Genomic DNA, 57,164 nt, shown 5'->3' with positions numbered 1-57,164 from the left:
AGGACCGTGAAACGACTCCACGCCGATGATAGTGCGGATTCCCGTGTGAAAGTAGGTAATCGTCAGGCTCCTCATGCCGAAAACAAAAACCCCACCCCACAAAGGTGGGGTTTTTGCGTTTCAGGGCCTGAATTTCATACGTCCAAGGCCTTCCCACTCCCTTCGATCATTCCCTCCGCCACGGCCCGTGGCGAGCCATCCGCACGTCCGGATGTTTACCTCCTCGTCTCAAAATACTGTATAAATATACAGTAAAACCAGAGGCCATCCAGTGCTCGAGCCGTGAGCAGGCCCTTGCTTTCGTTGGACGGGGAAAACTCATGGGCGCAGCACTTTCATTGCTCGACATCGGGCTGACATCGCATCTGCAGCGGCAGGTCTGGCAGGGCAGCCCCATCGACGATCCGGACTCGAATATCGTTTCGAGTGGTTATCGCATGCTCGATCTAGCCTTGCCCGGTGCGGGTTGGATGCCCGGCACGGTGACCGAATTGCTGATCGAAGAGAGCGGCGTAGGGGAAATCAGGCTGCTCGCGCGCACGCTTCGGGAACTGACGGTAAGTAAAGGCCGCTCAGTCATCTTCGTCGCGCCTCCCTGGAAGCCTAATCTGGCCGCCTTTCGGGCGATGAACATCGCCGTGAACAAACTAGTGTGGGTCAAGGCACCCGAAGATCAGGTGCTCTGGGCCGCAGAACAGTCGCTGAAGCAGGCGGGCATCGGCGCCGTGCTGATCTGGCTGCCGCAGGCGCGTTCCGAAGCGCTGCGAAGACTGCAAGTGGCGGCTCAGGAAGCGCAATCGCTGGCGTTCCTGTTTCGTCCGCTCAAGGCGGCGAAGCAATCATCCGCCGCGCCGTTACGCATGGTGTGCAAACCGATCCTCCCCGCGAACGCACAGACGATGAACCGTCGCGAATGGATGCAGGCCGTCATGCTCGAAATCGACATCATCAAGCGGCGCGGCCCTTTGTTGGGCAAGCCGTTGCAGTTGAGCTTGCCGCTGCAGTTGCCCGCGCTGCCCGAACATCTTCGCCGCGCGCATCTCAGCAGGAAAGCACGAGAGGTCAAACATGTTGTGGATAGCGGTGACATTGCCGCTTTTATCGCTCGAAGCAGTCAGGCCGCCATCGATGCCCTCGGCATCGGCGAATTCGATCTCGCCTGGAGCAACATCGACGTCGAATGAGATCGATCAGCCGTGTTTCGCGCTCGCCGATCACGCACGCATCCTGATGCCCGATCTCGTCGCGTTCCGGCTGGGCGTGCGGCCCGGCGCCACGCGCTCGCACGCGTTCGCGCTTGCACCGCAACTGACGCTGCTCGCCGTCGATCTTCGCGCGGAGCAGAGTGCGATCGAAGCGGTCGCGCTGGCGCTGCTCGCGTTCACGCCGAAAGTCGTGCTCGCTCATGCGAATACGGTGCTGCTCGAAGTCGGCGCGAGCATGCGGCTCTTCGGCGGATTGCGGGCGTTGCTGGCCAAGGTGACGTCGACGGTCAAAGGATGCGGCTTCACCTCGCGCATGGGCTGTGCGCCGACAGCCTGGGGCGCTTGGCTGCTCGCGCATGCGCGCACACGCCGGGTCGCTCGTCGCGTGCGCATCGTGAAGGAGACGACGCTCGTGCACGTGCTCGACGGCTTGCCCGTGTCGCTCGTGCCATCGGCGCATTCGCACGGCAACGTGTTCGAGCAGATCGGCTGCGCGACGCTCGCCGATCTGCGCCGCTTGCCGCGCAAGGGCGTCGCACGACGCTTCGGACAAGGCATCCTGCAATGGCTTGCGCAGGCATACGGACAGGCGCCCGATCCGCGCGAAGCGTTCTGCGCGCCGGCGTCGTTCGAGGCGCGGCTCGAATTGCAGGCGCGGGTGGAAAGCGCGGAGGCGTTGCTGTTCGCCGCGCGCCGTCTCGTGCTGCAACTCGCCGGCTGGCTTTCCGCGCATCATGCGGCGGTCAGCGAGTTTTCGTTGCTGCTCGAGCACGAACTGGCCGCGCGTCATGCGCCGAAGACATCGACGTTCAAGATCGCGTGGGCCGTGCCGACGCGCGACGCCGATCACATTCTCTGGCTGTTGCGCGAGAAGCTGAATCAGACGAGGCTCGCGGCGCCCGTGATCGAAATGAAGCTTCTGGCCGACAAGGTCAGCGAGCACGCGCCGCCGCCCGACACCCTGTTTCCGATGCCCGGCTCCGACAGTCAGTCGATGGCGCAACTGCTCGAACGTCTGAGCGCGCGGCTCGGCGCCGAGAATGTGGTGCAACTGGTCGCGCGGGACGATCATCGGCCCGAGGCGGCGATGACGATCGAAGCATACAAACCCGCGAGCGAAGCGAAGCCGAAGCGCGGAAAGAAGTCATCGAGTGCGCAAACAAGCGAGACAGACGCGCCCGTCGAAACCGAGCCGCAGGCACAAGGCGAAACCGACGACGGTCCGCTCGAGCTCCCAGATCTGGCCGTTCCTTCGCAACCGCGTCCGTCGTGGATACTCGAAACGCCGCAAAAGCTGATGTTGCGCAACGAGCGGCCGTTCTATCGCCGTCCGCTGAAGCTGATCAGCCGGACCGAGCGAATCGAAGCGGGATGGTGGGACGGCAACGGCGTCCAGCGCGATTACTACGTCGCCGCTGACGATCGCGGCCGCATGTTCTGGCTTTATCGCGAGCGTCTTACCGGTTACTGGTTCCTGCATGGATTTTTCGGTTGATGCGCTCATGGACGATCTGAACGATCTCATCGGACTGGGTGACGGCGAGGACAAGAGCGCATTTCCGGGCTCGATGTCCGCATCGGCGTTGCTGCCCGATTACGCCGAGTTGCATTGCCTGAGTAATTTCTCGTTTCTGCGCGGCGCGTCGCATCCGCAGGAACTGGCCGCGGCCGCGCTCGAACATGGCTATACCGCGCTCGCGATCACGGACGAATGCTCGCTCGCGGGCGTCGTGCGCGCGCATGCCGCAATCAAGGATATCGAAGCGCAGGCAAAGGCCGCCGCCGAAGCCGCGCTCCTCGCCGGCGAGCCGCCACCGAAGAAGCAGAATCTGAAGCTGATCATCGGGAGTGAATTGCATCTCACCGATGCCGACGACACTCCGTTCTGCACGCTGATCGCGCTCGCGACCAATCGCGCGGGCTACGGCAACCTGTCGGAGCTGATTTCGCTCGCGCGCTCGCGTTCGCCCAAGGGCACGTACAAGATCGGTCCGGAAGATTTCACCGATCCCGCTTCCTCGTCCAATACGGCGGATCTGCGCGGCGACATCGCTCACTTGAAGCATCTGCCCGATTGCCTGCTGATTCTCGTGCCGCAGCGCTCGGCGACGCTCGCCGACTCGCTCGACCGCGCGCACTGGCTGGCCGGCTTCGCCGCCGGACGTGCGTGGCTCGCGCTGGAGCTGTGGCAGGACGGCAGCGACGACGAACGCCTCGCCGCGTCGCGCGTGATCGCTCAGGCGAGCGGCTTGCCGCTCGTCGCGGCAAGCGGCGCGCTGATGCACGCGCGTTCGCGCAAGCCCTTGCAGGACACGCTGACCGCAATCCGGCTGAACCGGCCGCTCGCCGAATGCGGCTATGCGCTCGAAGCGAACGCTGAACGGCATCTGCGTACGCGCTTGCGTATCGGTGCGCTATATCCCAAAGAAGCGATCCGGGAAACGCTGAAACTGGCCGCCCGCTGCACCTTCATGCTCGATGAGCTCAAGTACGAATATCCCGAAGAGCTCGTGCCGCCCGGCGAGACGCCCGCAAGCTATCTGCGCAAGCAGGTGATCGCTGGCGCGCTGCAACGCTGGCCGAATGGCATGGACGCCGAAACCATCGGGCTGATCGAAAAGGAGCTGACGCTCGTCGCCAAGCTCGAATATGAAAAGTACTTTTTGACGGTCTACGACATCGTCGCGTTTGCGCGCAGCAGAGGGATTCTGTGTCAGGGGCGCGGATCGGCGGCGAACTCGATTATTTGCTATTGCCTGTTCATCACCGAGCTCGATCCGGTGCGCATGGACCTGCTGATCGAGCGCTTCATCTCGCAGGCGCGCAACGAGCCGCCGGATATCGACGTCGACTTCGAGCATCAGCGGCGCGAGGAAGTCATCCAGTACATCTATCAGAAATACGGGCGGCATCGCGCGTCGCTGGCGGCGTCGGTCATCACATATCACACGCGCAGCGCGCTGAAGGATGTCGGTCGTGCACTCGGGCTCGATGCGTCGTTGATCGAGCGCATCGGCAAGTCGCAGCAGTGGTGGGACGGGCCGTCGGCGGTGGCGGGGTATCTGAAGGAAGCGGGTTTTAGCGAGGATTCGCACGTCACGAAGCATCTCATCCGTCTGACGCGCGAGCTGCGCGGGTTTCCGCGTCATTTCTCGCAGCACGTCGGCGGTTTCGTGATCGCGCGGGAGCGTCTGTCGCGACTCGTGCCGATCGAAAACGCTGCGATGAAGGACCGCTGCGTGATCCAGTGGGACAAGGACGACATCGACCAGTTGAAGCTGCTTAAGGTCGATGTGCTCGCGCTCGGCATGCTCTCGGCGATCCGCCGCGCGCTCGAGTTCGTCGCGCTCAGACGCGGCATTCCGAATTTCAGCATGGCGCACATTCGCCGAGAGGATCAGGCCGTCTACGAGATGTGCTGTCGCGCGGACACTGTCGGCGTATTTCAGATCGAGTCGCGCGCGCAACAAAGCATGCTGCCGCGCCTGCGGCCCAACAAATACTACGACCTCGTGATCGAAGTGGCGATCGTGCGACCCGGTCCGATCCAGGGCGGCATGGTGCATCCGTATCTGCGCCGCAAGCAGGGGCTGGAAGCGGAGGAATATCCGAAGGAAGAACTGCGGCCAGTGCTCGGACGCACGCTCGGCGTGCCGATTTTCCAGGAGCAGGTGATGAAGCTCGCGATGGTCGCGGCGGGCTACACGGCGGAGCAGGCCGATCAGTTGCGCCGCGCGATGGCCGCCTGGCGGCGCGGCAGTCATCTGGAAAAATATCAGGCCGATCTCATGACGAAGATGCTCGCACGCGGCTACGAGCACGATTTCGCGGCGCGCGTGTGCAAGCAGATCGAGGGCTTCGGCGAGTACGGTTTTCCGGAAAGCCATTCGGCGAGCTTCGCGCTGCTCGTTTATATCAGCGCGTGGATCAAGCGCTACGAGCCCGCGGCGTTTCTCGCCGGCTTGCTGAATAGCCAGCCGCTCGGGTTTTATTCACCCTCGCAGCTCGTGCAGGACGCGCGGCGGCACGGCGTGCAGGTATTCGCGCCCGACGTCTCGCTGAGCGACTGGGAGGCGGTGCTGGAGGCGCCGTCGGGCAATGGCGATCGTCTCGTGTTCGATGCAGGCAAGGAACGGCGGCGTCAGCAGTTCTATGGCGCGGCCGCGTCGGACAAGCTCTTTCGCAAGACCATGCGGCGCGGCGTGCGCAAGCTCGCGGCGCGCGTCAAATTGCCTGCGGAGCAATACGGGGCGAGCGGGCCGGGCGTGCGGATCGGCTTGCAGCTGATCAAGGGTTTCTCGCAGGGGGCGGCGGAGCGCATCATGGCCGCGCGCGCGCAGGCGCCGTTCATCGACGTCGACGATCTCACGCGCCGCGCGGCGCTGTCACGTCGCGAGCTCGAAGCGCTCGCGGCGGGCAATGCGCTCGCGAGCATCGCGGGGCACCGGCGTCAGGCGTGGTGGGCGGTCACCGCGCAACAGCGCGCGCCGGAACTATTGCGCGATGCGCCGATGAGCGAGGCGCCGCTCGCGCTGCCGCAGGCATCGGAAGGCCGCGAGATCGTCGACGATTACGCGAGTCTCGGGCTCACGCTCAATCGCCATCCGCTCGCGCTGCTGCGCGCGAAGCTGGCGGGCATGCGCTTCAAGACGGCAGCCGAACTGGGGGAACTCAGGAACGGACGCATCGTGCGCGCGTGCGGCATCGTGACGGTGCGGCAACGGCCGGGCACGGCGAACGGGACGATCTTCGTCTCGATCGAGGACGAAACCGGCGCGATCAACGTGATCGTCTGGCCGGGGCTCGTCGAAAAGCAGCGCAAGGTGCTGCTGGGCGCGTCGCTGCTCGGCGTGCACGGCGTCTGGCAGAAGGAAGGCGACGTGCGGCATCTCGTGGCGCAGCGGCTCGAAGACCACAGCGCGCTGCTTGGCCGTCTTGCCGCCACGAGCCGCGATTTTCACTGATTCCGCCGATGCGGGACGTCCGCACGATTCGCGAGCAATCCGGCGATGGCGATATCGAACGGCGTGCGCCGGCCGATGCCAAGCGCTTCCAGCCGGCCCGAATCGAGATGGCAGTCGCGCGGACGCGGCGTGGCGTCAGTGGGCGTGCGTTGCGCGACGAGCTTCGCGTGCACCTTCAGCACCCGCGCGATGCGTTGCGCGATGTCGAACTTGGTCATCGGCTCGTCGCCGGACCAGTGCGCGATACCGGAAAGCGGCGCGCCTTGCGCGCGATGCTCGAGCATGCCGCGAATCACGACGGCGACATCGGGCGTGAAGGTCGGATAACGCGTCGCCCAGGCGTCCATCGAGGCGGGTGGGTTCGTTGGATCAGCCGATTTCACGATGGCGGGCGTGAGGCTCGTCACCGCCGATTCGCTCCAGTCGGCGAACGGCCCGTACAGAAGCGGCAGGCGCAGCACGCAGGACGACGGATCCGCCTCGAGCAGCGCGCGCTCGCCTTCCAGCTTGCTGCGCCCGTAGGCGTTGAGCGGCGCGGGGGCGTCGTCGGGCGAATAGGGCGGGGAGGCGCCGTCGAACACGTAATCGGTCGATATCGACAGTACCCACGCGCCGAGCGCGCGCGCCTCGCTGGCGATGACGCGCAGTGCATCGACGTTCAGCGCACGCGCGAGCGCCGGATCGTTTTCGCAGACATCCGGCCGCCGCTCGGCCGCCGCGACGACGATCGCATCGGGTTCGAGCGCGCGCAGGAAGACACGCACGGCGTCGTGATCGAGCAGATCGAGTCTCGTGTTCTGCGCATCGGCGCGACTGCGGGCGGTGAGCACGACGCGCCAGCTTTTCGCGCTGTCGGCGCGCGCCAACTCGGCCGCGACGGCGCGCCCCAGAAGACCGGACGCACCGATCAGCGCGACGATATAGGGTTTGCCGGCCCTCATGCCGACGCGATGCCGACGACGGTATAACCCGCTTCGTCGATAGCTTCCTTCAGCGCATCATTCGACTCTTTCGATTCGACCGCGACCTTGCCGCGCTCGAGATCGACGCGAACCTGGGCCTGCGGATCGATTTCCCGGATCGAGCGCGTCACGGCCGCGACGCAGTGCTGGCAGCTCATGCCCTGAACTTCGAATTCGGTCATTGCGGTTTTTCCTTTTGGAGAATTACAGACAATGACATCGTATACCTTGCCATTATGGGAAGGTGTAGAGTCGGAATGACATTTTTCAGGAGCGAACGATGAACATAGGCGAAGCAGCCCGCGCCTCGGGCGTGACGGCGAAAATGATCCGCTACTACGAGAGCGTCGGCTTGCTAAATCCGGTTGGACGGACTTCGTCCGGATATCGCGTGTATGGCGCGCAAGAAGTTCACGCGCTGCGTTTCGTGCGACAGGCGCGAAGGCTTGGTTTTCTTGTCGAAGACATCCGCAAATTGCTCGCGTTGTGGCAGGACCGCTCTCGCGCGAGCGCCGAGGTCAAGTCGATCGCGCTGGAACACGTGGCGGAACTGGACCGGCGAATCGCCGAATTGTCTGAGATGCGCGACACGCTGTCGCATCTGGCAAATCATTGCCACGGCGATGAGCGACCCGAATGCCCGATTCTCAACAAGCTGGCTCAGTGATTGCACCAAAACGGTGCGTAAATTTGGCTGATTGGCGTCGCGGATTCGTATTTATCTGAAAAATCAGCGACTTAGCAAGAAGCTTGCGCGCACCATTCCGAAACCGAATGCACAGTATTCACGCATTTCACTAACACGTCGTGAAAATTCTCCCCTATAATCCGGGTATTCCCTAACGCGGGTAATCCCTGACCCGAGCCGCCAGGGATCTTGTTAAGACCTTGGAGAACATCATGTTTGCATTTCTGATCGAAAAACTGAGCATCTGGTTTGAAGCCGCCGAACAGCGCCGTCGCGAAGCGTATCTGTCGCAGTCGACGGACATCGTCCAGCTCGAACAGCGCATCCGCTCGCTCGAGACGAACGGCTACAACGCGTAAGCGTTTCGTGGCAGGCGTAGAAAACGCCGCACGCAAAAATTGAAAGGCCCCGCATTGCGGGGCTTTTGTTTTGTGTCGCACGAACGGATGACGCCGGCGCCGTGTTCTGGCGTTACTGCTTGCGCGGATGCTGCGCCAGCCACGCGTTCATGAACGCGATTTCCTTGTCCTGCGCGGCGATGACGTCCTTTGCGAGCTTGCGCAGCTTCGCATCCTTGCCGTACTTCAACTCGACCTTCGCCATTTCCACCGCGCCCTGATGATGCGGAATCATGTGCATCACAAAGTCCCGGTCGGCATCGCCCGTGTATTCGACGGTCGACATGCCCGACATCATTTTCTGATCGGCGGCCTGAAACGCCGCAGTCGACGAAACGTCCGTGGGCTTAGGCGCGTGGTGCTCCATATTCATGCCCGGCATGGCATCGCTTGCCGACGCCGGAGCGTTCTGCGCGATCGCGCTCGCACTGCAAAGGGCCGTGAAGATGGCAAGCGCGATTCTTGTTAATTTCATCGTATCTCCTTGAAAAGGGTGCGGTTGCAGGCTCAACCGAGTCGAAACGTCTAGCCTAAAGCTTGCCACCGGGGTAAGGTAAAGCGGATTTCGTCTACATATTCGAGCGACCGATGCCCAGCCAGATAAACGACACGAAGAATGTCCGGTTTCACGGCGGCACTGCGCGCATGGCGCGTTTCTGCGTCGCGATCGCGGCGGGTGCGTGCTTCTTCCAGCTGGCGTTCGCGAAGCCCGGAGGCGAGCCGCTCGTGCTCGATACACAAACCGGCATACACAGCGGCGTGAGCGGTACCGTGCTGCAAAGCGGACCGCTGGGCGGGCCCGGCATGGTGCCGATGGACATGCTGCCCGGATCGCCGCAGCAGGCGGAGCCCATCGTGGTGTCGCCGTACGTCGAATATTCGGGCGGACAAAGCAATGCGCCTGCCACGCCGCCGGGAGGCGGCGGCCGGGCGGTGGTCCCGCGGCCGCACTATCGCTGAACGGACCGCGCGCAATCCACGACGCTCAGCCCGCACGCTGCTCCAGCTTGAACGAAGCGCCGTCGTCCTCGCCGAGCGCATCGACCAGCAAGGGCAGCGACTCTTTCAATTCCTTCGCCAGGGTGTACGGCGGATTCAGCACGAACATGCCGCTGCCGAACAATCCGAAACCGTCTTCCGGCGGTTTTCTGACCGTCAGTGACGCGTGCAGCCAGCCGCTCGGCTGCAGCGCCTTCAACTGATCCGCGAAACGCTGCGATTCCATGCGTGTGACAAGTGGATACCAGACGGCGTACGTGCCGGTCGCGAACCGCTTCAGGCACTCTTCGAGACAACCGAGCGTGCGCGCGTAGTCGCGCTTGTCTTCATAGGACGGATCGATGAGCACGAGCGCGCGACGCGGCGGCGGCGGCAGAATTGCCTTGATGCCGTCGAAGCCATCGCCTTCGTAGATCATTGCGCGACGTCCGGCGTCGCGGAAGTTGTGACGCAGCACGTCGATCTCGGTGCTGTGGAGTTCGTACAGCCGCATGCGATCCTGTTCGCGCATGGAGCGCCAGGCGAGATAGGGCGAGCCCGGGTAGAAGCGCAACGTGCCGTCCGGATTCAGCGCTTTCACTTCGTCGACGTAATTCGCGAGCAGCGGCGGCAGATCGTCCCGATCCCACAGCGGTCCGATGCCCGTCTCGAACTCTGCGTTTTTGGTGGCGAAGCCTTCGGTGAGCGAGTAGACCCCCGCGCCGGCGTGCGTGTCGATATACCAATACGACTTGTCCTTCAGGCCGAGATGGCGAAGCATCTGGACGACGATCGCGTGTTTCAGCACATCGGCATGATTGCCCGCGTGAAAGGCGTGACGATAACTGAGCATGATGAGAGGCCCGCGACGGGCGCGAAAAACGATGATGGAAAACGGGCGCAAGGCACGCGGCTGCGCACGATGGCGTGCACGAGGGGCGTTCATTGTAGCCGAGGCCACTGCCGCGATCCGTTCGCCCTTTGCTGCAGCGCATTGCGTCCTTCATGCACAATAGCCGCTCCTGGGTCATCGTGAACAGTCGGCCGAACGGCCTAAGCGTTCTTAAGATCCAAACGAGTTTTCCTATGCCGAACGGCCAGCTTGATGGCCGTCCCGATGGATGTTGTCATTTACGCAATGTCACTCACTCGATAGGAGGTTCGCATGTCATCAATCGGTAAGCTCCAGGGCAAGACTGCCGTCGTGACGGGAGCGGCGAGCGGAATCGGCCGTGCAATCGCGTTCACCCTTGCCGATGCGGGCGCGGCGGTCGCCATCGCCGATCTGAATCAGGCTGGCGCGGACGCCGTCGCCGAGGAAATCCGCAGCAAGGGCGGCAAGGGCATCGGCGTTGCAATGGACGTGACCAATGAAGATGCGGTGAATCAGGGAATCGACCGTGCCGCGTCGGAGCTCGGCTCGGTGGATATTCTCGTGTCGAACGCGGGCATCCAGATCGTCAATCCCATCGAGAATTACGCTTACGCCGACTGGAAGAAGATGATGGCCATCCACGTGGATGGCGCCTTTCTCACGACCAAGGCCGCGCTCAAGCACATGTACAAGGACGATCGTGGCGGCGTCGTGATCTACATGGGCTCGGTGCATTCGCACGAGGCTTCGCCGCTGAAATCGGCTTATGTCACGGCGAAACACGGCCTGCTCGGCCTGGCGCGCGTGCTCGCCAAGGAGGGCGCGAAGCACAACGTGCGATCGCACGTCGTCTGTCCGGGTTTCGTGCGCACGCCGCTCGTCGACAAGCAGATTCCCGAGCAGGCGAAGGAACTCAAGATTAGCGAAGAAGAGGTCGTCAAACGCGTGATGCTGGGCGGCACGGTCGACAGCGTATTCACGACCGTCGAAGATGTCGCGCAGACCGTGCTGTTTCTGTCGGCGTTCGAGACGGCGGCGTTGACGGGGCAATCGTTCGTCGTCAGTCACGGCTGGTTCATGCAATAAAGGAGAGAACGCGGGATGTCGGAAATCGAGAACGACGAAGCAGTACGGCAGGGGCGCGCACGCAGCCGCAAAAAGGATGCGGCGCCGGCGCCGGCCGAAGAGCCCACGCAAACACGTATTCAACTGCCGCCGTATCAGACGGTCGCGTTGATGCTGCAAGGTGGCGGCGCGCTCGGCGCCTATCAGGCAGGTGTCTATCAAGGGCTGCACGAGGCGGACATTCATCCGAACTGGATTGCCGGCATCTCGATCGGCGCGCTCAACACAGCGATCATCGCGGGCAACGCGCCCGAACATCGCGTGACGCGTCTGCTGGAATTCTGGGCGACGATCTGCCAGCCCGCCTTCGGTTTTCCGCTGCCCGCGTTCCTCGAGCGCGCGCTGTTCGATTCCGCCGACGAGATTCGCAAGGCGTTCACCGCGTGGCAGGCGTTCGGCGCGGTCGTCGAAGGGCAGAAGGGTTTTTTCGTGCCGCGCTTTCCGCCGCCGTCGCCGATCGCATCGACTTCGCCTCAGGCCGCCAGCTACTACGACACGGCGCCGCTCAAGGCCACGCTGGAACGCCTGTGCGATTTCGATCGCATCAATTCGGGCGAGACGCGCGTGTCGGTCGGGGCGGTGAATGTCGCGACCGGCAATTTCGCCTACTTCGACAACACGCGGATCACGCTGCGCGCGGAGCATTTCATCGCTTCGGGCGCGCTGCCGCCGGGTTTCGCCGCGGTCGAGATCGACGGACAGTTCTACTGGGACGGCGGGCTGATGTCGAACACCCCGCTGTATGAGGTCGCGATGGCCACGCCGCGCCGCGATACGCTCGCCTTCCAGGTCGATCTGTGGAGCGCGCGCGGACCGGTGCCGGACAGCATCGTCGATGTGATGGGGCGCGTGAAGGACGTGCAATATTCGAGCCGCACGCGCCTCGTCACCGACCAGATGCAGCGCGCGCAACGTGCACGAAACGTTCTGCAGCACGTGCTCGACCTGGTTCCCGAGGAGATCCGCAAGAACGACGAATGGTGTCGGATAGCGGAGGATCTCGCGTGCTCGAAGCGCTACAACATCATTCACCTGATTTATCGACAGAAGGAATACGAAGGCCACTTCAAGGACTATCAATTCGGCTTCTCGACGATGCGCGAGCACTGGGAGAGCGGCCTGAGCGATATCCGCCGCACCCTCGCGCATCGCGACTGGCTCGACATGCCGAACGGTGAATCACGCTTCGTCACGCACGACATCCATCGCGACGAACGCTGAGCGGGATGGGGGAGGCATTCGAGCCATCTCGTTCCGGCGAAAAATTGTGCCCCTTTGTATAATTCGGGACGCATTCCGGCGTCGGTTTTCGCCGACGTTGCCGTGCATCACGACTTTTCCTGGCTCTAGATGAACTCGATCGCAGTCTGCTTCGTCTGTCTCGGCAACATCTGCCGCTCGCCCAGCGCGGAAGCGGTGATGCGCGATCTCGTCGAGCGGGCGAAGCTGGCCGACCGCATCGTGATCGATTCGGCCGGCACAGGTGACTGGCACATTGGCGAGCCACCCGACGAGCGCGCGCAGAAAGCGGCGAAGAAACGCGGCTACGATCTGTCGAAGCTGCGCGGACGGCAGGTCGCGGCAGCGGATTTCGCGCGCTTCGACCTCTTCATCGTGATGGACGACGCCAACGCCACGGCGCTATCGGCCGTCTGTCCGTCCGAGCATCGCGACAAGATTCGTCTGCTGATGGAATTCGCCACGCGCGACGACAGCCGCGTCGTGGTCGATCCCTATTTCGGCGGCGAGGAAGGTTTCGAAAAAGTCCTCGATCAATGCGAGGACGCATGCGAGGGCTTGCTCAAAGCCTTGCACGCCCAGTTGAGCGCCTGAGCGCGTGCGTTTCCCTCATCGCAAAAAAGCGCGTTAAAAGACTACTTATCTCGCCCCGAGTACTTGACTAAAACTGTGGGCTATTTATACTTGACGAAAATCATCGAGTATTAGCGTTAGCCCCCAATTATGAGACTCACCACGAAAGGCCGTTTCGCCGTCACGGCGATGATCGACCTGGCGTTGCGCCAGGAGCAGGGCCCGGTGACGCTGGCAGGCATCAGTCAGCGCCAGCGCATCTCGCTTTCCTACCTCGAACAGCTCTTCGGCAAGCTGCGTCGCCATGAGATCGTCGAATCGGTCCGCGGACCGGGCGGCGGCTATAACCTGGCGCGTCGTGCGGAGAACGTCACGGTCGCGGACATCATCATCGCGGTCGATGAACCGATCGACGCCACGCAATGCGGCGGCAAGGGCACGTGCGAAGGCACCAAGCAGCACGACGGTCACTGCATGACGCACGAGCTGTGGGCCACGCTCAATCAAAAGATGGTCGAGTATCTGGATTCCGTTTCGTTGAAGGATCTGGTCGACCAGCAGCGCGCTCGCGAGGGTTCCTCGGCGGTGCTGCGCGACCGGCGCAGCGAGTCGGCCAGTGTCGAGGCGGCGCGTGTCGTGCCCAAGGGTCCGAATTCCATTTTCAATCTGGCCGGATGACACATGCCGGCGCGCGGCATGGGCCGTGCGCGCATGGAAGGCGTCCCAGCTGGAAGCATTGACCGATTATCCCGGAGCGACTGATGAACAACGATATTCCCCACCTGCCCATTTACATGGACTACAGCGCGACGACACCCGTCGATCCGCGTGTGGTGGACAAGATGATTCCGTATCTTCGCGAGCAGTTCGGCAATCCGGCCTCGCGCAGCCACCAGTACGGCTGGGATGCGGAGCGTGCGGTCGAGGAAGCGCGCGAGAACGTCGCGGCGCTCGTCAACTGCGATCCGCGCGAGATCATCTGGACCTCGGGTGCGACGGAATCGGACAACCTCGCCATCAAGGGCGCGGCGCATTTCTACAAGAGCAAAGGCAAGCACATCATCACCGTGAAGACCGAGCACAAGGCCGTGCTCGACACCACGCGTGAGCTTGAGCGCGAAGGCTACGAAGTCACCTATCTCGACGTGAAGGATGACGGTCTCATCGATCTGGACAAGTTCAAGGCGGCAATCCGCCCGGACACGATCCTCGTTTCCGTGATGAGCGTGAACAACGAGATCGGCGTGATCCAGGACATCGAGGCGATCGGCGAGATCACGCGCGAGAAGGGCATCATTTTTCACGTCGATGCGGCGCAGGCCACCGGCAAGATCGAAATCGATCTGCAGAAGCTGAAGGTCGACCTGATGTCGTTCTCGGCGCACAAGACGTATGGCCCGAAGGGCATCGGCGCGCTGTATGTTCGCCGCAAGCCGCGCGTGCGCATCGAGGCGCAGATGCACGGCGGCGGTCACGAACGCGGCATGCGTTCGGGCACGCTGGCTACGCATCAGATCGTCGGCATGGGCGAGGCGTTCCGTATCGCGCGCGAGGAAATGGCGACGGAAAACGAGCGCATTCGCATGCTGCGCGACCGTCTGCTGAAAGGCCTGCAGGATATCGAAGAGGTGTACGTCAACGGCGACATGGAACGCCGCGTGCCGCACAACCTCAACATCAGCTTCAACTTCGTCGAAGGCGAGTCGCTGATCATGGCGGTGAAGGACGTCGCGGTGTCGTCGGGTTCGGCGTGCACGTCGGCGTCGCTGGAGCCTTCTTATGTGCTGCGCGCGCTCGGCCGCAACGACGAACTCGCTCACAGCTCCATCCGCTTCACGGTCGGCCGCTTCACCACCGAGCAGGACGTCGATTATGTGATCAACCTGCTGAAGAACAAGATCGCGAAGCTGCGCGATCTGTCGCCGCTCTGGGAAATGCACAAGGACGGCATCGACATCTCGACGATCCAGTGGGCCGCGCACTAAGCAGCAACCAAGCGACCACTGAGCGCCACGCGACACCGAATATTAGGAGAGTTTGAATCATGGCTTATAGCGACAAGGTTCTGGACCACTACGAAAACCCGCGCAACGTCGGCTCCTTCTCGAAGGACGACGACACGGTCGGCACCGGCATGGTCGGCGCGCCCGCATGCGGCGACGTGATGAAGCTGCAAATCCGCGTCGGCGCGGATGGCGTGATCGAGGACGCGAAGTTCAAGACCTACGGCTGCGGCTCGGCAATTGCCTCGAGCTCGCTCGTCACCGAATGGGTGAAGGGCAAGACGCTGGATCAGGCGCTCACGATCAAGAACACGCAGATCGCAGAGGAACTGGCGCTGCCGCCGGTGAAGATCCACTGCTCGATCCTCGCGGAAGACGCGATCAAGGCGGCGGTCGCCGACTACAAGCAGCGCCATGGCGCTGCGGCGCCGGAAGCCTCGGCGACGGAAGCGAAGCAGCACGCGGCATAAGTGATGAAAGCGGGCGTCATACATGGGCGTGACGCCTCGAAGAGAGAAGCGAAGACTATGGCAATCACGTTGACGGATAAGGCGGCACAGCACGTGCAGAAGTATCTGACACGGCGCGGCAAGGGCGTCGGGTTGAGACTCGGCGTGCGCACGACGGGCTGTTCGGGTCTGGCGTACAAGCTCGAATATGTCGATGAGCTCGCGCCGGAAGACACCGTGTTCGAATCGGCGGGCGTGAAGATCGTGATCGATCCGAAAAGTCTTCCGTATCTCGACGGCACCGAACTGGACTTCGCGCGCGAAGGGCTGAACGAAGGCTTTCGCTTCAACAATCCGAACGCGAAGGACGAGTGCGGCTGCGGCGAATCGTTCCGCGTCTGAGACGCGTGGCGCCGGCAACATCGGCAAAAGAGGCGGCGCTGGCCGCCTTTTTCATTCGCGCGAACTGAAACTGAATTTATCGTCATGGCCTCGCTTACCGACAATCACTTCGACCTCTTCGGCCTGCCGCAGCTCTTCGCCGTCGATCAACACACGCTGGACGACGCGTATCGCACCGTGCAGGCGCAAGTGCATCCGGACCGCTTCGCCGCGGCAGGCGACGCGCAGCGCCGTCTCGCCATGCAATGGGCGACGCACGCGAACGAGGCGTATCAGACGCTGCGCGATCCGTTGAAACGCGCGCGCTACATGCTGTCGCTGCGCGGCATCGACGTCGACGCGGAGAACAACACGGCGATGGAGCCCGCGTTCCTGATGCAGCAGATGGAATGGCGCGAAAATGTCGAGGATGCCGCCGGCGCGAAGAATATCGGTGCGCTGGAAGCGCTGCTCGACGAACTGCGCGACGAAGAGCGCATGCGCTTCACGAAGCTCGCCGCACTGATCGACAGCAAGTCGGATCAGGCCGCGGGCGAGGCCGTGCGGCAACTGATGTTCATCGAACGCGTGGCGCACGACATCGGCACGCAGATCGAGCGGCTGGAACACGCGTGAGCGTTCGGAACGTACGAAAGCGCGCGCGTGCGCCGCATAACACCCCATAAGACCAACGATGGCTTTACTGCAAATCTCAGAACCCGGCATGGCGCCGGCGCCGCATCAGCGGCGCGTGGCGGTCGGCATCGATCTCGGCACGACGAACTCGCTCGTCGCGGCCGTGCGCAACAGCGTGCCCGAAGCGCTGCCCGACGAGGACGGCCACGTGCTGCTGCCGTCGGTCGTGCGTTATCTGGAAAAGGGCGGACGGCGCATCGGCCGCACCGCGAAGGAAGAAGCCGTCACCGATCCGCGCAATACCATCGTCTCGGTGAAGCGCTTCATGGGCCGCGGCAAGAGCGAGGTGGAGGGCGCGGAAAACGCCCCGTACGACTTCATCGACGCCCCGGGCATGGTGCAGATCCGCACGATCGACGGCGTGAAGAGCCCAGTCGAAGTCTCGGCGGAGATTCTCGCGACGCTGCGCTATCGCGCGGAAGACACCCTCGGCGAGGATCTCGTGGGCGCGGTGATCACGGTGCCCGCATACTTCGACGAAGCCCAGCGGCAGGCGACCAAGGACGCGGCGAAGCTCGCCGGCCTGAACGTCCTGCGCCTGCTGAACGAACCGACGGCGGCCGCGATCGCCTATGGTCTGGACAACGGCGCGGAAGGTTTGTACGCGGTCTACGATCTGGGCGGCGGCACTTTCGATCTGTCGATTCTCAAGCTCACGAAGGGCGTGTTCGAAGTGCTCGCGGCGGGCGGCGATTCCGCGCTCGGCGGCGACGACTTCGATCACGCGCTGTATCGCTTCGTGCTCGAGCAGGCGGGCGTGAAGCTCGCAGCGCCGGAAGACGTGCGCCTGATGCTCGATCGCGTGCGAACGGCCAAGGAAGCGCTCTCGGACGCGCCTGAAACGCGCGTGCAGGCCACGCTGTCCACGGGCGTTCAAATCGACGTCGCCGTGACGGAAGCGCAATTCGCCGAAATCACCGAAACGCTCGTCGCGCGCACGCTCGGACCGACGAGAAAAGCACTTCGCGACGCGAAGGTCGCACCGAAAGACATCAAGGGCGTGGTGCTGGTCGGCGGCGCGACGCGCATGCCGGTGATTCGTCGCGCGGTGGAGGCGTACTTCGGTCAGCCGCCGCTCATCAACCTCGATCCCGATCAGGTCGTCGCGCTCGGCGCGGCGGTGCAGGCCGATCTGCTCGCCGGCAATCGACGCGGCGAAGGCGACGACTGGCTGCTGCTCGACGTGATCCCGCTGTCGCTCGGCGTCGAGACGATGGGCGGACTGACTGAAAAGATCATCCCGCGCAACTCGACGATTCCGACCGCGCGCGCGCAGGACTTCACGACCTTCAAGGACGGCCAGACGGCCATGGCGATCCACGTCGTGCAGGGCGAGCGCGAACTCGTCTCGGACTGCCGTTCGCTCGCGCGCTTCGAACTGCGCGGCATTCCGCCGATGGCCGCGGGCGCCGCCCGCATTCGTGTGACCTACCAGGTCGACGCGGACGGACTGCTTTCGGTGTTCGCACGCGAGCAGATGTCGGGCGTGGAGGCTTCTGTGGTGGTGAAGCCGTCCTACGGTCTCGCCGACGACGAGGTCGCGCGCATGCTCGAAGAGAGCTTCAATAGCGCCGATGTCGACATGCGTGCTCGCGCGCTGCGCGAGGCGCAGGTCGAAGCGGACCGTCTGATCGAAGCCACGCACGCCGCGCTGGAAGCCGACGGCGAACTGCTTGACGACGCCGAGCGCGTGCAGATCGAAGCGCTGGCGTCGGAACTGGCCGTGCAGGCGAAGGGCGAGTCGGTGGAAAAGATCGAGGACGCCACGAAGGCGCTCGCCGTCGCCACCGACGAGTTCGCCGCACGCCGCATGAACAAGAGCATTCGCCGCGCGCTCGCGGGCCGCAAGCTCGACGACGTCTGATCACCCCAATTCGAGATATCACGAAAAATGCCTCAAATCGTTGTGCTGCCTCACGTGGAGCTTTGCCCGGACGGCGCGGTGATCGACGCCGATATCGGCAAGAGCATCTGCGACAACCTGCTGGATCACGGCATCGAGATCGAGCACGCCTGCGAGAAATCGTGCGCGTGCACGACGTGTCACGTCATCATCCGGGAGGGCTTCAACGCGCTCGAACCGTCCGAGGAACTCGAGGACGACCTGCTCGACAAAGCGTGGGGGCTGGAACCTACATCGCGGTTATCATGTCAGGCAATGGTGCCGGCCGACGAGGATCTGGTGGTCGAGATCCCGCGCTACACCATCAACCACGCCAAAGAAAATCACTGACAGGAGGCTCGCCCATGAAGTGGACAGATACTCAGGATATCGCGATGGCGCTGACCGACGCGCATCAGGATATCGATCCCCAATATGTGCGTTTCACTGACCTGCATCGCTGGGTGACGGAACTCGACGGGTTCGACGACGATCCACAAAAATCCAACGAAAAGATCCTGGAGGCGATCCAGGCGGCGTGGATCGAGGACGCGGATTACTAACCGGTCCTGCTTTCGTGTCAGAGAGAACGGCGGCTTCGCGAGAAGCCGCCGTTTTTGTTTCTGTGCGACGCTTTTCCTCAAAAATTTCGCCTGCCCGCAACGCTTTCTATCTTTGACAGAAGTTGACGCCGGCAGCGTTGTTGACCGTTTCCCCGCGACTTAAAATCGCGCCCGCTTGCGATTCGGCAACGATCAGGCGATCGACGCCGGCTGAATCACGCGATCGTGACTGAATCGTCTGCGTGGCGATGCTTCGCAATCCATACAAAATTTCACGTTTCCGCGCCAGGCGGCGCGCGTCCGGCTCGCTGCGAAAGGCCCGGTGGGCGTCATTTGAAGGAGATGTACATGGGGAAACCTGGCCTTTCCCGGCGCGGCTTTCTGAAGACCGGCGTGCTCGCGGGCGTGTCGGTATTCGTGGCGCCGCTCGGCAGCCGCGCATTCGCCGCGTTGTTCGAAGAGAAGATTCTCACGCCCGTGCAATGGGATGCGAAAAACGGCGACGCGAAATTCCGCATCGACGGCATCGCGAAGGTGACCGGCGCGAAAGTGTTCGCGCGCGATATTCGCGCCTCCGACATGCCGCACTGGCCGCAGAAACAGTCGCACGCGCTGATTCTGCGCGCGACGCTGGCGGACCGCATCTACGCGGGCTTCGATCTCTCTGCGCTCGAAGCGGCCGGGCTCGCGCCGGATCGCGTGATCACGTCCGACGATCTCGCGCGCGACCAGCTAGCGTTCCCCGCCTTCTACGGCGACGACATGCTGCTGCCCGCCGGCAAGACGCCGGCCTATCTGGGCCAGGCCGTCGCGATCCTGATCTATTACGACTTCGCGCGCTTCCGTTTCGCGAAGGACAAGCTGCAATTCCGCGAAGACCTGATCCGCTACGGCGCGATTACCGGGCCGCTCGAGCGCGATCCGTATGCGGCGTTTCGCTTCGTGCGCGTGGGCGGCAAGACGCCGTTCGATGACGACACCTTCTCGAGCCTGAAAAACGCGCCGCTGTTCCCGCACATGATGAAAAAGCGCGCGCCCGTTTGGGCCGATGCGAACGAGCACGGCAAGCTCGACGAGCAGGGGGCGTTCCACGCGCAGCAGATCGCGCTTGCGCTCGACAAGCCGTCCGAGGACTGGCTCGTCGTCGAACGCGCGTATCGCACGCAATCGTCGGACACGGCGGCGCTCGAGCCGGACAACGCGAACTGCTGGTACGACGCCGCGACGCAGTCGCTGCACATGGTCATCCCGACGCAGGGGCCGACCGAACTGATGCAGAGCGTCATCGAGATGATGGCGAAGTCGCGCTTTGCGGTGAAGAAGCTGTTCCTGCACCCGTGCTATACGGTCGGATACGGCTCGAAGGACCATTACAGCATGCCGTTCCATGGCCTCGTCGCGGCAATCTACGGCGGCGGCCGCCCGGTGCGCATCGCCAACGATCGTTTCGAGCAGTTCCAGAGTTCGCTCAAGCGCCACGCGTTCGACATGCGCTATCGGATGGCGGTGGAACGCAAGACCGGCCTGATCCAGGCATTCAAGGGCGATTTCGAAGCCAATGGCGGGGGCCGCTGCAACTTTTCGCCCTCCGTCGCGATGGTCGGCGCCACGGCCGCGCAATCGATCTACTACATTCCGCAAAGCGATCTGACGGCGCTCGCCACGGCTTCGCGCGCGGTCGACGCGGGCTCGGCGCGCGGCTACGGCACGTTGCAGAGCATGGCCGCAACCGAAATGATGATGGACGACATCGCGCAGCAGCTCGATATTGATCCGATCGAATTGAGGCTCAGAAACGTGTTCCGCACCGGCATGAAGAACACACAGGGCGCCATTCCGGCTGGCGTGATGCGCGCCGAGGAAGTGCTCAGGAAAGCGCAGGCGCATCCGCTGTGGAAGGAGCGCGCGAAACGCAAGGCCGCGTACGAGGCCGCGCATCCTGGCAAGCGTCACGGCATCGGCTTCGCGTGCACGCAGAAGGATTTCGGCACGGGCGCGGAAAGCGCGTTCGCGAAGGTCGAGTTCACGGCCGACGGGCGCATCGCGCTGTCGCATTCGGGCACGGAAATCGGCACGGGCTCGTCCACTTCGCAGGCGCTCGCGGTCGCGAAATGGCTCGGCAAGCCAGCCGCCGAAGTGCATATGTCGATCACCGACTGGGCCGATCTTCCGGTCGTCTCGAGCGGCGATCCGTACGTCATGTCGCAGGCGGAGCAGGATCGGCTGAGCGCGAATCCGCGCTGGTCGCCGGCGCTGGCGTCGCCCGCGAGCGCGACGAACTCTGCCTACTACTACACGCATGCCACGCGCGAAGCGGCGCGCGTCGTGTTCCGTCAGGGTCTTTGGCCCGCCGCCATGGCGATCTGGGGGCAGGGCATCGGCGGCGGTCAGGCGGCGTCGTTCGTCGTGCGCATCGAGGACGCGCGCTGGGTCGACGGCAAGCTATCCGCCAACGGCATGGAAGCGCTGCCGTTCGCACAGCTCGCGAAGAAGGCCCATGAGCTCGGCCTCGTCACCGGCGCGACCGTGCACACGTTCAATCGCTGGCAGTGGAGCGAGGCGCAGTTCGATCTCGGCGGGAACGTCGAGCGCTTGCCGATCGACGGTCTGTCCTTGCGCCATGGCGCAGGGAAGGGCAAAAACACGCCGAACGGCTACACCGTGCTCGACCGCAAGAAGGTCTTCATCGCGCCGGTTCAGCGCAACAACGCCGCCGTCACCTATTACAGCGCGCTGGGCACACTCGTCGAGCTCGCGATCGACGAAGCGAGCGGCAAGGTCGCGCTGCTTTCGCATCATTCGATCTTCGAATGCGGCAACCAGATCTCGCCGGCACTCGTTTCGGGACAAGTGCAGGGCGGCATCGCAATGGGCATCGGCCACGCGTTGCACGAATATCTGCCGCTCTACGAAGACGGTCCGGGCAACGGCACGTGGAACTTCAACCGCTATCACCTGCCGCTCGCCGCCGACGTCGCGGTGTGGACGCAGACCAGCGAAGCGCTGCCGCCGCTCACCGAAACCGATCCACCGAAGGGCATCGCCGAAGTGGTGATGATTCCGGTGGTCGGCGCCATCGTCAACGCGATCGCGCATGCGATCGGCCATCGCTTCACCGATCTGCCGGTGACGCCGCAAAACATTCAGGAGGTGCTCGCATGACGGCCATCCAATCCGCCGCGGGCGTCCAGACGCGCCCGCTTTCGCTGACCATCAACGGCAACCAGGTCGGCCCAATGGACGTGCCCGCCGGCCTGCCGATGATTGATTTCCTGCACGAGTACGTGGGTCTCACCGGCTCGCGCCTCGGTTGCGGGCAGGGTGTCTGCCGCGCGTGCGTGGTGATCGTCGATCGGGCCGACGGCGTCAGCGAGGAAGTGCGCACGTGCATCAACGGCGCGCATTTCTTCGACGGCAAGACCGTGCGCACGATCGAAGGCCACGCGCAGCGCAACGAGCAGGGCGAAGTCGTCGCGATGTCGCCGGTGCAGCAGAAATTCCTGGAGCATTTCAGCTTCCAGTGCGGCTATTGCACGCCGGGGTTCGTCAACGCGACCGTCGTGCTGCTCGACAGGCTCAAGCGCGAGCCGGTCGCGAAGGATCAGATCGAATCGACCATCATGGCCGCGCTGAACGATCACATCTGTCGCTGCACGGGCTACGTGCGCTACTACGAGGCCGTGAAGGATCTCGTGCTTTCCACGCCCGGACTCGTGAAGGACGCAGCATGAGCGCATCGATCTTCACTCGTTGTCTGGCGCCGCTCGCGTTCGCCGTCATCGCGCTCGCGGGCTGCGGGCAGCAGGATTACATGCCGCCCTTGAAGAGCTCGCCCGATCAGATCGGCCGCGGGCGCTATCTCGCGCGCTCCGCCGATTGCGCGGCATGCCACACCGCGACCGGCGGCGCGCCGTTCGCGGGCGGTGTGAAGCTCGAGTCGCAGTTCGGGACCTTCTACGGCACGAACATCACGCCCGATCCGCAATACGGAATCGGCAAGTGGAGCGCGGACGAGTTCTACGCCGCGTTGCATGACGGCAAAGCGCCGAAAGGCAAGCTTTATCCGGCGATGCCCTACACGTCGTATCGGCAGTTGTCGCGCGAGGACAGCGACGCGATCTACGCGTATCTGATGACGCAGAAACCGGCCGCCGTGCCGAACGTCGAGGCGAATCTCAGCTTCCCGTACAACGTGCGCTTCGCGGTGCGTTTCTGGGACATGCTGTTCCTGAAGGATTCGCTGCCTGACGTATCGAAGGGCGAATCGGCCGACTGGCGGCGCGGGCAGTATCTCGCCAATGCGCTCGGCCATTGCACGGAATGCCACACGCCGCGCGGCGCGTTCGGCCAGCTCGACGTATCGCGCACGCTGCAGGGCGAGGCGCTCGGGCGCATCGGTGCACCGGATATCACGCCGCAAGCGCTCGCCGCGCGCGGCTGGACCGGCGCGGACCTGCAGGCGTTCTTCGCGACCGGCGTCGCTCGCCAGGGCTCGGCGTTCGGCGAGATGCATCCGGTGGTGTATCTGAGCACGCAGCACCTGAGCGCCGACGATTCGCGCGCGCTCGCCGTCTATCTGCTCGGCGACACGCCACCCGCTCCCGCTCCGCGCGCACCGGTGAAGGCCGAGGACATGGCGCGGCTCGCGCCTGGCAGCAATCTGTATCTGGATTCGTGCGCGGGCTGTCACGGCGCCGAAGGGCAAGGCAAGCCGCACGTCGCCGTGGCGATGGACGGCAATTCGACCCTGCGTCTCGCCGATCCGCGCAACCTGATCGTATCGATGCTCGACGGCATCGAAGCGCAGCCGTTCGCGGGCGTCGAAGCGATGCAGTCCATGCCGGGGTTCGCCGCGACATACAGCGACGAGCAGATCGCGCAGCTGGCGAATTATCTGCGCGCGACCTGGGGGGGCCAGAGCGCCGACGTCACCGCCGACACGGTGAAGTCGCTGCGATAAAAAAGACGAGGCCACGCGGAACACGCGTGGCCTCTCTCTTTCGATGCACAAAAAGATCAAACGCGCACGCCGCGCTCCGCGAGCTGCCGCTGCAACGTCGGCCACATTTTCGCCACCGCTTCCTCGCCCGCGAGAATCGATGCGTTGCGCTGACTGAAGTCGCTGCTGCTCATCGCGTTGAGATTCGGGCGGATCACCGCGTTCGCGTACTTGTCGAGTTCGTAGGCCTTGATGGTCTGGCCCATGATCGTGAAGGTCTGCATCAGCACGTCGAACGAGCTCGACGTGAGCCCGCCTTCCGGGCGCGCGGAAATATCCACCGCGATCACGAAATCGGCACCCATCTTGTGCGCGAACGCGGCCGGCACGGGACTCACGAGGCCGCCGTCCACGTATTCGCGATCGCCGATCTTCACCGGCTCGAAAATCGACGGCACGCTGCACGATGCGCGCACCGCGACTCCGGTGTTGCCGCGCTGAAAGAGAATCGGCTGGCCGCTCTTCAGATCGGTCGCGACGATGCCGAGCGGCTTCGCCATCTTCTCGATCGGACGGTTGTCGAGCGTCTTGTTCAGGTAGTTCTGCAGCGCGACGCCTTGCAGGATGCCGCGCGTGCGAAAGGGCATGGCCCAGTCGCTGATCGAGGCTTCGTCCATCGTCAGCGCGAGCTTGTTGATCGCGATGCCGTTCATTCCCGATGCATACAACGCCGCGATGACCGAGCCGGCGCTCGTGCCCGCGACCAGATCGACATGTACGTTGCGCGCCTCCAGCGCCTTGATCACGCCGATATGCGCGAAGCCGCGCGCGGCGCCGCCGCCGAGCGCGAGGCCCAGGCGCACCGGCCGCTGCGGATCGGCCTTCGGCGGCGCTTCGGGGTTGTCGTTTTTCACGGCGACATTGCTGCCGCCGGTGGTCGTGCAGGCGGCAAGAACGGACGATGCGGCCGCGAGCGAGAACGCGCGGCGCGAAAGACGGGGTGACGATGAACTCAAGTTGTGCTCCGGCGATGCAGCAGGTCCCCGGTGCGGCGTTCGCACGCGCCGCTCGGGTTATCTCGAAAAGCGCGCACATCATAAAACAAAAGGCGCACCGGCCGACACAAAGCGGTCGGCGAGTATAATTTCGACTCATTTTAAGCGGGTATCGGGCGCGGCCGCAGGGCATGCCGCCCAGCGTGCCAGACGCGTGGCGTAGCAGCGCGCCGCATATCCGCCAGACCGCATTCCGGCCTCGCTCGCCGCCAGCCGCCCGTTCCGGGCGACATGCCCGGCGCGGGCGCCATCCTTCGAGCTGAACAGCAATGACCACCCAAGTCCGTACCCGCTTCGCCCCGAGCCCGACCGGCTTCATCCATCTCGGCAACATCCGCTCCGCGCTGTATCCGTGGGCGTTCGCGCGCAAGACGAAGGGCACCTTCGTGCTGCGCATCGAGGACACCGATCTCGAGCGTTCCACCGACGCCTCGGTCGACGCGATCCTCGAAGGCATGGCGTGGCTCGGCCTCGATTTCGACGAAGGCCCGTTCTACCAGATGCAGCGCATGGACCGCTATCGCGAGGTCGTCGCACAGATGATGGAAAAGGGCCTCGCCTACCACTGCTACATGTCGACGGAAGAGCTCGACGCGCTGCGCGAGCGCCAGCGCGCCGCCGGCGAAAAGCCGCGCTACGACGGCACGTGGCGTCCCGAGCCGGGCAAGGTGCTGCCGCCGGTTCCGGAAGGCGTGCAGCCGGTCGTGCGTTTCCGCAATCCGCTTTCGGGCGCGGTCGCATGGGACGATGCGGTGAAAGGGCACATCGAAATCTCGAACGAGGAGCTCGACGATCTCGTGATCGCACGCCCCGACGGTACCCCGACCTATAACTTCTGCGTGGTCGTCGACGATCTCGACATGAAGATCACCCACGTCATTCGCGGCGACGACCACGTGAACAACACGCCGCGCCAGATCAACATCCTGCGCGCGCTGGGCGGCGAGACGCCGGTGTACGCGCATCTGCCAACCGTGCTGAACGAGCAGGGCGAGAAGATGAGCAAGCGTCACGGCGCGATGAGCGTGACCGGTTACCGCGACAACGGCTTTCTGCCGGAAGCCGTGGTGAACTACCTCGCGCGTCTGGGCTGGTCGCACGGTGATGCGGAAATCTTCTCGCGCGAGCAGTTCGTCGAATGGTTCGATCTGGAGCATCTCGGCAAGTCGCCCGCTCAGTATGACCACGACAAGCTCAACTGGCTGAACGCGCACTACATCAAGGAAGCCGACAACGCGCGACTCGCGGAGCTGACGAAGCCGTTCCTGCTGGCGGCGGGCATCGATGCTTCCGTGATCGACAACGGCGCGCCGCTCGATCAGGTCATCGCGCTGCTGAAGGATCGTGCATCGACGGTCAAGGAAATCGCCGATAACGCCGCGATGTTCTACCGCGAGCCGGCCATCGATCCCGACGCGTTCGCGCAGCACGTCAGCGACGCGGTGAAACCCGCCATCGCCGATCTGCGCACGGTGCTCGCCGACGTCGACTGGACCAAGGAGGCGATCGCGGCCGCGCTCAAGGCGACGCTCGGCGCCCACAAGCTCAAGATGCCGCAACTCGCGATGCCGGTGCGCCTGCTGGTCGCCGGCACGACGCACACACCGTCGATCGACGCGGTGCTGATGCTGTTCGGCCGCGACGCGGTGTTGAAGCGCCTGGAACGGGCGGCAAGCTGAGCTCGCAACGGCGGATGACGCGCCAGAACGCCGTGGAAAGGGCGGCGCGTCATCGATTACATGCGAAAGCGTGAGCCGAAGCGAAAAAAGTTTCAGTTTGTTCGTCAGAGGGTATTTACAACCCCAAAAACGCCCTATACAATCTCGTTTCTGTTCTGCAAGGGGGTATAGCTCAGCTGGGAGAGCGCTTGCATGGCATGCAAGAGGTCAGCGGTTCGATCCCGCTTACCTCCACCAAGGAACAGTTGAAGTAATGCGAAGCTTGTTCTCCGGAAGATTCGGAAATCGCAAAAAATACTTCACAAGTAGCACAAAGTTGTATAGAATTTCGGTCTTCGTTGATCAGCGGCAAGTAAGCCGGAAGATAAGCGAAGCAGTAGTAAAGACAGAATCACAAGTTTCTGTCCCCTTCGTCTAGAGGCCTAGGACATCACCCTTTCACGGTGAGTACAGGGGTTCGAATCCCCTAGGGGACGCCAAAACATCGGCGGCTGCTAGAAAGAGCGCTGCAAGATTCCCGGTGACACGGCGAATCGATGAAAGAAGTGGAGCGGTAGTTCAGTTGGTTAGAATACCGGCCTGTCACGCCGGGGGTCGCGGGTTCGAGTCCCGTCCGCTCCGCCAGCATTTGCAATGCGATATTTGCAGCAAGATTGCGAGCAGGAACACTCCGGCTACTGAGAGCCGGTTTTTTTTCGCCGCAGCGCGTTGCAGGTATGCGAAAAGTTGAAGTCCCCTTCGTCTAGAGGCCTAGGACATCACCCTTTCACGGTGAGTACAGGGGTTCGAATCCCCTAGGGGACGCCAGAACATCGGCGTCGCAGATTCGAAAAGCGTCGCAGGATTCGCCGGTGACACGGCGAATCGATGAAAGAAAGTGGAGCGGTAGTTCAGTTGGTTAGAATACCGGCCTGTCACGCCGGGGGTCGCGGGTTCGAGTCCCGTCCGCTCCGCCAACACGTTGTTCGAAAAAATCCAGCCTTCGCGCTGGATTTTTTTTCGCCTTCTCCGGGCGCTCACTCCTTTCGTACGCCTTCGGCCCGCATCGATCGCAATTTTGGCCATTGCCAGCATGCGCGCACTGTCATAGTGTTTAGGCACTTGATCTCGTGCCCAGCACCCGTGCGATGCTCGACCCGACCGAAGACCTCTCGCTCTATCAACTGCGCCAGGCAGCCATGGCGGACTTCGCATTCGCCGAAGCGCTCACGCACGACAACATGGTCGGTTACTACCGGCGTCACAACCTCGTCTGGCGCGGCGATCTGTTTCTGTCCAGCTGGCGCGAATCCGAAAACTTCATTCTTCAGGCCGACGGCGTACCGATTGGCGTGATGCGCGTCACCGAGGAAGACAATTCACTGCATATTCGCGACGTGCAGATCGCACAAGGCTATCGCGGACGCGGTGCGGGCACCTTCCTGCTCAACACCGCGCACCGCTGGGCGCGCGCGCGCGGACTTGCCGAGTGCCAGTTGCGCGTGTTCGTCGACAATCCCGCGGCACGGCTTTACATACGTCTGGGCTATCGGGCTGCGGGGCCGCGCCTCGCGCAACTCGGCGCGATTCGCCACATGGTGCGGCGCGTCTGAGCGAGGCGGGGTTTCACGTTACGTCGGTATCGCGCTCATCGGGATCGTCGCGGCCATCGCGCGCGAAAAACGCGCGGGGGCTTTCACCGAACGCGCGCCGGAACATCGCGGAAAAGGCGCTCTGGCTCTGGTAGCCCAGTTCGCGCGCAACTTGCGCAAGAGGACGCCCCTGGCTTAGCAGCGGAATCGCGCGCGCGAGCACGGCCTGCTGGCGCCACTGCGAAAAGCTGACGCCCAGCTCGCGCCTGAAAAGCCGTGCGATGGTGCGCGAGCTCGCACCCGCCTCCGAGGACCAGCGCTCCAGATCCGAATGCGACGGATCGGCGAGCACTGCGTTGCACAGCGCGCGCAGGCGCTTCTCGTTGGGCATCGGCACGGAGAGCGGCAGGGGCTGCGAGCGGATGATCTCGTCGAGCGCGAGCGCGCCAAGCAGACGCTCGCGTTGCCGGGAGATGGACGCATCGTCGAGCGCGGCGATGACCTCGCGCAGCAACGGCGACACCTCCACGACACGGCACGCGCCGAGACCGGCCGGCACAACGCTGGCATCGACATAGAGCGTGCGCAAATAAGCGTCCTCGACGATCACCACTTCGTGGGTGACGTTGGGCGGCACCCAGATCGCGCGCGAGGGCGGCACCATCCAGGTCGAATCGGCGGTCGCGACGCGCAGCACGCCGCGCGACGTGTAGGCGACCTGCGCCCACGGATGGGTGTGCAGGGCGATGCGCACACCATAAGGCACCGGCCGTGAGCGCACCCGAATGGGGTGTTCGAGCGTCGGCGAATGTTCGAGCGGAATGTCGAGATGCTCGACTTCCTCATGCGGCGATCTCGATTCGACAATCGTGGCCATGTTTCTCGGGCAAATGAGATGCGGCGGCGACGCGAGTCTGCGTTCAGCCGCCAAGCGCCGATGGTAGCCCAAAGCGCGAACGGCCGGATCGTCGCGGATTGAGGTGCGGTAAGGCGAGTCAGGATGCCGCCGCGAATTTTGCCCGGCGCATAATGACGTTGATCCCAACGTCAAAGGTCTTTCTTCGATGCAATACGTTTTTGTCTACGGCACGCTGCGTGCCGGCGAGGTCAACGACATCGGCTGCGCGGCCGAGCGCCACGGCATCGCGGCGCCTGAATGGCTCGGGGCGGCGCACGTGCAGGGCCGCCTGTTCGATTTCGGAACCTATCCGGGCCTCGTGATCGACGATGCGGGCGCGCCGGTTCGCGGCGACGTCTATCGAATCGAGGATGCGCTCGTGCCGGTGCTCGATGAAATCGAGAACGTCTATCCGGGTGTGGAGGGATTGTTCCGCTCGCATCGACTGCATGTCGAGGTCAATGTCGAAGGGCGGAAAGATCGTATGGACTGTCTGATCTATCCGGTGGCGGCTGCTGCCGTGGAGGGTCTGCCGCGCATCGAGAGCGGCGATTGGGTCGCGCATCGAACGACACGCGTTTAAAGCGCCGCCGTGATCCCGACGCAGGCAAAAACCCACGCCAAAAACGTACACGCCGCCTTCGACCCTCTGACGGGGTCGAAGGCGGCGTGAATGGCCCCGTGCCTGCAGCAAGAGAGCCTGAACCGGAGGCGGGCTTACTCGCCCGATCCGGACATCGGCTTGCTGTGCGATTTCTTGTGATGACCTGATTTGTGCGAAGAAGCCTGCGAATGCATGTTTTGCATGTTGTCTTGCTGCGATTGCAGGTTTTGCGCGCGAGACTCGATGTCAGCGATCTTTGCAGGATCGGTGCTCATCGTCACGCCCTGATCGCTCTGGGCATACGCACCCGATGCGACCGCGCTGAGGGACAACAGAACAGCCAGGGACACTTTCTTCATTGTTACCTCCTAATAGCAGTTGAACCCGGGAATCGTCTGTCCGATCCGGTGGCACGACCTTAAGGCCGGAGCAAAAAACGCTCCCGCCGCCTCGAAAGCCGCCGGTCGCAACCTGCCTGCATCCGGCGGTCAGACAATCCGAATCATAAGCGCAGATTCGGGCAATGGTGTGTCGCGCGTCAATCTGGCTGGCCGCGCGTGAGTTGCAAGTTCGTGTCGACCGGCGGAATTGCTTGCCAGTGCTTAGCATTTCGCGGATAGCGCAGGACACTCTCCGGCAGCCGACGTCGCCATGCTCAGTAGAGATGTAGCCAGCGATAGACCCTGAAGCGCGCCAGCCCGACGAGTTCATGCGCCGCGAGTTCGCTGTTCGTGAAGCTGCGGTAACGCGGGAGCAGCGTGGCGCGGCTATGCCGCACATCGGAGACATAGGGCACTGGCTCGTACCCGAAGGCTTCGAACGCACTCAGCGCGCGTCGCATGTGATACGCGGATGTGACCACGATCAAACGATTGTCATGTGAATGGCCCAGAATGTCGGCCACGTTGCGCGCGTTCTGATAGGTGTTGAGGCTGCGGTTCTCTCGCACCAGATCCTTTGCATCGATACCCTGCGCGAGTGCGTAAGGCGCGTAGACGTCGGCCTCGGCCTGGCCGTTATGTTGCGGATCGCCGCCGCTCAGGATCACCTTGCACGAGTCGACCGTCTTGCGGCATTCGCGATAAAGCGTCGCCGCGGCCGCGATGCGCGGGATCGCATCGGATTTGGGCGCGATACTGCCGGATGTGCTGCGCGCGGTCCCTGCGCCCATCAGGACGATGGTCGTGTTCGGCGCAAAGTCAGGCACGTCAGTGTGACGATAACCATGCTGAACCAGATCGAGCAGCGGCGTGGTGAACCAGCCGGCGCCGACCGCCCACGAGAGCAGCAGCGCGGTGATCGCGATTTGCGCGCGCCGGCGCCGCCAAAGCGCAAATAATGCAAAAAAAAGCAGCAATAAAGTGAATAGAACCAATTTGATTGGGGTAACGTATTGGTTTTAGGGCAATCGTTCCGTCATCGCGTGCATCGGAACGCATCGGCGGGTGTCGCAGTAAAGCGCGTGATCAGCGCGCTCTCAACGGGGGCTTGTAATAAAAAGCAGCACCTAACGCAAGCGGCGGCCAAACATTGGGCTGCGAGTCATATGTCTCGCTCGAAGCCGAGATTCGGCGCGCCGCGTTCAGTCGGCGTCGCGGACCGTCTTGCGACCGTCACGCGCGTCGTCATGGCTGCACAGGAAGAAAGAACGAGATGACCACGTATTCTAACGAAGCCGTACTCGAAGCACTCCGCCGAGCGCAGTATCGTCAGGTTCCCTGGGCGAAACGCCCGAATGTTTTCGCTCTTCTACGCGCTCTCGGGCTGCTCGAACTGACCCGTCAGCGCACCGTGGCGCCCGCGCCCGGATTCCATGCACCGGTCGATATCGCCGTGGTCACCGAACGCGGCAAGCACGAATTCACGCGACTCTCACGCGACGAGCGTTCCAGCGACTGGGACCTGCGCCGCGCGGAACCTTATACCTTCGGCGGTCAGGAAGCGGTTCTGGAAGCGAGGCTGTAGACAGCCGGCTGCCCCCCGGACTTCGTCAACCAACTGGAAGCATGCCGGTCGGCGACGCAGGTCGAGGCGGGCCTGTTATCTGAAAAGAGCGGCACGACGGGCGCAAGCTCCGTGCGCGCCAGAGACATCTCTGATTCAAAAAAAAGCCCGTATCGCAAAGGACACGGGCAGACCGGATCTCGCTGTTGCCACGCTGTGTTCATGGCATAGGGTGTGACTGATACCTGCCAGAGTGGTTCCGCGCGATTTCGCGTATCGATCGTCCAGCCGAATTCAATGATGTTGCGAGCGCGCGTCGCGCTCAGCATCGGGACGTGCGCGCACGTTGCTCGCAATATCGCCACGCAGGTCGCCGCGCGGCGCGGGCGGCGTCGCATCGCGATTCCTTCCGTTCTGCGTCGCAGCCAGCGAGGCCTTCGTGCTCACGTGGAAATCGGAGGCGGGCGGCGGCGGCGGCGCCTGACTCATGGCCGCGGTGCTCGTCAGCGCGACGAACGCGCCATGCACAAGCAGAGTCGATGCCTTCATGTGAAATCCCTCCAAGCCTTCGTGGGGCTTGCTCGATCATTCACCACGCTAGGCCTTGCGCCGAAGCGGCGCTGTAAGGAATGGTAAAGAGTTGTTTCGTCGTGAGCGCGTGAGGCGGCCGCAGCGCGCAATTCAGGCAATGCGATCACGCTCTGTGGAGTGCGACAGATGAAATCGGCGCCGGACGTCAGGCGTCCGTCAGAGGCGAAGAAGCAGGGGAAGAGAGAGGGTTCGCGCAGGACGCAGCCCTGCGCGAGAGGTGAAATTTGAAGCGAAGCGGGCGAGCGCCGGCTCGGGTCGTGCAGTCGGGTCGCCTCAGGCCATCTTGGCCGGGGCGCGCCACGATTCCGGGTTGGTCCAGAACGCGCCGCGCAGGCGGTCGCGGCTCGGCGGCGCCGGCGGTTTCGCGGCGCTGGAGCCGATGCGTCCGCGCAACGACACTTCGCGTCCATTGCCGGACAGGCGCTTGACGATCTCCGCCAGCGTGCCGTCGGCCTGCCATTCGTCGAACCGCCGACGGCAAGTCGGCGGCGACGGATAGCGCCCGGGCAGCTTCGACCAGCCTTCGCCGGTGGAGAGCACCCACAGAACCGCGTTGACCACGGCGCGCGCCTCGACGCGCGGACGGCCGCGCCGTTCGCTACGCGCCGGCTCGGAACAGAACAACGCCTCGACCAACGCCCACTCGTTATCTCTCAAATCGTCGAACAGCACCATATCTCACCTCAGCGAAGCTAACCCCGGTGCGCTGCCCCGCGCCGCGCACTCTGGACGGAATCCGATTAACGAATACCTGGGAAGGCCGGAGCGGATGGCGACGGACGCTTTCAATGTATCCGCGTATGGCTCCGACCTCTGTGCGCAATGAAATGCGAGAACCGTGCCATGCATGTCGCGAAATCCGGGAAACCCGCATGGCAGTAGGCTGACGCGATGTCAGCATGGCCCGTATCAGACCCGAAATGGACTGATTAAGAAATCGGGACAATCACCAATCAAGTGCAATAGGCCCATCCGGCGTGCGTTTCGCGAAATTGCTGCACCGCAGCGAAACGTACGTTCGCGTATGAAATTACGCACCGGTCGATATAATTTCGCATGAAACAGAAACATTGATGAGCCTGACGAATGAGCGCGCCAATGAACGTGACGTTGCGGCAACTGCGCGTCTTTATCGAAGTATCGAGACTGCGCAGCTTCAGCCGCGCGGGCGAGGAAATTGGTCTCACGCAATCGGCGGTCAGCCGCTGCGTGCGTGAGCTGGAAGGCGAGATCGGCCTCAAGCTGATCGACCGCACGACGCGCGAAGTGCAACTGACCGACGTGGGCGTAGACCTCGTCGGCACGGTGTCGCGGCTTCTGGCCGATCTCGACGAAGCGCTGCGCGAGGCACGCGATCTCGGTCAGCAGCGTCGCGGACGCGTGATCGTCGCGGCGAGCCCGACTGTCGCCTGCCGGCTGATGCCGCGCGTCATCGCCTCGAGCCTGCGGCAGTATCCGTTGATCAAGCTGAGCCTGCGCGACGACGTCCAGTCCGATGTCCTGCGCAAGGTGAAATCCGGCGAAGTCGATTTCGGCGTGGTGATCGGCCCGTTTTCCTCCGACGAACTGCACGGTGAGCCTGTGATGACGGATTCGTTCTGCCTCGTCGCGAGGCGCGATCACCGGCTCGCGCGCGAGGCCGCCGTGCCGTGGGCGGCGCTCGCCGGCGAGCGACTCGTCATGCTTGATTACGCGTCCGGCAGCCGGCCCATCATCGACACGGTCATGCAGGAGCACGGCGTCGAGGCGCAGGTCGTGCAGGAACTCGGCCACTCGGCGACCGTGTTCGGTCTCGTCGAGGCGGGCGTCGGCGTGAGCGTGCTGCCGTGGCTCGCGCTGCCGCTGCCGGCGGACTCGTCGCTCGTCGCGCTCCCGCTCACGCCGCGCGCCGAACGCACCGTGGAGCTCGTGCGCCGGCGTGACCGCTCGCTGTCGCCGGCGGCGGAATCTGTCTGGTCGCTGATCGCGTCGCTGCCGCGACGTGCGGAAGACCTCGGTTGAAGCCGGTCCGGCATCTCGAAAACGCGGCGCGCGCGTTAGACTTCATTTTTAAGACAAGACGACGGGGCGGGCGATGAGTGAATCGGAAGGAGCGGTGGTCAGCGAACTGAGTCAACTGGCGGGTGAGCACGATCCCGGCGCTCCCAATGCGCGCGACGCCGTGCGGGCGTTGCGCGCGTCGCAGATCCGCGAAGTGGCGAACGCGGGCTTCGGCGTCGCCGACGTGCTGCCATTCTGGTTCGGCGAGTCGGATCGCGTGACGCCCGAATTCATCCGCGACGCCGCGAGCCGCGCGCTTGCTGATGGCGCCACCTTCTACACGCACAATCTGGGCATCGCGCCATTGCGCGAGTCGCTTAGCCGTTACGTCAGCGCGCTGCACGGGGCGACTTTGCCCGGGCATATCGCGGTGACGAGTGCGGGCGTGAATGCGCTGATGCTGGCGGCACAACTCGTCGTTGGCGCGGGTGACAGGGTCGTCGCGGTGACGCCGCTGTGGCCGAATCTCGTCGAGATTCCGAAGATTCTGGGCGCGAGCGTCGAAACGGTATCGCTCGAATACGGCGCGCGCGGCTGGGCGCTCGATCTTGATCGCCTGCTCGCGGCGCTCACGCCGGGCACGCGCATGCTGATGATCAACTCGCCGAACAATCCGACCGGCTGGACCATGACGCGCGACGAGCAACGCATCGTGCTTGCGCATTGCCGCCGTCACGGCATCTGGATCGTCGCGGACGAGGTGTACGAGCGCCTGTATTACGGCGACGGCGCGCCCGGCGGGACGGCGCCTTCGTTTCTCGATCTCGCCACGCGCGACGAACGCGTGATCGCGGTCAATTCGTTCTCGAAGGCATGGCTCATGACCGGCTGGCGGCTCGGCTGGCTGGTCGCGCCGACGCAGTTGATGGACGATCTTGGCAAGCTGGTCGAATACAACACGTCGTGCGCGCCTTCGTTCGTACAGCAGGCGGGCGTCGCGGCGGTGGACGAGGGCGAGCGCTTCGCGCAGGCGCTCGTCGGCGATCTGCGGGCGGGCCGCGACCATCTCGTGAGCGCGTTGCAGCGCATCGAAGGCGTGGACGTGCGCGCGCCGAACGGCGCGATGTATCTGTTCTTCTCGCTGCCGGGCGCGCAACACAGTCTGGAGCTCTGCAAGTCGCTGGTGCGGGAGGTCGGCCTGGGGCTCGCGCCGGGCAGCGCGTTCGGTCCGGAAGGTGAAGGTTTCGTGCGCTGGTGCTACGCGTGCGATCCGGCGCGGCTCGACGCGGGCGTCGAGCGTTTGAGGCGTTTCCTTGCCATGCGCGCCGCGTTCTGAGAGGCGAGCGTCGACACTAATCGGCGCCGGCCCGGCGCCGAGTCAGCTTCGAGTGAGTCTTGACGCGCGATAATCGATCACCTTTACGCCCCGGTTCTTTTTGCGTAATATGGCGCTCAGTCACGCGCTTTCGCCTACGAAAGCGCCACCTCGTCCGGCTGGGATGGCCCGGCGCTCGCTCACCGAGCACCCGATATCGCCTCTCCCCGGTGCGTGCTCCCATCAATATGACCGATTACAATCGGGCGAGCGCGTCTTGAACTCAGCGTCCAGCTTTATCGTTCGCACCGCTTCGGTCGCGTTCGGTCCTGCGCAAGCCCGCTTTGAATTGAATCATTGACCATACAGGGTTGATCCAAGCTGCATGAATACCCAAGAGGCGAAGATCGTCCTCGAGACTGCCTTGATTTGCGCGCAGGAACCGCTGAGGCTGAATGATTTGCGCAAGCTGTTCGCCGACGACATTTCGGCGGATACCGTTCGCACCTTGCTCGAAGCGCTCAAGGCCGACTGGTCCGGACGAGGCGTGGAACTGGTGGCGCTCGCTTCGGGCTGGCGCTTTCAGAGCAAGCCGGCGATGCGGACCTATCTCGACCGGCTGCATCCCGAGAAGCCGCCGAAGTACTCGCGGGCCGTGCTCGAAACGCTCGCGATCATTGCGTATCGGCAGCCGGTGACGCGAGGCGATATCGAGGAAATCCGCGGCGTGACGGTGAACACGCAGGTGGTGAAGCAGTTGGAGGATCGTGGCTGGATCGAAGTGATCGGCCATCGCGACGTGCCGGGCCGCCCGGCGCTGTACGCGACGACCAAGCAGTTCCTCGACGATCTCGGTCTGACCGCGCTCGACGAACTGCCGGCGCTGGACAATCCGTCGGCGCAACTGGAAGCGTCGCTGCTCGCGCAGCATTCGATCGAATTCCCCGAGAGTGTCGCGGGCGAGGCGCAGACGGCGAAGGGCGCGGCGCAGGACTCGGCCGGCGACGGGGAACACAATGGGGCCGCGCTGGTCAACGCCGATGAGGTGACCGAAGCGGAAGCGGCGGTAGAAGCGGCAGTGAAGGGCCCCACGGCATCCGGCGGTGAAGAGAGCGCCACCGACGCCCCGGCCGCGCAAGAAGAGACAGAAGACCAGCACGCAGGACCCGGAACGGAATCTGCGGAATTGCAGACCGAGCGCTTTGCGTCGGCTGCCGGGGTCCACGAGCAACAATTGAATACCGCGCGCGACGCGCGTGAGGCGCACGACACGCCCACGCCGACGCGCGACGCTGAAGAAGACGCGAGTCCATCGAACCACGCCGGACTCGACGACGAATCCGAAGAACCGAAGGCGCGCCGCGCCTGAACGCAAATTGCATGGCCCCTGACCTGGCAACCCGGCTCTCCATAAAGATCATTTCGAGACGACCAGCCGGACCAGTCAGCGGATTTTTAGACGCGCCCGCGACGGGCGCGCGATTCGACATTTGAGGTTGTTTTGACACACTCCCACGACAGCGATTCGCCTGAATCCGCGCGCCCTGTGCACGCCGCGGACGCACCTGAGTCGGCCGACGCCGGCGAACGCACGCGCATCGAAGGCGCCGAGGACAGCGGCGGCGAGGGCGACGATCGTCCGCGTCGCGGACTGCGCCGCGGGCCGCGCAGCCTGATCGCACGGCGTCGCGCTGTCGCGAAGACAAAGGGCGCCGAGGCCGCGCCCGGTGCGCCTGGCGCCGTGAACGAGACGCCGCCCGATGGCGTCGTCGCCGCGCAGGTGCGCACGCCGCGCAAGGACCCGGCCGCGAAGGGTGCGCGCAAGGCAGAAGGCGCGAGCCCGCGAGGACGCAAGAACGCGCGTGCCGAGGCTCCGGACGCCGCCGCTGCCGTCGATGCGCCGGCAGGCGATGCGGTTCAGCAGGCCGCTGCACCCGCGCCGCGCGAAGGCGGTCGGCGCAAGAGCGCGCAACAGCAGCAGCCGAAGCGCGGCAAGCGCAATAACGACGCGGGTCCGGCGACCGTCGAGAGCGCGGCAGCGGCCGCCGTCGACGACGTGTTCGCCTACGTCACTTCGCCCGCCTTCGACGCCGACAACACCGCCACCGGCGTGCGCGCCCCGATGTTGCGCCGCGGCCGCACCGTGCCGCAACAGAAGCGCGTGCTGGAGCCGGACGACGACGCGCCCAAGCTGCACAAGGTGCTCGCCGATGCGGGCATGGGCTCGCGCCGCGACATGGAAGAGCTGATCATCGCCGGCCGCGTGTCGGTGAACGGCGAACCGGCGCACATCGGCCAGCGCATTCTGCCGACCGATCAGGTCCGCATCAACGGCAAGCCGATCAAGCGCAAGCTCGCGAGCAAGCCGCCGCGCATCCTGCTGTATCACAAGCCGACGGGCGAGATCGTCAGTCACGCGGACCCGGAAGGCCGTCCGTCCGTGTTCGACAAACTGCCTTCGATGAAAACCGCCAAGTGGCTTGCGGTCGGCCGTCTGGACTTCAATACCGAAGGCCTGCTGCTGCTCACGACGTCCGGCGATCTCGCCAACCGCTTCATGCATCCGCGCTACAGCGTCGAGCGTGAATATGCGGTGCGCGTGGTCGGCCAGTTGTCGGAGGCGATGAAGCAGAAGCTGCTCAAGGGCGTCGAGCTGGACGATGGTCCGGCGAATTTCCTGCGTATCCAGGACGGCGGCGGCGAGGGCACGAATCACTGGTATCACGTCGCGCTAGCCGAAGGCCGCAATCGCGAGGTGCGCCGCATGTTCGAGGCCGCGGGCCTGATGGTCAGCCGCCTGATCCGCACGCGCCATGGTCCGATCGCACTGCCGCGCGGTCTGAAGCGCGGCCGCTGGGAAGAGCTCGAGGACAATCAGGTGCGCAGCCTGCTGGCATCCGTCGGCCTGAAGCTGCCGACGGCCGAGAAGGGCGCACGCAGTTCCGCGCCCCGCGTGCAGCCGGATCCGATGCAGACGTCGATGGGCTTCATCACGCGCGAGCCGGTGCTGAGTTCGCACTCGCGCATGACCCAGCAGACGCCGGGACGCGGCGGCGGTGGCCGGCGCGGCCAGACCGGTGGCATGCCCGGAAACTTCGGTCTCGGCGGGATGGGCGGTTTCGGCGGCAATCCGGGCAACGGCGGCGGCAACGCGGGCGGCCAGGGACGGCGCGGCGGCCGCGAGCCGAACGGCAACCGCATCGGCCAGGAGCCGAACGGCAATCGCGCTACCGGCGCGCGTCCGGGCGGGCGCGGTCCGCGCCCGCAAGGTGCGCCGCAGGGTATGGGCGGCGCTGGCAAGCGCGCCGCGGGTGGTAACGCTCCGCGCGGCGGAAATCGCCAGGGCGGCGCGCAGCAGGGTGCGGGTCAGGGCAAGGGCGGCGCGGCGCGGGGCGCTCGCAACCGTACGCGCAGCCGCTGAGCACGAGCGATTCGGTGAGAAGCTGGCCGAGGGATGGATTCACCCCTCGGCGACGCGATAACAATCCTCGTCGCTCGGCACCGCCACGCGTATCCTCGCAAAAATGAGTTCAACGTGGCTCAAAGAGCGCCGTAAGTTTGCGTTTATCCTGAAAAATGGCTAAAATCATGAAGTCGCTGGGCACGTAGTTTTCTTTCGCTGCCCTGAGTGTGACCTGGTTGAAAAAGATGGGCGTTGCGCCCATTTTTTTTTGGCTTTTCGGTTCGGCATCTCGGGAGCAGGGGTGCGCGCCCGCATGAAGGCGCTCGCCCGCAGGTGTTTCGGCGTGGAGCGTTCGAAACACCTTGGAGTTACTGTGCAACTGACGGAACTGATTGAAACCACGGTCTCGGGCCTGGGCTACGAGCTTGTCGATCTCGAGCGTTCGGGAGGCGGCATGCTGCGTATCTATATCGACCAGCCGGCCGGTATCGCCATCGAAGACTGCGAGAAGGTCACGCGCCAGCTCCAATATCTGTTCGAAGTCGAAAACATCGACTACGACCGGCTCGAAGTTTCTTCGCCGGGACTCGATCGCCCGCTCAAGAAGCTGGCCGATTTCGAGCGCTTCGCCGGAAGCGAGGCAGCCATTACATTGAAAAAGCCGCTGGACGGGCGCAAGTCGTTCCGTGGCATCTTGCACGCCCCGCAGGGCGACACGATCGGATTGGAATTTGAAGGGAAGGACGGCGCCGCGATGCTGGATTTCACGCTCGCGGACCTCGATAAGGCACGTCTCGTCCCCAAGGTTGACTTTAGGAGCCGCAAACAATGAGTCGCGAAGTATTGATGCTGGCGGATGCGCTGGCACGCGAAAAGAACGTCAACAAGGACGTCGTGTACGCAGCCTTGGAGGCTGCGCTTGCTTCCGCTACGAAGAAGCTCTTTGAGGAAGACGTGGATATCCGCGTCGCCATCGACCGTGAAAGCGGCGAGCACGAAACCTTCCGCCGCTGGCGCGTCGTGCCGGATGAGGCCGGCCTGCAAGAGCCGGATCAGGAAATCCTGCTGTTCGAAGCGAAGGAGCAAAAGCCCGACGCACAGGTGGACGAGTTCATCGAAGAGCCGATTCCGTCGATCGAATTCGGCCGCATCGGCGCGCAGGCGGCCAAGCAGGTCATTCTGCAGAAGGTGCGCGACGCCGAGCGCGAGCAGATTCTGAACGACTTCCTCGAGCGCGGCGAAAAGATCATGACCGGCTCGGTGAAGCGCCTGGACAAGGGCAACTTCATCGTCGAATCGGGCCGCGTCGAAGCGCTGCTGCGCCGCGACCAGCTCATTCCGAAGGAAAACCTGCGCGTGGGCGACCGCGTGCGCGCCTACATCGCCAAGGTCGATCGCACCGCGCGCGGCCCGCAGATCGAACTCTCGCGCACCGCGCCCGAGTTCCTGATGAAGCTCTTCGAACTCGAAGTGCCGGAAATCGAGCAGGGCTTGCTGGAAATCAAGGCGGCCGCGCGCGATCCCGGCGTGCGTGCGAAAATCGGGGTGATCGCCTATGACAAGCGCATCGACCCGATCGGCACTTGCGTCGGCATCCGCGGTTCGCGCGTGCAGGCGGTGCGCAACGAGCTCGGTGGCGAGAACGTCGACATCGTGCTATGGTCGGAAGACCCCGCGCAGTTCGTGATCGGCGCCCTCGCGCCGGCAGCCGTTCAGTCGATCGTCGTCGATGAAGAAAAGCATTCGATGGACGTCGTCGTTGACGAAAACGAACTCGCGGTCGCCATCGGCCGCTCCGGCCAGAACGTTCGTCTCGCCAGCGAGCTTACCGGCTGGCAGATCAATATCATGACGCCGGACGAATCGGCGTTGAAGCAGAACGAAGAACGTGGCAAGTTGCGCGACCTGTTCATGGCGCGTCTGGATGTGGACGAGGAAGTCGCCGACATCCTGATCGACGAAGGCTTCACGAGCCTTGAAGAAATCGCCTATGTGCCGCTTAACGAAATGCTCGAGATCGAAGCTTTCGACGAAGACACCGTGCACGAGCTGCGTAACCGCTCACGCGACGCGCTGCTCACGATGGCCATCGCCAACGAAGAGAAAGTGGAAGGCGTCGCGCTTGATCTGAAGAGCCTCGACGGCATGGACAACGAGCTTCTCGCGAAGCTCGCCGAACACCAGATTCAGACCCGCGATGACCTCGCGGAGCTGGCAGTAGACGAACTGGTCGAAATGACCGGTATGCAAGAGGATGCCGCTAAGGCGTTGATCATGAAAGCACGTGAACACTGGTTCCAGTGAGAAATGACCATGGCGCACTGATATTTGGCGGCCGGTTCGGCCGCGTGACCCCGATCTAACCGCAAGGATCTGTCCTTGCATCAAGAGGAATGAATGGCGAGTAACAACGTAGCCCAATTTGCCGCGGAACTCAAAATGCCTGCGGGCGTCCTGCTCGAGCAGCTGCAGGCGGCTGGCGTCCAGAAAGCGAGCGCGAACGACGACCTGTCCGAGACGGACAAGGCGCGTCTGCTCGATCATTTGCGCAAGTCGCACGGTTCCGCCGACGCCGACAAGCGCAAGATCACTTTGACCCGCCGGCATACGTCGGAAATCAAGCAATCCGACGCAACGGGTAAAGCTCGCACCATTCAGGTCGAGGTGCGCAAGAAACGTGTGTTCGTGAAGCGTGACGAAACCGGCGCCGAGCAGCCGGAAGCCGCGACGAACCATGTCGAGGAACCGGAAGTCGACGAAGCCGAACTTCAGCGCCGCGCGGAAGAAGCGCGTCTGGCCGCGGAGCAGCTCGAGCGTGAAGAGCGCGAGCTGCAGGAGCGTCAGGCGAAGCTCGAACAGGAAGAATCCGAGCGCCGCGCCCGCGAGGAAGCGGCCGAAGCCGAGCGCAAGAAGCAGGAAGAGGAAGCTGCGCGTCGAGCGGCGGCAGCGGCTCAGGCTGCGGAAATCTCGCGTGCAGCGCAGGCCGCGCGTCAGGAAGCGCGCGAGGAAGCGCGCGCCCAGGCAACGGCGGAAGCGAAGCAGAACGAGGACGCGGTCCGCGAAGCTGCTGAAAAAGCGCAACGCGAAGCCGCAGAGAAGGCGGCCGAAGAGAAGGCCGCGCGCGAGCGCGCCGCCCAGCGCGAAGCCGCCAAGAAGGCGGAAGAAGACGCGAAGGCCGCAGCCGACAAGGCGCGCGCCGAGCAGGAAGCAATCGCGAAGCGCCGTGCCGCGGCTGAAGCCGAAGCGCGCGCAATCCGCGAAATGATGAACACGCCGCGCAAGGCGCAGGTCAAGGCACCGGAACCGGCGCCCGCCGCGAAGCCGGCGGAAGCGGCCAAGGCCGCCGAAGCGAAAGGCACGCTGCACAAGCCCGCGAAGCCGGAAGGCGCGCAGGCCGCGCGTCCTGCCGCGGCGAAGAAGCCGGCCGCCGGCGGCGCTGCGGCGCCCGCATCGACGGCACCGGCTGGCGCCGGCGACAAGAAAAAGGCCGGCAAGGGCGGCTGGTCGCAGCAGGACGACGCTTCGAAGCGCCGTGGCATCAAGACGCGCGGCGACAGCAGCGGCGGCGTCGATCGCGGCTGGCGCGGCGGTCCGAAGGGTCGCGGCAAGCATCAGGAACAGACCTCGTTCCAGGCGCCGACCGAGCCGATCGTTCGTGAAGTGCACGTGCCGGAAACCATTTCGGTCGCGGACCTCGCGCACAAGATGTCGGTGAAGGCTTCGGAAGTCATCAAGGTGATGATGAAGCTCGGTCAGATGGTCACGATCAACCAGGTGCTGGACCAGGAAACGGCGATGATCGTCGTCGAGGAACTGGGCCATCGCGCGGTCGCGGCGAAGCTGGACGATCCGGAAGCGCTGCTGATCGAAGGCGAAGCCACCGAAGACACGGCGGAAAAGCTGCCGCGTCCGCCGGTCGTCACCGTCATGGGTCACGTCGACCACGGCAAGACCTCGCTGCTGGATTACATCCGTCGCGCGAAAGTGGCGGCGGGCGAAGCGGGCGGCATCACGCAGCATATCGGCGCATATCACGTCGATACGCCGCGCGGCGTCATCACCTTCCTTGATACCCCGGGTCACGAGGCCTTCACGGCCATGCGTGCGCGCGGTGCGAAGGCAACCGACATCGTCATTCTGGTCGTCGCGGCCGATGACGGCGTGATGCCGCAGACGAAGGAAGCGATCGCCCACGCGAAGGCGGGCGGCGTGCCGATCGTCGTCGCGATCAACAAGATCGACAAGCCGGATGCCAACCCGGACCGCGTGAAGCAGGAACTGGTCGCGGAAGGCGTGGTGCCGGAAGAGTACGGTGGCGATTCGCCGTTCCTCGAAGTGTCGGCGAAGACCGGCAAGGGTATCGACGACCTGCTGGAAAACGTGTCGTTGCAGGCCGAGGTGCTCGAACTCACCGCACCGGTCGAGGCCGCCGCCAAGGGTCTCGTCATCGAAGCGAAGCTGGACAAGGGCAAGGGCGCGGTCGCGACCATCCTCGTGCAGTCGGGCACGCTGAACCGCGGCGACGTGGTGCTGGCCGGCAGCGCGTACGGTCGCGTGCGAGCCATGCTGGACGAAACCGGCAAGCCGACCAAGTCGGCGGGTCCGTCGATCCCGGTGGAAATCCAGGGTCTGTCGGAAGTGCCGGCGGCGGGCGAGGAAGTCATCGTGTTGCCGGACGAGCGCAAGGCGCGCGAAATCGCGCTGTTCCGTCAGGGCAAGTTCCGCGACGTGAAGCTGGCCAAGCAGCAGGCCGCCAAGCTCGAGAACATGCTCGAGCAGATGGGCGAAGGCGAAGTGCAGAACCTGCCGCTCATCGTCAAGGCGGACGTGCAGGGCTCGCAGGAAGCGCTGGTGCAGTCGCTGCTCAAGCTGTCGACGAGCGAAGTGCGCGTGCAGATCGTGCACAGCGCGGTTGGCGCGATCAGCGAGTCGGACGTCAACCTGGCGACGGCTTCGAAGGCGGTCATCATCGGCTTCAACACGCGTGCGGATGCTCAGGCGCGCAAGGTGGCCGAGTCGAACGGCATCGACATCCGTTACTACAACATCATCTATGACGCAGTGGATGAGGTGAAGGCGGCGATGTCCGGCATGCTCGCGCCGGAGAAGCGCGAGACGGTGACGGGCATGGTCGAGGTGCGTCAGGTGATCCGCGTGCCGAAGGTCGGCCTGATCGCGGGTTGTATGGTCACGGACGGCGTGGTCAAGCGTTCCTCGTCGGTGCGCGTGATCCGCAACAACGTCGTGATCCACACCGGCGAACTCGACTCGCTCAAGCGCTTCAAGGACGACGTCAAGGAAGTGCGTCAGGGCTTCGAGTGCGGTATGTCGATCAAGAACTTCAGCGATATCGTCGAAGGCGATCAGTTCGAAGTCTTCGAAGTGACGGAAGTGGCGCGTACGCTGTAATGCGCTAGCCGCTGATCAGAGGGCGGGGTGGGCCTGGCGGCTCGCTCCGCCTTTTTTGCTTCAGGCGTGCTTCAGCGGCGGGAAAAGAAATACGGAAAAGACACCATGGCTAAAAGACGAACATCCGCGAACCGCAACGTGCAGATTGCGGATCAGATCCAGCGCGATCTTTCCGAACTGATGCGTGAGGTGAAAGACCCGCGTATCGGGCTCGTGACGATTCAGAGCGTCGAACTGACGCCGGACTATGCACACGCGAAGGTCTATTTCACGACACTCACGGGCGATCCCAAGCAGACGCAGGAAGGGCTGAATCACGCAGCGGGGCATCTGCACAACATGCTGTTCAAGCGCCTGCATATCCACACCGTGCCGACGCTGCATTTCCACTATGACCAGACGATCGAGAAGGCAGTCGAGATGTCGCGCCTGATCGATGAAGCCAACGCGACGCGCGCGAAAGACGCGGACGACGCCGACGACAGCAAGGAAGGCGCGTAATTCATGAGCGGTTCGCAGAAACAGGCGCGGCCGAAGATTCCGCGCCGCGCGCTGGACGGCGTGCTGTTGCTGGACAAGCCGCTCGGCCTGTCGAGCAACGACGCGCTCATCAAGGCCAAGCGGATTTATCTCGCGAAGAAGGCGGGCCACACCGGCACGCTCGATCCGCTCGCGACGGGCCTCTTGCCGCTGTGCTTCGGCGAAGCGACGAAGTTCTCGCAGGACCTGCTCGAGGCGGACAAGACCTACGAGGCGACGATGCGCCTCGGCATCCGCACGACGACCGGCGACGCCGAAGGCGAGGCCATCGACACGCGTGACGTGACGTGCGACGAAGCGGCGGTCTCCGATGCGATGTCGAAGTTTCTCGGCGACATCGTGCAAGTCCCGCCGATGTACTCCGCGCTCAAACGCGACGGCAAGCCGCTCTATGAATACGCGCGCGCGGGTCAGACCGTCGAGCGCGAAGGCCGGCAAGTGACGATCCACGTGTTGCAACTGATTGCCTGCGCCTTGCCGCTCGTCACGTTTCGCGTGACATGCAGCAAGGGCACGTATGTGCGCACGCTGGCGGAAGACATCGGCGAGGCGCTGGGTTGCGGCGCACATCTGACGGCGTTGCGTCGGACGGGTGTCGGCGCCTTGACGCTCGAGCACGCGGTGACGCTGGATGATTTGGCGAGCCTGAACGAGGCGCAGCGCGACGAAAGGCTTCAACCGGTCGATGCGCTTCTGTCGACGTTTCCCGCCGTTCAACTGAACGACGAAGCGACCAAACGCTTCCTGCACGGCCAGCGGCTACGCCTCGCGGATGTCGCGCAAACGCGACTCGAAGACGGCCGGGTGCGGGTCTATGCACAAGACGGTGGCCGGCTATTGGGCGTCGCCCGGGCCAGCGACGGTTTGCTCGCACCCGAGAGGCTGGTCGTGACGAGCGAAGGCTGAAGCTGCGCGGCGTGCCGCCCGACAAGGCGACACGCCGACGACACGCCGGTTGCGCGATTTACATCCGCTCGAGTGTCCAGAGTTGCCCGGAGTAATTGCCGCACGATGCAAGCTGGACCCGATCGTTTCGGCCGTCATTGACCACGTCGAGGCAGCGGCTACTTCCCGTGAACTGGGTTCTCAACCTGACGCTGCCATTGCCTGCCGGCTCGACGTGCCAGGCCTGACCGGTGAAGTTGCCGCAGCGAGCCATTTCTAGCTGATTGTTCCGACCGTCGTTCACGACATCGAGACACATGCCCCTGCCCGTAAAGTCGGTACGCATCGAGCGATAACCCTGCGAGTCGGGGGCGCTCATGTTCCACGCCTGTCCGGAGTAGTTGCCGCATGTCGCAAGATTCAGTTGCGTGTTGCGGCCGTCGTTGACGATGTCCAGGCACTTTGCCATGCCGGTGAAGGCGTTAGTCAAACGATACGTGCCAGCCTGCTGAGCGTGGACGGCGGTGACCGGAACCGACATGCACAAGACGACGAGACAAGCTGCAATTTTGGTGATTCTCATGAAACCAGATTTCCTGTTCGGGGAAGAGCCGTCAATCTAGCTGCGCCCCCCGAACTTTTCTGGAGAAAATTGTTTGTCCGCGGGCGATGATCACCGATCCGGGCAGGAGTAACGCGCAAAAAAAAGGAGAAGCTCGCGCTTCTCCCTCTTATCCGGATACTGGCACCGCCCTTAGTGCGCCGCCGAGGCGGCCGCCGCCGAATCCCCGCCGCCCGAACGCTCGGGCCGCGTGATCCAGATCAGCGCGATCAGCGCGACGAAAATCGCCGCAGAAAGATAGAACATGTCGTTTACGCCGAGCTGCGCGGCCTGCTGGGTGGCCATGCTGTTATACAGACCGACGGTCTGATCCTGCGACAAGCCGAGCGCACCCATCTGCTGCATCTGGTTGGCGAACACCGGGTTGTAAGAATTCGCGCCTTCGACCAGTTGCGCGTGATGCACGATCGAGCGATGCTCCCACGCCGTCGAGAAAATCGACGTGCCGATGCCGCCGCACATGATCCGCACGAAATTCGACAAGCCCGACGCCGCTGGAATCCGATGCCCGGGCAAGCCCGACAGCGTGATCGACACCAGCGGAATGAAGAAGCCCGCCATGCCGATGCCCTGGATCAGCGTCGGCAGCGTGAGCGCCCAGGTATCGACGCCGGTCGTATAGCGCGAGCGCATCCAGAAGCACAGCGCGAACACGAGGAACGCGACAGTGGCGATATAACGCGGATCGGTGCGCGGCAGGAACTTGCCGGTGATCGGCGAGAGCAGGATCGCGAACAGGCCGACCGGCGCCATTACCAGACCCGCGTTCGTCGCCGTGTAGCCGATATCGGTTTGCAGCCATAGCGGCAGCAGCACGAGATTGCCGAAGTAGAGCCCGTAGCCGACCGAAAGCGCGATCGTCCCGCCGGTGAAGTTGCGCAGTTCGAACAACGAAAGATCCACGACCGGATGCTCCGCCGTCAGCTCCCACACGATGAAGAACGCGAACGCAATCACCGCGACCAGCGCGAGCACGACGATGGTCGTCGAATTGAACCAGTCGAGGTCCTTGCCCTTGTCGAGCATGACCTGCAGCGAGCCGACCCAGATCACGAGCAGCGCGAGCCCGACCGTGTCGATCGGCGCCTTTCGGATCACGGAATCGCGGTCGCGGAAGATGGCGAATGTAGCGATCGCCGCCGCGATGCCGACCGGGATGTTCACGTAGAAAATCCACGGCCAGGAAATATTGTCCGAGATCCAGCCGCCGAGCACGGGGCCCGCGACCGGCGCGATCAGCGTGGTCATCGACCACATGGAAAGCGCCATCGGCGCCTTTTCGCGCGGATAGCTCGCGAGCAGCAGCGTTTGCGACAGCGGAATCATCGGGCCTGCGACCGCGCCCTGGAACACGCGTGCGGCGAGCAGGAAGGGCAGCGTCGGCGCGAGACCGCACAGCCACGATGCGATCACGAACAGAATGATCGAGCCAAGGAACAGCCGCACCTGGCCCAGGCGCTGCGTGAGCCAGCCGGTGAGCGGCACCGAAATGGCGTTGGCGACCGCGAACGAGGTAATGACCCACGTGCCCTGATCCGACGACACGCCGAGGTCGCCGGAAATCGACGGAATCGAGACGTTCGCGATCGACGTGTCGAGCACGTTCATGAACACCGCGAGTGACACGGCGATCGTCCCGATGACGAGCTTCCCGCCCGACAGCGGCGGGTGAACGACGTTTTGCTGAGACATGAGGCTAATCCGCTTACATCAGCTTGGCGGCGGATGCGGACTTCGTAGCCTTGCCATGCGCCGACGACGAGCTCTGTGCCCCCGTTCCCGCGCCGGTGCCCGCGTTCTGCTGGATGATGCGCGCGATTTCCTGATCCGCCTGCGCGCCGTAGTTCTCGAACACGTTGGTCTGATAGACCGTGTTCTGCGCGTTGCCGAGCTGGCCGCCCTGGTCGTTCTTGATGGTCACGTCGACGTTCATCGAAAGACCGATGCGCAGCGGATGCGCCTCCAGTTCCTTCGGATCGAGTTCGATACGCACCGGCAGACGCTGCACGACCTTGATCCAGTTACCGGTCGCGTTCTGCGCCGGCAGCAGCGAGAAGGCCGAGCCCGTGCCGGCCGAAAAGCCGATCACCTTGCCGTGATATACGACGCTCGAACCGTACAGATCCGCGGTCAGTTCGACCGGCTGGCCGATGCGCATGTGCTTCAACTGCACTTCCTTGAAGTTCGCATCGACCCACACGGCGTTGAGCGGCACGATCGCCATCAAGGGATTGCCCGGCGCGACGCGCTGGCCGACCTGCACCGAGCGTTTCGCGACATAGCCCGTGACCGGCGCCGGCAGCGTGTTGCGCGCATAGTTGATGTACGAGTCGCGCACCTTCGCCGCGGCGGCGAGCACGTTCGGGTGATCGGCGATCGTCGTGTTGGCGGTGAGCGAGCGGTTCGACGCGAGCTCCTGCTCGGCGGCGTCGAGCGCGGCCTGGGCGCTGCGGACGGCATCGCGTGCGTGCGAGATTTCCTCCTGCGACACGGCGCCGGTCTGCGCGACCTGCATGCGGCGCTTCAGGTCGTCCTGCGCGCGCGACAGATCCGAGCGGCGCAGCGCGATCTGCGCTTCATACTGGTTGTTGTTGACGAAGAACGTTCGCACCTGACGCACGGTCTGCGCAAGATTCGCTTCAGCCTGATCGAGCGCGATCTTCGAGTCGGCCGGATCGAGCGCGACGAGCGGATCGCCCACCTTCACCGTCTGCGTGTCGTCCGCGTTTACCGAGACCACGGTGCCCACCACCTGCGGCGTGATCTGCACGACGTTGCCGTTGACATAGGCGTCGTCGGTGGATTCGTGGAAGCGCGCGACGAGGAAGTAGTACAGCCCGTAAGCGACGGCGGCGATGATGATGACGAGCACGATCAGCGTCATCAGCCGGCGGCGTTTGCCGTTGCTTTGTTTCGGCGCGGGCGCGGCGGCGTTTTGTTGAGGGTCGCTCATGAAAGACTCCGAATATTCCGTATTTTGTCTTGATGCGTGTTCTGGTGGGCGGCTTACTGCGACGGCGACGTCTGGTTCGTCGTCGGATTCGCCGCCTGCTGCTGGCCGCTGCCGTCGATCGCGAGATTGGTGCTGGTCGCGTCGAAGCCGCCGCCCAGCGATTTGATCAGCGCGATCTGCAGATCGGTGCGCTTAAGGCGCAGATTCGTCACGGTCTGCTCGTTTGCCAGGCGGTTGTCGTCGGCGTTGAGCACCTGCAGTTGCGGCGACAGGCCCGCCTTGTAGCGGATCACCGCGAGCTGGTAGGCGCTGGTCGCCGCCGTGAGCGCGCGATTCGCGTCGGACATTTGCTTGTCGAGCGAGCGGATCGCGGAGATGTTCGTCGCGACGTCGTTGAGCGCGCTGACGAGCGTCTGATTGTAGTTTGCGACATCGCCCTCGAAATCGGCATAGCGGCCTTTCAACTGGGCGCGCAGGGCGCCTGCATCGAAGATCGGCAGATGGATCGCCGGGCCGAACTGGATCTGGCGGCTGCTCGATTGCAGGAATTTGCTCCAGCCGAACGCGTCGAAGCCGAAGGCCGCCGTGAGATTGATGTCCGGGAAGAACTCGGCCTTCGCTTCCTTGATGTTCTGCGTCGCGGCCTCCACCTGCCAGCGCGCCGCGATGATATCCGGGCGGCGCGAGATGAGATCGGCAGGAATGTTATCGGGCAGCGTCACATTGACCTTCGGGTCGATGACCGGCTTGGCGATCTGCAGGCCGCGGTCCGGGCCCTTGCCGAGCAGCGCCGCGAGCTGATAGCGGACCGACTCGATCTGGCCGTCGAGTTCGGTGAGGCTGGTCTGGCTCGTGGCGACGTTGCCTTCCGCCGTGCGGCGCTCGACGTTGGTATCGAGACCGGCGGCCACGCGACCGTTCGTGATGCGTCCGACGTCCTGACGGTTTGCGATCTCGCGCTGGGCGACATCGCGCAGCGCATAGAGCAGCGCGAGCTGGTTGTAGGTGCGTGCAAGCGATGCCGCGAGCGTCACGCGCGCCTGCTGCATGTCCGCCTCGGCGGCCTTTTCCTGCGACACGGCCTGATTCAGCCGCGCGCGGTTCTTACCCCACAGATCCAGATCCCACGACGCGCTCACGAGCGCATTGTTCTCGCTGTACCAGGTGCCGCCGTAGGGCGGCGGGAAGAGGGCGTTGGCCGAATACAGCTCGCGCGTCCACGAGTACGATCCGTTGACTTTCGGATAGAGCGCCGAGCGCGACGTATCGATATACGACGACGCCTTCGCGATGCGCGCCTGCGCCTGCGCGATGCTCGGATTGTCCGCGAGCGCTTCGTCGATCAGTTGCGGCAGTTGCGGGTCGCCAAACTGCTTCGCCCAGTCGAGCGAAGGCCACTGGCCGCCTTGCCCCGGCACGCTTTGCGTGGCCTCGAACTTGTCAGGCGCGGCAATCTGCTTGTCGCTCGAAATACCCGAGTAATTCGCGCAGCCCGCGAACGCGAATGCGACGGCGGCCGCCGCCACGGCGCTCGTCGCGCGGCGCGGGAAGCGTTGCGCGGACAGGGAGAGGTGTTTCATATCTCGTCTCTTGAGAAGAGAATTAAAGATGGACGTTGCAATCATTTTGTAGGCTTTGGATGACCGATTTGCTTGTCATCGCAATGACGTACCAGGCTTATCATTGCAGCTAAGCAGCGAAGCCACCGAGGGATCGCAGGAATTGGCAAGAATGCGCCGCAGCATGCTCTTGAGGAAGCCGACTTCCTCGGGTGTGAAGCCCGTGAGCAGATTGTCCAGCACGCGCGTGAAGATCGCCGGAATCCGTTCCGCGGTCGCCTGGCCTTCGTCGGTCAGCGCCAGACGCACGACGCGCCGGTCCTCCTCGCTGCGCACCCGCGAAAGCAGGCCGCGCTTCTCCAGCCGGTCGATGAGGCGCGTGACCGCGCTCGCATCGATGCCATATTCGCGCGCGATGTCCGCCGCCGTCAGGCACTTGCCGACCGCCAGCATGAACAGGATGCTCGCCTGCGTGCTCGTGATGCCGAGTTCGGAGGAGGTGTGCTGCGTGACCATGTTCCACATGGTCGAGCGCACCCGGCTGATCAGATAGCCGACACTCTCGGCGAGCACGTAATCGCCGATCGCGGAGGATTTGGGAGCGTCGCTCATGGGAATAATTTATGCGATTGCAATAGTTGACTAGGCAGGATTATAGGAGCCTGTCTCGGACGCTGCAAGAATGTTTTCCGGATTTGCTTAACAATCGGCGGACGATTTCGGCCCGGAGTCATACCCGCCGGGCGTCTCGCGGGCACAACGGGTGCGCGCCCGAGCTTACGGGTTGAGTCCTATTGCAAGGGAAAGACATCCATGCGTGCTATACTTTTCGGTTCTCACCGCGCCGGGCCCGCGTTGTCATGCTTGCATGATGCTTTCAGATGGGCTGCCGAGCCATAGAGTCTCGCGTAGAGGCTCGCTCCTACGGCGCACAACCAAGACATCTTTCTATGACTCGCGCCCTCCGCAATATCGCCATCATCGCCCACGTCGACCACGGCAAGACCACGCTCGTCGACCAGTTGCTCCGCCAGTCGGGCACGTTCCGGGAAAATCAACAGGTCGCCGAGCGGGTCATGGACTCGAACGACATCGAAAAGGAACGCGGCATCACGATCCTGGCGAAGAACTGCGCCGTCGAATACGAAGGCACGCACATCAATATCGTCGATACCCCGGGACACGCGGACTTCGGCGGCGAGGTGGAGCGTGTGCTCTCGATGGTCGATTCCGTGCTGCTGCTCGTCGACGCCGTCGAAGGCCCGATGCCGCAAACGCGCTTCGTGACCAAGAAGGCGCTCGCGCTCGGTCTCAAGCCGATCGTCGTCGTCAACAAGGTGGACCGTCCGGGCGCGCGTATCGACTGGGTGATCAACCAGACGTTCGACCTGTTCGACAAGCTCGGCGCCACCGAAGAACAACTGGATTTCCCGATCGTGTATGCGTCGGGTCTGAACGGTTTTGCCGGGCTCAATCCGGACGTGCGCGAAGGCACCATGCGCCCGCTGTTCGAAGCCATTCTGGAGCACGTGCCGGTTCGTCCGGCCGATCCGGACGGCCCGCTGCAACTGCAGATCACGTCGCTCGACTACAACTCGTACGTCGGCCGTATCGGCGTGGGTCGTGTCGCGCGTGGCCGTATCCGCCCGGGCATGCAGGTGGCCGTGCGTTCGGGTCCGGACGGCGCGATCCTGAATCGCAAGATCAATCAGGTGCTGTCGTTCCACGGTCTGGAGCGCGTGCAGGTCGAAGAAGCGCAAGCCGGCGACATCGTGCTGATCAACGGTATCGAGGAAATCGGCATTGGCGTGACCATCTGCTCGCCCGACAATCCCGAAGCGCTGCCGATGATCACCGTCGACGAACCGACGCTCACGATGAACTTCCTCGTGAACTCGTCGCCGCTCGCGGGCAAGGAAGGCAAGTTCGTCACGAGCCGCCAGATTCGCGATCGTCTGACCAAGGAACTGAATCACAACGTCGCGCTGCGCGTGAAAGACACCGGCGACGAAACCACGTTCGAAGTGTCGGGCCGTGGCGAGCTGCACCTGACGATTCTGGTCGAGAACATGCGCCGCGAAGGTTACGAGCTGGCCGTGTCGCGTCCGCGCGTGGTGCTGCAGGAAATCGACGGCGTGAAGTGCGAGCCGTATGAAAACCTGACGGTCGATATCGAAGACCAGCATCAGGGCGGCGTGATGGAAGAACTCGGCCGCCGCAAGGGCGAAATGCTCGACATGACTTCCGACGGCCGTGGCCGCACGCGTCTCGAGTACAAGATTTCGGCGCGCGGTCTGATCGGCTTCCAGAGCGAGTTCCTGACGCTCACGCGCGGTACGGGTCTGATGAGCCACACGTTCGACTCGTACGCGCCCGTGAAGGAAGGCTCGGTCGGCGAGCGTCGCAATGGCGTGCTGATCTCGCAGGACGATGGCGCCGCCGTCGCCTATGCACTGTGGAAGCTGCAGGATCGCGGCCGCATGTTCGTGTCGCCGGGCGATGCGCTGTACGAAGGCATGATCATCGGCATCCACAGCCGCGACAACGACCTCGTCGTGAACCCGATCAAGGGCAAGCAGCTGACCAACGTGCGCGCCTCGGGCACCGACGAAGCCGTGCGTCTCGTGCCGCCGATCCAGCTTTCGCTGGAATACGCAGTCGAGTTCATCGATGATGACGAGCTCGTCGAAGTCACGCCGCAGTCGATTCGTCTGCGCAAGCGCCATCTGAAGGAGCACGAGCGTCGTCGCGCAAGCCGCGAGGCATCGGCCGACTGATATCCGTTCGCTTCATGCGATCAAAAGCCGCCTTCGGGCGGCTTTTTTCATTTTGCGACCTCGCGCAAAGGACTCTTGCGTATCTCATAAAAGCCCGCACATGCTTGTTGCGTAAGGGTGACGAGGGCGGGGCACATGCGGCGATCCGTCATATGACTATTCGTTCTGTGCTATGCTTCTCGGATTAGCTGTCGCTTTTTAGGTCCTTCCAAGCAGACTTGATTCGCGCAATCCGCTAAACGGTCAGGCCGTGGCGCGGAAGGTTTCGTAACCCGCACTTCCTCGAGAAACTCGAAGAAAGGTGAGCGTAAAATGATGAAGCAATTCCAGTCGAACTCTTATCTGTTCGGCGGTAATGCTCCGTACGTCGAAGAGTTGTACGAGCAATATCTCGATAATCCTGCGTCAGTGCCCGAGACCTGGCGCGCCTACTTCGACGCGTTGCAGAACGTGCCCGCGTCCGACGGTACGGCACACAACGACGTGGCTCACGGCCCCATCGTTGAATCCTTCGCTCAGCGCGCGAAGGCGAACGCCTTCCTGCCGCGCGAAAGCACCGGTGATCTGACCACCGCGCGCAAGCAAGTCTACGTTCAATCCCTCATTGGCGCGTATCGCTTCCTTGGTTCGCAATGGGCGAACCTCGACCCGCTCAAGCGCCGCGAGCGTCCCGCCATTCCCGAACTCGAACCTGGCTTCTATGACTTCACCGAAGCCGACATGGACCAGGTGTTCAACGCCACGAACCTGTACTTCGGTTTCGAGCAGGCGTCACTGCGCGATATCGTCAAGGCGCTGCGTGACACGTACTGCGGCACGATCGGCGCGGAGTACATGTACATCAGCGATCCGGAGCAGAAGCGCTGGTGGAAGGAGCAGCTCGAGTCGATCCGCTCGACGCCGAATTTCTCCAACGACAAGAAGAAGCACATCCTGAATCGCCTGACGGCCGCCGAAGGCCTCGAGCGTTTCCTGCACACCAAGTACGTCGGTCAGAAGCGCTTCTCGCTGGAAGGCGGCGAGAGCTTCATCGCATCGATGGACGAAGTCGTGCGTCACGCGGGCAAGAACGGCGTGCAGGAAATCGTCATCGGCATGGCGCACCGTGGTCGTCTGAACGTGCTGGTCAACACGCTCGGCAAGATGCCGGCGGACCTCTTCGCCGAATTCGAAGGCAAGCACGTCGATGACCTGCCGGCCGGCGACGTGAAGTACCACAAGGGCTTCTCGTCGGATGTCGCAACGGAAGGCGGCCCGGTTCACCTGTCGCTCGCGTTCAACCCGTCGCACCTGGAAATCGTCAACCCGGTGGTCGAGGGCTCGGCCAAGGCGCGCATGGACCGCCGCGGCGACGAGGAAGGCCTGCAAGTGCTGCCGGTGCAGATCCACGGCGACGCGGCCTTCGCGGGCCAGGGCGTCGTGATGGAAACGCTGAACCTCGCGCAAACGCGCGGTTACGGCACGTACGGCACGCTGCATATCGTCATCAACAACCAGATCGGCTTCACCACGTCGGACCCGCGCGATGCGCGCTCGACGCTGTACTGCTCGGACGTCGTCAAGATGATCGAAGCGCCGGTGCTGCACGTGAACGGCGACGATCCCGAAGCCGTCGTGCTCGCGACGCAACTCGCGATCGACTTCCGCATGAAGTTCCACAAGGACGTGGTCGTCGACATCATCTGCTTCCGCAAGCTGGGCCACAACGAGCAGGACACGCCGGCGGTCACGCAGCCGCTGATGTACAAGACCATCGCCAAGCATCCGGGCACGCGCGCAGTGTACGCGGAAAAGCTGGTGCAGCAGGGCGTCATCACGGCGGAAGGCGCCGATGACATGATCAAGGCGTATCGTCAGGCGATGGACGAAGGTCATCACACGATCGATCCGGTGCTCTCGAATTACAAGAGCAAGTACGCGGTCGACTGGGTGCCGTTCCTGAACCGCAAGTGGACCGACGCGGCAGACACCGCGGTGCCGCTGGCCGAACTGAAGCGTCTGGCCGAGCGCATCACGACGATTCCGGAAAACTTCAAGGTTCACCCGCTGGTCGAGCGCGTCATCAACGACCGTCGCGCGATGGGTCTGGGCGAAGCCAAGCTCGACTGGGGCATGGGCGAGCACCTCGCGTTCGCGTCGCTGGTGGCGTCGGGTTATGCCGTGCGTCTGACGGGTCAGGACTCGGGCCGTGGCACGTTCACGCACCGTCACGCAGTGCTGCACGATCAGAACCGCGAGCGCTGGAACGACGGCACGTACATTCCGCTGCAGAACATTGCGGAAGGCCAGGCCAAGTTCACGGTGATCGACTCGGTGCTGTCCGAAGAAGCGGTGCTCGGTTTCGAATACGGCTACTCGACCGCCGAACCGAACACGTTCGTCGCATGGGAAGCGCAGTTCGGCGACTTCGTGAACGGTGCGCAGGTCGTGATCGACCAGTTCATCTCGTCGGGCGAAGTGAAGTGGGGACGCGTCTCCGGTCTCACGATGATGCTGCCGCACGGCTACGAAGGCCAGGGTCCGGAGCACTCGTCGGCGCGTATCGAGCGTTTCCTGCAACTGTGCGCGGACCACAACATGCAAGTGGTTCAGCCGACCACGCCGGCGCAGATCTTCCATCTGTTGCGCCGTCAGATGATCCGCCTGTTCCGCAAGCCGTTGATCATCGCGACGCCGAAGTCGCTGTTGCGTCACAAGGAAGCCGTGTCGGATCTGTCGGAACTGGCCAAGGGCTCGTTCCAGCCGGTCATCGGCGAAGTCGACGAAACGATCGAGCCGAAGAAGGTCAAGCGCGTGATCTGCTGCTCGGGCCGCGTGTACTACGACATCGTCGCGCATCGCCGCGAAGCGAAGGCGAACGATGTCGCCATCGTGCGTATCGAGCAGCTGTATCCGTTCGCGCACAAGCAGTTCGACGCGGAGATCAAGAAGTACGAGAACGCGACCGAAGTCGTGTGGGTGCAGGACGAGCCGCAGAACCAGGGCGCCTGGTTCTACATCGAGCACCATCTGCGCGAAGGCATGCGCGAAGGCATGAAGCTGGCCTACAGCGGCCGTCCGGCTTCGGCGTCGCCGGCTGTCGGCTACTACGCGAAGCACTACGAGCAGCAGAAGGCGCTCGTGGAAGGCGCGTTCGGCCGCCTGAAGGGCGCGCAGGTCATCGCGAAGTAAGCAATGCCCGATGGGACCGGCGGCGCCTCGCGCGCCGGTCCCACGCTCGTACACACAGACACGCATCAGGAAAATACAGAAATGGCTATCGTAGAAGTCAAGGTTCCCCAGCTTTCCGAGTCGGTCTCGGAAGCGACCATGCTGCAGTGGAAGAAGAAGCCGGGCGAGGCTGTCGCCCAGGACGAAATCCTCATCGAAATCGAGACCGACAAGGTCGTGCTCGAAGTGCCCGCGCCGTCGGCTGGCGTGCTCGCGCAAGTCATCAAGCATGACGGCGATATCGTCACCG

Annotated in this window: 51 protein-coding genes and 5 tRNA genes (1 of these 56 only partly in view); 41 read left to right on the top strand and 15 right to left on the bottom strand. The window is 63.6% G+C overall.

The features are described from left to right. The first annotated feature begins 320 nt into the window (after positions 1-320). The 3 genes from imuA to AWB79_RS23530 are packed head-to-tail and all read left to right on the top strand — an operon-like array spanning position 321 to position 6,169. A complete protein-coding gene (gene imuA, locus AWB79_RS23540; protein WP_061169829.1) occupies positions 321-1,184 on the top strand; it encodes a translesion DNA synthesis-associated protein ImuA in 864 nt (287 codons plus the stop codon). Beyond that, on the top strand, positions 1,129-2,700 hold the full coding sequence (locus AWB79_RS23535; RefSeq protein WP_061169828.1) for a Y-family DNA polymerase: 1,572 nt from the start codon (positions 1,129-1,131) through the stop codon (positions 2,698-2,700). The genes imuA and AWB79_RS23535 overlap by 56 nt, the downstream gene beginning before the upstream one ends. A 7-nt stretch (positions 2,701-2,707) precedes the next feature. Then, a complete protein-coding gene (locus AWB79_RS23530; RefSeq protein ID WP_374728561.1) occupies positions 2,708-6,169 on the top strand; it encodes an error-prone DNA polymerase in 3,462 nt (1,153 codons plus the stop codon). Here AWB79_RS23530 and AWB79_RS23525 read toward each other — a convergent pair. Both AWB79_RS23525 and AWB79_RS23520 read right to left on the bottom strand, forming a co-directional pair. Further along, complete coding sequence (locus tag AWB79_RS23525; RefSeq protein ID WP_061169827.1) at positions 6,163-7,110, bottom strand: dTDP-4-dehydrorhamnose reductase family protein; 948 nt, start codon at positions 7,108-7,110, stop codon at positions 6,163-6,165. The genes AWB79_RS23530 and AWB79_RS23525 overlap by 7 nt on opposite strands. Continuing rightward, positions 7,107-7,313, bottom strand: coding sequence for a heavy-metal-associated domain-containing protein (locus tag AWB79_RS23520; RefSeq protein WP_061169826.1), 207 nt, complete (start codon positions 7,311-7,313; stop codon positions 7,107-7,109). Before AWB79_RS23520 ends, AWB79_RS23525 begins: the two co-directional genes overlap by 4 nt. A gap of 98 nt (positions 7,314-7,411) precedes the next feature. Here AWB79_RS23520 and cueR point away from each other — a divergent pair, with 98 nt between their 5' ends. Both cueR and AWB79_RS39155 read left to right on the top strand, forming a co-directional pair. After that, complete coding sequence (gene cueR / locus AWB79_RS23515; protein ID WP_061169825.1) at positions 7,412-7,798, top strand: Cu(I)-responsive transcriptional regulator; 387 nt, start codon at positions 7,412-7,414, stop codon at positions 7,796-7,798. 233 nt (positions 7,799-8,031) lie between these two features. Next, the gene (locus AWB79_RS39155) at positions 8,032-8,178 is read left to right on the top strand and encodes a DUF3563 family protein (RefSeq protein WP_074169419.1); all 147 of its coding nucleotides are present in this window, start codon (positions 8,032-8,034) and stop codon (positions 8,176-8,178) included. Between the two features lie 112 nt (positions 8,179-8,290). Here AWB79_RS39155 and copM read toward each other — a convergent pair whose 3' ends face one another. Beyond that, on the bottom strand, positions 8,291-8,692 hold the full coding sequence (copM, locus tag AWB79_RS23510) for a CopM family metallochaperone (protein ID WP_061169824.1): 402 nt from the start codon (positions 8,690-8,692) through the stop codon (positions 8,291-8,293). Between the two features lie 113 nt (positions 8,693-8,805). Between copM and AWB79_RS23505 the strand changes: the two genes are divergently transcribed. Beyond that, positions 8,806-9,177: a hypothetical protein gene (locus AWB79_RS23505; protein WP_061169823.1), complete on the top strand. Its 372-nt coding sequence runs from the start codon at positions 8,806-8,808 to the stop codon at positions 9,175-9,177. Between the two features lie 25 nt (positions 9,178-9,202). Here AWB79_RS23505 and AWB79_RS23500 read toward each other — a convergent pair whose 3' ends face one another. Further along, positions 9,203-10,048, bottom strand: coding sequence for a 23S rRNA (adenine(2030)-N(6))-methyltransferase RlmJ (locus AWB79_RS23500; RefSeq protein WP_061169822.1), 846 nt, complete (start codon positions 10,046-10,048; stop codon positions 9,203-9,205). A 312-nt stretch (positions 10,049-10,360) separates the two neighbouring features. Here AWB79_RS23500 and AWB79_RS23495 point away from each other — a divergent pair, with 312 nt between their 5' ends. The 14 genes from AWB79_RS23495 to AWB79_RS23430 all read left to right on the top strand — a co-directional run bounded on the left by AWB79_RS23495 (position 10,361) and on the right by AWB79_RS23430 (position 23,940). Further along, positions 10,361-11,155 (top strand): 3-hydroxybutyrate dehydrogenase, encoded by a 795-nt coding sequence (locus AWB79_RS23495; protein ID WP_061169821.1) that lies wholly within the window; start codon positions 10,361-10,363, stop codon positions 11,153-11,155. 15 nt (positions 11,156-11,170) lie between these two features. Continuing rightward, positions 11,171-12,415: a patatin-like phospholipase family protein gene (locus tag AWB79_RS23490; protein ID WP_061169820.1), complete on the top strand. Its 1,245-nt coding sequence runs from the start codon at positions 11,171-11,173 to the stop codon at positions 12,413-12,415. A gap of 129 nt (positions 12,416-12,544) precedes the next feature. After that, positions 12,545-13,027 carry a low molecular weight protein-tyrosine-phosphatase gene (locus tag AWB79_RS23485; protein ID WP_061169819.1) on the top strand — a complete coding sequence of 161 codons (483 nt, stop codon included), beginning with the start codon at positions 12,545-12,547 and terminating at the stop codon, positions 13,025-13,027. A gap of 129 nt (positions 13,028-13,156) precedes the next feature. Then, positions 13,157-13,684, top strand: coding sequence for a Fe-S cluster assembly transcriptional regulator IscR (gene iscR / locus AWB79_RS23480; protein WP_061169818.1), 528 nt, complete (start codon positions 13,157-13,159; stop codon positions 13,682-13,684). Between the two features lie 83 nt (positions 13,685-13,767). Beyond that, positions 13,768-14,991, top strand: a complete 1,224-nt coding sequence (locus AWB79_RS23475) for an IscS subfamily cysteine desulfurase (protein ID WP_061169817.1) — start codon at positions 13,768-13,770, stop codon at positions 14,989-14,991. A gap of 59 nt (positions 14,992-15,050) precedes the next feature. Further along, positions 15,051-15,479: a Fe-S cluster assembly scaffold IscU gene (gene iscU, locus AWB79_RS23470; RefSeq protein WP_061169816.1), complete on the top strand. Its 429-nt coding sequence runs from the start codon at positions 15,051-15,053 to the stop codon at positions 15,477-15,479. A gap of 57 nt (positions 15,480-15,536) precedes the next feature. After that, positions 15,537-15,860: an iron-sulfur cluster assembly protein IscA gene (gene iscA, locus AWB79_RS23465; protein WP_061169815.1), complete on the top strand. Its 324-nt coding sequence runs from the start codon at positions 15,537-15,539 to the stop codon at positions 15,858-15,860. Between the two features lie 84 nt (positions 15,861-15,944). Then, positions 15,945-16,475: a Fe-S protein assembly co-chaperone HscB gene (hscB, locus tag AWB79_RS23460; protein WP_061169814.1), complete on the top strand. Its 531-nt coding sequence runs from the start codon at positions 15,945-15,947 to the stop codon at positions 16,473-16,475. Positions 16,476-16,533: 58 nt separating this feature from the next. Then, entirely contained in the window at positions 16,534-18,399 is a 1,866-nt protein-coding gene (gene hscA, locus AWB79_RS23455) for a Fe-S protein assembly chaperone HscA (RefSeq protein ID WP_061169813.1), read from the top strand. 27 nt (positions 18,400-18,426) lie between these two features. Then, positions 18,427-18,768 carry an ISC system 2Fe-2S type ferredoxin gene (gene fdx, locus AWB79_RS23450; protein ID WP_061169812.1) on the top strand — a complete coding sequence of 114 codons (342 nt, stop codon included), beginning with the start codon at positions 18,427-18,429 and terminating at the stop codon, positions 18,766-18,768. Positions 18,769-18,782: 14 nt separating this feature from the next. Beyond that, positions 18,783-18,980, top strand: coding sequence for a Fe-S cluster assembly protein IscX (iscX, locus tag AWB79_RS23445; RefSeq protein WP_061169811.1), 198 nt, complete (start codon positions 18,783-18,785; stop codon positions 18,978-18,980). 348 nt (positions 18,981-19,328) lie between these two features. Continuing rightward, positions 19,329-22,142 carry a xanthine dehydrogenase family protein molybdopterin-binding subunit gene (locus tag AWB79_RS23440; protein ID WP_061169847.1) on the top strand — a complete coding sequence of 938 codons (2,814 nt, stop codon included), beginning with the start codon at positions 19,329-19,331 and terminating at the stop codon, positions 22,140-22,142. Further along, positions 22,139-22,711, top strand: a complete 573-nt coding sequence (locus tag AWB79_RS23435) for a (2Fe-2S)-binding protein (protein ID WP_061169810.1) — start codon at positions 22,139-22,141, stop codon at positions 22,709-22,711. Before AWB79_RS23440 ends, AWB79_RS23435 begins: the two co-directional genes overlap by 4 nt. Continuing rightward, positions 22,708-23,940 (top strand): cytochrome c, encoded by a 1,233-nt coding sequence (locus AWB79_RS23430; protein WP_061169809.1) that lies wholly within the window; start codon positions 22,708-22,710, stop codon positions 23,938-23,940. The genes AWB79_RS23435 and AWB79_RS23430 overlap by 4 nt, the downstream gene beginning before the upstream one ends. 56 nt (positions 23,941-23,996) lie before the next feature. Here AWB79_RS23430 and AWB79_RS23425 read toward each other — a convergent pair whose 3' ends face one another. After that, on the bottom strand, positions 23,997-24,935 hold the full coding sequence (locus AWB79_RS23425) for a patatin-like phospholipase family protein (RefSeq protein ID WP_061169808.1): 939 nt from the start codon (positions 24,933-24,935) through the stop codon (positions 23,997-23,999). 308 nt (positions 24,936-25,243) lie between these two features. Here AWB79_RS23425 and gltX point away from each other — a divergent pair, with 308 nt between their 5' ends. The 7 genes from gltX to AWB79_RS23390 all read left to right on the top strand — a co-directional run bounded on the left by gltX (position 25,244) and on the right by AWB79_RS23390 (position 28,245). Continuing rightward, on the top strand, positions 25,244-26,653 hold the full coding sequence (gltX, locus tag AWB79_RS23420) for a glutamate--tRNA ligase (RefSeq protein ID WP_061169807.1): 1,410 nt from the start codon (positions 25,244-25,246) through the stop codon (positions 26,651-26,653). A gap of 161 nt (positions 26,654-26,814) precedes the next feature. Then, positions 26,815-26,890, top strand: a tRNA-Ala gene (locus tag AWB79_RS23415). Positions 26,891-27,056: 166 nt separating this feature from the next. Beyond that, positions 27,057-27,132, top strand: a tRNA-Glu gene (locus AWB79_RS23410). Between the two features lie 68 nt (positions 27,133-27,200). Continuing rightward, a tRNA-Asp gene (locus AWB79_RS23405) sits at positions 27,201-27,277 on the top strand. Positions 27,278-27,384: 107 nt separating this feature from the next. Continuing rightward, positions 27,385-27,460: transfer RNA gene (locus AWB79_RS23400), tRNA-Glu, on the top strand. Positions 27,461-27,532: 72 nt separating this feature from the next. Further along, positions 27,533-27,609, top strand: a tRNA-Asp gene (locus AWB79_RS23395). A 153-nt stretch (positions 27,610-27,762) separates the two neighbouring features. Continuing rightward, the gene (locus AWB79_RS23390) at positions 27,763-28,245 is read left to right on the top strand and encodes a GNAT family N-acetyltransferase (protein WP_232470980.1); all 483 of its coding nucleotides are present in this window, start codon (positions 27,763-27,765) and stop codon (positions 28,243-28,245) included. A 13-nt stretch (positions 28,246-28,258) separates the two neighbouring features. On the opposite strand, the gene AWB79_RS23385 is transcribed toward AWB79_RS23390, so the two are convergent. Further along, positions 28,259-29,101, bottom strand: coding sequence for an AraC family transcriptional regulator (locus tag AWB79_RS23385; RefSeq protein WP_061169805.1), 843 nt, complete (start codon positions 29,099-29,101; stop codon positions 28,259-28,261). Between the two features lie 187 nt (positions 29,102-29,288). On the opposite strand from AWB79_RS23385, the gene AWB79_RS23380 reads away from it, so the two are divergent. Next, positions 29,289-29,705: a gamma-glutamylcyclotransferase family protein gene (locus tag AWB79_RS23380; RefSeq protein ID WP_061169804.1), complete on the top strand. Its 417-nt coding sequence runs from the start codon at positions 29,289-29,291 to the stop codon at positions 29,703-29,705. Positions 29,706-29,839: 134 nt separating this feature from the next. Here AWB79_RS23380 and AWB79_RS23375 read toward each other — a convergent pair whose 3' ends face one another. Together AWB79_RS23375 and AWB79_RS23370 are read right to left on the bottom strand one after the other, a co-directional pair. After that, positions 29,840-30,085, bottom strand: coding sequence for a hypothetical protein (locus AWB79_RS23375; protein WP_061169803.1), 246 nt, complete (start codon positions 30,083-30,085; stop codon positions 29,840-29,842). A gap of 296 nt (positions 30,086-30,381) precedes the next feature. Continuing rightward, positions 30,382-31,083, bottom strand: coding sequence for a YdcF family protein (locus AWB79_RS23370; RefSeq protein ID WP_061169802.1), 702 nt, complete (start codon positions 31,081-31,083; stop codon positions 30,382-30,384). Positions 31,084-31,379: 296 nt separating this feature from the next. Between AWB79_RS23370 and AWB79_RS23365 the strand changes: the two genes are divergently transcribed. After that, on the top strand, positions 31,380-31,691 hold the full coding sequence (locus tag AWB79_RS23365; RefSeq protein WP_061169801.1) for a hypothetical protein: 312 nt from the start codon (positions 31,380-31,382) through the stop codon (positions 31,689-31,691). A 273-nt stretch (positions 31,692-31,964) separates the two neighbouring features. Here AWB79_RS23365 and AWB79_RS23360 read toward each other — a convergent pair whose 3' ends face one another. Together AWB79_RS23360 and AWB79_RS23355 are read right to left on the bottom strand one after the other, a co-directional pair. Then, positions 31,965-32,219 carry a hypothetical protein gene (locus tag AWB79_RS23360; protein ID WP_061169800.1) on the bottom strand — a complete coding sequence of 85 codons (255 nt, stop codon included), beginning with the start codon at positions 32,217-32,219 and terminating at the stop codon, positions 31,965-31,967. Positions 32,220-32,534: 315 nt separating this feature from the next. Next, on the bottom strand, positions 32,535-32,936 hold the full coding sequence (locus tag AWB79_RS23355; RefSeq protein WP_061138582.1) for a transposase: 402 nt from the start codon (positions 32,934-32,936) through the stop codon (positions 32,535-32,537). Positions 32,937-33,359: 423 nt separating this feature from the next. Between AWB79_RS23355 and AWB79_RS23350 the strand changes: the two genes are divergently transcribed. The 9 genes from AWB79_RS23350 (at position 33,360) to truB (ending at position 45,814) form a co-directional block, all read left to right on the top strand. Then, complete coding sequence (locus tag AWB79_RS23350; protein ID WP_061169846.1) at positions 33,360-34,262, top strand: LysR family transcriptional regulator; 903 nt, start codon at positions 33,360-33,362, stop codon at positions 34,260-34,262. Between the two features lie 73 nt (positions 34,263-34,335). Next, the gene (locus AWB79_RS23345) at positions 34,336-35,577 is read left to right on the top strand and encodes a pyridoxal phosphate-dependent aminotransferase (protein ID WP_061169799.1); all 1,242 of its coding nucleotides are present in this window, start codon (positions 34,336-34,338) and stop codon (positions 35,575-35,577) included. Between the two features lie 364 nt (positions 35,578-35,941). Beyond that, positions 35,942-36,925 carry an SMC-Scp complex subunit ScpB gene (scpB, locus tag AWB79_RS23340; RefSeq protein WP_061169798.1) on the top strand — a complete coding sequence of 328 codons (984 nt, stop codon included), beginning with the start codon at positions 35,942-35,944 and terminating at the stop codon, positions 36,923-36,925. A 132-nt stretch (positions 36,926-37,057) separates the two neighbouring features. Then, positions 37,058-38,977, top strand: coding sequence for a 23S rRNA pseudouridine(2605) synthase RluB (gene rluB / locus AWB79_RS23335; RefSeq protein ID WP_061169797.1), 1,920 nt, complete (start codon positions 37,058-37,060; stop codon positions 38,975-38,977). A gap of 355 nt (positions 38,978-39,332) precedes the next feature. Further along, positions 39,333-39,791 (top strand): ribosome maturation factor RimP, encoded by a 459-nt coding sequence (gene rimP, locus AWB79_RS23325; RefSeq protein ID WP_061169795.1) that lies wholly within the window; start codon positions 39,333-39,335, stop codon positions 39,789-39,791. Next, a complete protein-coding gene (gene nusA, locus AWB79_RS23320) occupies positions 39,788-41,263 on the top strand; it encodes a transcription termination factor NusA (RefSeq protein ID WP_061169794.1) in 1,476 nt (491 codons plus the stop codon). The genes rimP and nusA overlap by 4 nt, the downstream gene beginning before the upstream one ends. 93 nt (positions 41,264-41,356) lie before the next feature. Beyond that, positions 41,357-44,368, top strand: a complete 3,012-nt coding sequence (gene infB / locus AWB79_RS23315) for a translation initiation factor IF-2 (protein ID WP_074169416.1) — start codon at positions 41,357-41,359, stop codon at positions 44,366-44,368. A gap of 105 nt (positions 44,369-44,473) precedes the next feature. Then, a complete protein-coding gene (gene rbfA, locus AWB79_RS23310; protein ID WP_061169792.1) occupies positions 44,474-44,869 on the top strand; it encodes a 30S ribosome-binding factor RbfA in 396 nt (131 codons plus the stop codon). Positions 44,870-44,872: 3 nt separating this feature from the next. Further along, a complete protein-coding gene (gene truB / locus AWB79_RS23305; protein ID WP_061169791.1) occupies positions 44,873-45,814 on the top strand; it encodes a tRNA pseudouridine(55) synthase TruB in 942 nt (313 codons plus the stop codon). A gap of 58 nt (positions 45,815-45,872) precedes the next feature. On the opposite strand, the gene AWB79_RS23300 is transcribed toward truB, so the two are convergent. From AWB79_RS23300 to AWB79_RS23280, 5 genes are all read right to left on the bottom strand, one after another. Beyond that, complete coding sequence (locus AWB79_RS23300) at positions 45,873-46,376, bottom strand: RICIN domain-containing protein (protein ID WP_082862450.1); 504 nt, start codon at positions 46,374-46,376, stop codon at positions 45,873-45,875. A 171-nt stretch (positions 46,377-46,547) separates the two neighbouring features. Further along, the gene (locus AWB79_RS23295; protein ID WP_061169789.1) at positions 46,548-48,107 is read right to left on the bottom strand and encodes a DHA2 family efflux MFS transporter permease subunit; all 1,560 of its coding nucleotides are present in this window, start codon (positions 48,105-48,107) and stop codon (positions 46,548-46,550) included. A gap of 13 nt (positions 48,108-48,120) precedes the next feature. Then, positions 48,121-49,368, bottom strand: coding sequence for an HlyD family secretion protein (locus tag AWB79_RS23290; protein WP_061169788.1), 1,248 nt, complete (start codon positions 49,366-49,368; stop codon positions 48,121-48,123). Positions 49,369-49,421: 53 nt separating this feature from the next. Beyond that, positions 49,422-50,948 (bottom strand): efflux transporter outer membrane subunit, encoded by a 1,527-nt coding sequence (locus AWB79_RS23285; protein WP_061169787.1) that lies wholly within the window; start codon positions 50,946-50,948, stop codon positions 49,422-49,424. A 75-nt stretch (positions 50,949-51,023) separates the two neighbouring features. Further along, positions 51,024-51,539 carry a MarR family winged helix-turn-helix transcriptional regulator gene (locus tag AWB79_RS23280; RefSeq protein WP_061169786.1) on the bottom strand — a complete coding sequence of 172 codons (516 nt, stop codon included), beginning with the start codon at positions 51,537-51,539 and terminating at the stop codon, positions 51,024-51,026. A 338-nt stretch (positions 51,540-51,877) separates the two neighbouring features. Between AWB79_RS23280 and typA the strand changes: the two genes are divergently transcribed. From typA to odhB, 3 genes are all read left to right on the top strand, one after another. Then, positions 51,878-53,704, top strand: coding sequence for a translational GTPase TypA (gene typA, locus AWB79_RS23275; RefSeq protein WP_061169785.1), 1,827 nt, complete (start codon positions 51,878-51,880; stop codon positions 53,702-53,704). A 312-nt stretch (positions 53,705-54,016) separates the two neighbouring features. After that, a complete protein-coding gene (locus AWB79_RS23270; RefSeq protein WP_061169784.1) occupies positions 54,017-56,875 on the top strand; it encodes a 2-oxoglutarate dehydrogenase E1 component in 2,859 nt (952 codons plus the stop codon). 81 nt (positions 56,876-56,956) lie between these two features. Next, positions 56,957-57,164 carry the start of a 2-oxoglutarate dehydrogenase complex dihydrolipoyllysine-residue succinyltransferase gene (gene odhB / locus AWB79_RS23265; protein WP_061169845.1) on the top strand. 1,088 nt of this gene lie beyond the right edge of the window, so 208 of the gene's 1,296 nt are visible here — the first part of the coding sequence; its start codon is at positions 56,957-56,959; the stop codon falls past the right edge of the window.

This window comes from Caballeronia hypogeia (assembly GCF_001544875.2).
GTDB lineage: Bacteria > Pseudomonadota > Gammaproteobacteria > Burkholderiales > Burkholderiaceae > Caballeronia > Caballeronia hypogeia.
This window is presented reverse-complemented; position numbering and strand designations above follow the sequence as displayed.

Coding starts and splice junctions, on each gene's coding strand:
- AWB79_RS23350 (WP_061169846.1), top strand. CDS start 33,360: ATGAACGTGACGTTGCGGCAACTGCGCGTCTTTATCGAAGTATCGAGA.
- fdx (WP_061169812.1), top strand. CDS start 18,427: ATGCCTCAAATCGTTGTGCTGCCTCACGTGGAGCTTTGCCCGGACGGC.
- iscU (WP_061169816.1), top strand. CDS start 15,051: ATGGCTTATAGCGACAAGGTTCTGGACCACTACGAAAACCCGCGCAAC.
- AWB79_RS23535 (WP_061169828.1), top strand. CDS start 1,129: ATGCCCTCGGCATCGGCGAATTCGATCTCGCCTGGAGCAACATCGACG.
- AWB79_RS23270 (WP_061169784.1), top strand. CDS start 54,017: ATGATGAAGCAATTCCAGTCGAACTCTTATCTGTTCGGCGGTAATGCT.
- copM (WP_061169824.1), bottom strand. CDS start 8,692: ATGAAATTAACAAGAATCGCGCTTGCCATCTTCACGGCCCTTTGCAGT.
- gltX (WP_061169807.1), top strand. CDS start 25,244: ATGACCACCCAAGTCCGTACCCGCTTCGCCCCGAGCCCGACCGGCTTC.
- AWB79_RS23530 (WP_374728561.1), top strand. CDS start 2,708: ATGGACGATCTGAACGATCTCATCGGACTGGGTGACGGCGAGGACAAG.
- infB (WP_074169416.1), top strand. CDS start 41,357: ATGGCGAGTAACAACGTAGCCCAATTTGCCGCGGAACTCAAAATGCCT.
- AWB79_RS23520 (WP_061169826.1), bottom strand. CDS start 7,313: ATGACCGAATTCGAAGTTCAGGGCATGAGCTGCCAGCACTGCGTCGCG.
- AWB79_RS23475 (WP_061169817.1), top strand. CDS start 13,768: ATGAACAACGATATTCCCCACCTGCCCATTTACATGGACTACAGCGCG.
- AWB79_RS23295 (WP_061169789.1), bottom strand. CDS start 48,107: ATGTCTCAGCAAAACGTCGTTCACCCGCCGCTGTCGGGCGGGAAGCTC.
- typA (WP_061169785.1), top strand. CDS start 51,878: ATGACTCGCGCCCTCCGCAATATCGCCATCATCGCCCACGTCGACCAC.
- iscA (WP_061169815.1), top strand. CDS start 15,537: ATGGCAATCACGTTGACGGATAAGGCGGCACAGCACGTGCAGAAGTAT.
- hscB (WP_061169814.1), top strand. CDS start 15,945: ATGGCCTCGCTTACCGACAATCACTTCGACCTCTTCGGCCTGCCGCAG.
- AWB79_RS23355 (WP_061138582.1), bottom strand. CDS start 32,936: ATGGTGCTGTTCGACGATTTGAGAGATAACGAGTGGGCGTTGGTCGAG.
- AWB79_RS23500 (WP_061169822.1), bottom strand. CDS start 10,048: ATGCTCAGTTATCGTCACGCCTTTCACGCGGGCAATCATGCCGATGTG.
- truB (WP_061169791.1), top strand. CDS start 44,873: ATGAGCGGTTCGCAGAAACAGGCGCGGCCGAAGATTCCGCGCCGCGCG.
- AWB79_RS23525 (WP_061169827.1), bottom strand. CDS start 7,110: ATGAGGGCCGGCAAACCCTATATCGTCGCGCTGATCGGTGCGTCCGGT.
- AWB79_RS23495 (WP_061169821.1), top strand. CDS start 10,361: ATGTCATCAATCGGTAAGCTCCAGGGCAAGACTGCCGTCGTGACGGGA.
- AWB79_RS23385 (WP_061169805.1), bottom strand. CDS start 29,101: ATGGCCACGATTGTCGAATCGAGATCGCCGCATGAGGAAGTCGAGCAT.
- AWB79_RS23345 (WP_061169799.1), top strand. CDS start 34,336: ATGAGTGAATCGGAAGGAGCGGTGGTCAGCGAACTGAGTCAACTGGCG.
- hscA (WP_061169813.1), top strand. CDS start 16,534: ATGGCTTTACTGCAAATCTCAGAACCCGGCATGGCGCCGGCGCCGCAT.
- AWB79_RS23440 (WP_061169847.1), top strand. CDS start 19,329: ATGGGGAAACCTGGCCTTTCCCGGCGCGGCTTTCTGAAGACCGGCGTG.
- nusA (WP_061169794.1), top strand. CDS start 39,788: ATGAGTCGCGAAGTATTGATGCTGGCGGATGCGCTGGCACGCGAAAAG.
- AWB79_RS23290 (WP_061169788.1), bottom strand. CDS start 49,368: ATGAGCGACCCTCAACAAAACGCCGCCGCGCCCGCGCCGAAACAAAGC.
- AWB79_RS23490 (WP_061169820.1), top strand. CDS start 11,171: ATGTCGGAAATCGAGAACGACGAAGCAGTACGGCAGGGGCGCGCACGC.
- cueR (WP_061169825.1), top strand. CDS start 7,412: ATGAACATAGGCGAAGCAGCCCGCGCCTCGGGCGTGACGGCGAAAATG.
- imuA (WP_061169829.1), top strand. CDS start 321: ATGGGCGCAGCACTTTCATTGCTCGACATCGGGCTGACATCGCATCTG.
- AWB79_RS23505 (WP_061169823.1), top strand. CDS start 8,806: ATGCCCAGCCAGATAAACGACACGAAGAATGTCCGGTTTCACGGCGGC.
- iscR (WP_061169818.1), top strand. CDS start 13,157: ATGAGACTCACCACGAAAGGCCGTTTCGCCGTCACGGCGATGATCGAC.
- AWB79_RS23435 (WP_061169810.1), top strand. CDS start 22,139: ATGACGGCCATCCAATCCGCCGCGGGCGTCCAGACGCGCCCGCTTTCG.
- scpB (WP_061169798.1), top strand. CDS start 35,942: ATGAATACCCAAGAGGCGAAGATCGTCCTCGAGACTGCCTTGATTTGC.
- AWB79_RS23365 (WP_061169801.1), top strand. CDS start 31,380: ATGACCACGTATTCTAACGAAGCCGTACTCGAAGCACTCCGCCGAGCG.
- AWB79_RS23485 (WP_061169819.1), top strand. CDS start 12,545: ATGAACTCGATCGCAGTCTGCTTCGTCTGTCTCGGCAACATCTGCCGC.
- AWB79_RS23300 (WP_082862450.1), bottom strand. CDS start 46,376: ATGAGAATCACCAAAATTGCAGCTTGTCTCGTCGTCTTGTGCATGTCG.
- iscX (WP_061169811.1), top strand. CDS start 18,783: ATGAAGTGGACAGATACTCAGGATATCGCGATGGCGCTGACCGACGCG.
- AWB79_RS23430 (WP_061169809.1), top strand. CDS start 22,708: ATGAGCGCATCGATCTTCACTCGTTGTCTGGCGCCGCTCGCGTTCGCC.
- AWB79_RS23285 (WP_061169787.1), bottom strand. CDS start 50,948: ATGAAACACCTCTCCCTGTCCGCGCAACGCTTCCCGCGCCGCGCGACG.
- AWB79_RS23375 (WP_061169803.1), bottom strand. CDS start 30,085: ATGAAGAAAGTGTCCCTGGCTGTTCTGTTGTCCCTCAGCGCGGTCGCA.
- AWB79_RS23360 (WP_061169800.1), bottom strand. CDS start 32,219: ATGAAGGCATCGACTCTGCTTGTGCATGGCGCGTTCGTCGCGCTGACG.
- AWB79_RS39155 (WP_074169419.1), top strand. CDS start 8,032: ATGTTTGCATTTCTGATCGAAAAACTGAGCATCTGGTTTGAAGCCGCC.
- rbfA (WP_061169792.1), top strand. CDS start 44,474: ATGGCTAAAAGACGAACATCCGCGAACCGCAACGTGCAGATTGCGGAT.
- AWB79_RS23380 (WP_061169804.1), top strand. CDS start 29,289: ATGCAATACGTTTTTGTCTACGGCACGCTGCGTGCCGGCGAGGTCAAC.
- AWB79_RS23280 (WP_061169786.1), bottom strand. CDS start 51,539: ATGAGCGACGCTCCCAAATCCTCCGCGATCGGCGATTACGTGCTCGCC.